49 protein-coding genes and 1 pseudogene (1 of these 50 cut by a window edge) are annotated in these 57,184 nt (G+C 61.2%); 28 read left to right on the top strand and 22 right to left on the bottom strand.

From position 1 onward, the window contains the following. The first annotated feature begins 483 nt into the window (after positions 1 to 483). Both MKS85_RS12615 and MKS85_RS12610 read left to right on the top strand, forming a co-directional pair. The gene (locus MKS85_RS12615) at positions 484 to 1,845 is read left to right on the top strand and encodes a cache domain-containing protein (protein WP_047229882.1); all 1,362 of its coding nucleotides are present in this window, start codon (positions 484 to 486) and stop codon (positions 1,843 to 1,845) included. A gap of 31 nt (positions 1,846 to 1,876) precedes the next feature. After that, positions 1,877 to 2,509, top strand: coding sequence for a response regulator transcription factor (locus tag MKS85_RS12610; RefSeq protein ID WP_310662945.1), 633 nt, complete (start codon positions 1,877 to 1,879; stop codon positions 2,507 to 2,509). A gap of 23 nt (positions 2,510 to 2,532) precedes the next feature. On the opposite strand, the gene MKS85_RS12605 is transcribed toward MKS85_RS12610, so the two are convergent. Further along, entirely contained in the window at positions 2,533 to 3,693 is a 1,161-nt protein-coding gene (locus tag MKS85_RS12605) for a GGDEF domain-containing protein (RefSeq protein WP_310662944.1), read from the bottom strand. A 187-nt stretch (positions 3,694 to 3,880) separates the two neighbouring features. On the opposite strand from MKS85_RS12605, the gene MKS85_RS12600 reads away from it, so the two are divergent. The 3 genes from MKS85_RS12600 (at position 3,881) to MKS85_RS12590 (ending at position 7,353) form a co-directional block, all read left to right on the top strand. Then, positions 3,881 to 4,672 (top strand): transporter substrate-binding domain-containing protein, encoded by a 792-nt coding sequence (locus MKS85_RS12600; protein WP_047229885.1) that lies wholly within the window; start codon positions 3,881 to 3,883, stop codon positions 4,670 to 4,672. A gap of 96 nt (positions 4,673 to 4,768) precedes the next feature. Then, positions 4,769 to 6,646: a DUF294 nucleotidyltransferase-like domain-containing protein gene (locus MKS85_RS12595; protein ID WP_076385103.1), complete on the top strand. Its 1,878-nt coding sequence runs from the start codon at positions 4,769 to 4,771 to the stop codon at positions 6,644 to 6,646. Next, a complete protein-coding gene (locus MKS85_RS12590) occupies positions 6,643 to 7,353 on the top strand; it encodes a 3'-5' exonuclease (RefSeq protein ID WP_076385105.1) in 711 nt (236 codons plus the stop codon). The genes MKS85_RS12595 and MKS85_RS12590 overlap by 4 nt, the downstream gene beginning before the upstream one ends. A gap of 4 nt (positions 7,354 to 7,357) precedes the next feature. Here MKS85_RS12590 and MKS85_RS12585 read toward each other — a convergent pair whose 3' ends face one another. The 4 genes from MKS85_RS12585 to MKS85_RS12570 all read right to left on the bottom strand — a co-directional run bounded on the left by MKS85_RS12585 (position 7,358) and on the right by MKS85_RS12570 (position 12,206). Next, positions 7,358 to 9,028, bottom strand: coding sequence for a BCCT family transporter (locus tag MKS85_RS12585; protein ID WP_188251592.1), 1,671 nt, complete (start codon positions 9,026 to 9,028; stop codon positions 7,358 to 7,360). 276 nt (positions 9,029 to 9,304) lie between these two features. Continuing rightward, complete coding sequence (locus MKS85_RS12580; protein WP_310662943.1) at positions 9,305 to 10,324, bottom strand: TRAP transporter substrate-binding protein; 1,020 nt, start codon at positions 10,322 to 10,324, stop codon at positions 9,305 to 9,307. 56 nt (positions 10,325 to 10,380) lie between these two features. Continuing rightward, a complete protein-coding gene (locus tag MKS85_RS12575; protein ID WP_047229890.1) occupies positions 10,381 to 11,661 on the bottom strand; it encodes a TRAP transporter large permease subunit in 1,281 nt (426 codons plus the stop codon). After that, positions 11,658 to 12,206: a TRAP transporter small permease gene (locus MKS85_RS12570; protein WP_076385109.1), complete on the bottom strand. Its 549-nt coding sequence runs from the start codon at positions 12,204 to 12,206 to the stop codon at positions 11,658 to 11,660. The genes MKS85_RS12575 and MKS85_RS12570 overlap by 4 nt, the downstream gene beginning before the upstream one ends. 1,011 nt (positions 12,207 to 13,217) lie before the next feature. Here MKS85_RS12570 and wecB point away from each other — a divergent pair. From wecB to MKS85_RS12540, 6 genes are all read left to right on the top strand, one after another. After that, the gene (wecB, locus tag MKS85_RS12565) at positions 13,218 to 14,375 is read left to right on the top strand and encodes a non-hydrolyzing UDP-N-acetylglucosamine 2-epimerase (RefSeq protein WP_310662942.1); all 1,158 of its coding nucleotides are present in this window, start codon (positions 13,218 to 13,220) and stop codon (positions 14,373 to 14,375) included. 37 nt (positions 14,376 to 14,412) lie between these two features. Then, complete coding sequence (locus MKS85_RS12560) at positions 14,413 to 16,626, top strand: hypothetical protein (RefSeq protein WP_310662941.1); 2,214 nt, start codon at positions 14,413 to 14,415, stop codon at positions 16,624 to 16,626. A 12-nt stretch (positions 16,627 to 16,638) separates the two neighbouring features. Further along, entirely contained in the window at positions 16,639 to 18,753 is a 2,115-nt protein-coding gene (locus MKS85_RS12555; protein ID WP_139050423.1) for a glycosyl transferase family protein, read from the top strand. Beyond that, complete coding sequence (locus MKS85_RS12550) at positions 18,750 to 20,555, top strand: NfrA family protein (RefSeq protein ID WP_310662940.1); 1,806 nt, start codon at positions 18,750 to 18,752, stop codon at positions 20,553 to 20,555. Before MKS85_RS12555 ends, MKS85_RS12550 begins: the two co-directional genes overlap by 4 nt. A 39-nt stretch (positions 20,556 to 20,594) precedes the next feature. Then, positions 20,595 to 21,470 carry a hypothetical protein gene (locus MKS85_RS12545; protein WP_076386684.1) on the top strand — a complete coding sequence of 292 codons (876 nt, stop codon included), beginning with the start codon at positions 20,595 to 20,597 and terminating at the stop codon, positions 21,468 to 21,470. Between the two features lie 200 nt (positions 21,471 to 21,670). After that, complete coding sequence (locus MKS85_RS12540) at positions 21,671 to 21,967, top strand: phage infection protein (protein ID WP_310662939.1); 297 nt, start codon at positions 21,671 to 21,673, stop codon at positions 21,965 to 21,967. 99 nt (positions 21,968 to 22,066) lie between these two features. Here the strand turns inward: MKS85_RS12540 and hpaR (MKS85_RS12535) are convergent, their stop codons facing one another. Together hpaR (MKS85_RS12535) and hpaA are read right to left on the bottom strand one after the other, a co-directional pair. Beyond that, the gene (gene hpaR / locus MKS85_RS12535; protein ID WP_003201625.1) at positions 22,067 to 22,489 is read right to left on the bottom strand and encodes a homoprotocatechuate degradation operon regulator HpaR; all 423 of its coding nucleotides are present in this window, start codon (positions 22,487 to 22,489) and stop codon (positions 22,067 to 22,069) included. 123 nt (positions 22,490 to 22,612) lie between these two features. After that, positions 22,613 to 23,518 carry a 4-hydroxyphenylacetate catabolism regulatory protein HpaA gene (gene hpaA, locus MKS85_RS12530; RefSeq protein WP_310662938.1) on the bottom strand — a complete coding sequence of 302 codons (906 nt, stop codon included), beginning with the start codon at positions 23,516 to 23,518 and terminating at the stop codon, positions 22,613 to 22,615. A gap of 187 nt (positions 23,519 to 23,705) precedes the next feature. Here hpaA and MKS85_RS12525 point away from each other — a divergent pair, with 187 nt between their 5' ends. The 9 genes and pseudogenes from MKS85_RS12525 to hpaI all read left to right on the top strand — a co-directional run bounded on the left by MKS85_RS12525 (position 23,706) and on the right by hpaI (position 31,289). Then, positions 23,706 to 24,383, top strand: a complete 678-nt coding sequence (locus MKS85_RS12525; RefSeq protein ID WP_047229900.1) for a fumarylacetoacetate hydrolase family protein — start codon at positions 23,706 to 23,708, stop codon at positions 24,381 to 24,383. Further along, complete coding sequence (locus MKS85_RS12520; protein WP_310662937.1) at positions 24,380 to 25,150, top strand: fumarylacetoacetate hydrolase family protein; 771 nt, start codon at positions 24,380 to 24,382, stop codon at positions 25,148 to 25,150. The genes MKS85_RS12525 and MKS85_RS12520 overlap by 4 nt, the downstream gene beginning before the upstream one ends. A 5-nt stretch (positions 25,151 to 25,155) precedes the next feature. After that, on the top strand, positions 25,156 to 26,616 hold the full coding sequence (hpaE, locus tag MKS85_RS12515; RefSeq protein ID WP_310662936.1) for a 5-carboxymethyl-2-hydroxymuconate semialdehyde dehydrogenase: 1,461 nt from the start codon (positions 25,156 to 25,158) through the stop codon (positions 26,614 to 26,616). Positions 26,617 to 26,633: 17 nt separating this feature from the next. Continuing rightward, positions 26,634 to 26,777 (top strand): annotated as a pseudogene (locus MKS85_RS28965) (aldehyde dehydrogenase family protein); the annotation flags it as partial. Positions 26,778 to 26,979: 202 nt separating this feature from the next. Beyond that, entirely contained in the window at positions 26,980 to 27,837 is an 858-nt protein-coding gene (gene hpaD, locus MKS85_RS12510) for a 3,4-dihydroxyphenylacetate 2,3-dioxygenase (protein WP_047229903.1), read from the top strand. Positions 27,838 to 27,913: 76 nt separating this feature from the next. Continuing rightward, positions 27,914 to 28,306 carry a 5-carboxymethyl-2-hydroxymuconate Delta-isomerase gene (locus tag MKS85_RS12505; protein WP_047229904.1) on the top strand — a complete coding sequence of 131 codons (393 nt, stop codon included), beginning with the start codon at positions 27,914 to 27,916 and terminating at the stop codon, positions 28,304 to 28,306. Between the two features lie 50 nt (positions 28,307 to 28,356). Further along, positions 28,357 to 29,661, top strand: a complete 1,305-nt coding sequence (locus MKS85_RS12500; protein ID WP_047229905.1) for an MFS transporter — start codon at positions 28,357 to 28,359, stop codon at positions 29,659 to 29,661. Positions 29,662 to 29,673: 12 nt separating this feature from the next. Further along, the gene (gene hpaH / locus MKS85_RS12495) at positions 29,674 to 30,477 is read left to right on the top strand and encodes a 2-oxo-hept-4-ene-1,7-dioate hydratase (RefSeq protein ID WP_047229906.1); all 804 of its coding nucleotides are present in this window, start codon (positions 29,674 to 29,676) and stop codon (positions 30,475 to 30,477) included. A gap of 14 nt (positions 30,478 to 30,491) precedes the next feature. Then, positions 30,492 to 31,289, top strand: coding sequence for a 4-hydroxy-2-oxoheptanedioate aldolase (hpaI, locus tag MKS85_RS12490; RefSeq protein WP_310662935.1), 798 nt, complete (start codon positions 30,492 to 30,494; stop codon positions 31,287 to 31,289). Between the two features lie 140 nt (positions 31,290 to 31,429). On the opposite strand, the gene hpaR (MKS85_RS12485) is transcribed toward hpaI, so the two are convergent. The 3 genes from hpaR (MKS85_RS12485) to MKS85_RS12475 all read right to left on the bottom strand — a co-directional run bounded on the left by hpaR (MKS85_RS12485) (position 31,430) and on the right by MKS85_RS12475 (position 34,168). Continuing rightward, a complete protein-coding gene (gene hpaR / locus MKS85_RS12485; RefSeq protein WP_047229908.1) occupies positions 31,430 to 31,852 on the bottom strand; it encodes a homoprotocatechuate degradation operon regulator HpaR in 423 nt (140 codons plus the stop codon). Between the two features lie 133 nt (positions 31,853 to 31,985). After that, on the bottom strand, positions 31,986 to 32,927 hold the full coding sequence (locus MKS85_RS12480; RefSeq protein WP_047229909.1) for a p-hydroxyphenylacetate 3-hydroxylase reductase component: 942 nt from the start codon (positions 32,925 to 32,927) through the stop codon (positions 31,986 to 31,988). 71 nt (positions 32,928 to 32,998) lie between these two features. Continuing rightward, positions 32,999 to 34,168: a p-hydroxyphenylacetate 3-hydroxylase oxygenase component gene (locus MKS85_RS12475; protein ID WP_310662934.1), complete on the bottom strand. Its 1,170-nt coding sequence runs from the start codon at positions 34,166 to 34,168 to the stop codon at positions 32,999 to 33,001. 313 nt (positions 34,169 to 34,481) lie between these two features. On the opposite strand from MKS85_RS12475, the gene MKS85_RS12470 reads away from it, so the two are divergent. The 6 genes from MKS85_RS12470 to MKS85_RS12445 all read left to right on the top strand — a co-directional run bounded on the left by MKS85_RS12470 (position 34,482) and on the right by MKS85_RS12445 (position 39,438). Next, entirely contained in the window at positions 34,482 to 35,780 is a 1,299-nt protein-coding gene (locus MKS85_RS12470) for an FAD-binding oxidoreductase (RefSeq protein WP_047229911.1), read from the top strand. A 108-nt stretch (positions 35,781 to 35,888) separates the two neighbouring features. Continuing rightward, on the top strand, positions 35,889 to 36,254 hold the full coding sequence (locus tag MKS85_RS12465; protein WP_047229912.1) for a cupin domain-containing protein: 366 nt from the start codon (positions 35,889 to 35,891) through the stop codon (positions 36,252 to 36,254). 52 nt (positions 36,255 to 36,306) lie between these two features. Further along, entirely contained in the window at positions 36,307 to 36,966 is a 660-nt protein-coding gene (locus MKS85_RS12460) for a helix-turn-helix transcriptional regulator (RefSeq protein ID WP_310662933.1), read from the top strand. A gap of 97 nt (positions 36,967 to 37,063) precedes the next feature. Then, positions 37,064 to 37,885, top strand: coding sequence for a molybdenum cofactor biosynthesis F family protein (locus tag MKS85_RS12455; RefSeq protein WP_107321710.1), 822 nt, complete (start codon positions 37,064 to 37,066; stop codon positions 37,883 to 37,885). Further along, positions 37,878 to 38,678, top strand: coding sequence for an SDR family oxidoreductase (locus tag MKS85_RS12450; protein WP_310662932.1), 801 nt, complete (start codon positions 37,878 to 37,880; stop codon positions 38,676 to 38,678). The genes MKS85_RS12455 and MKS85_RS12450 overlap by 8 nt, the downstream gene beginning before the upstream one ends. Next, on the top strand, positions 38,671 to 39,438 hold the full coding sequence (locus tag MKS85_RS12445; RefSeq protein ID WP_310662931.1) for an SDR family oxidoreductase: 768 nt from the start codon (positions 38,671 to 38,673) through the stop codon (positions 39,436 to 39,438). The genes MKS85_RS12450 and MKS85_RS12445 overlap by 8 nt, the downstream gene beginning before the upstream one ends. A gap of 160 nt (positions 39,439 to 39,598) precedes the next feature. On the opposite strand, the gene feaR is transcribed toward MKS85_RS12445, so the two are convergent. From feaR to MKS85_RS12430, 3 genes are all read right to left on the bottom strand, one after another. Further along, positions 39,599 to 40,561, bottom strand: a complete 963-nt coding sequence (gene feaR / locus MKS85_RS12440; RefSeq protein ID WP_310662930.1) for a transcriptional regulator FeaR — start codon at positions 40,559 to 40,561, stop codon at positions 39,599 to 39,601. Between the two features lie 123 nt (positions 40,562 to 40,684). Further along, entirely contained in the window at positions 40,685 to 41,305 is a 621-nt protein-coding gene (locus MKS85_RS12435) for a DUF3156 family protein (RefSeq protein WP_310662929.1), read from the bottom strand. After that, positions 41,250 to 42,749 carry an APC family permease gene (locus MKS85_RS12430; protein ID WP_310662928.1) on the bottom strand — a complete coding sequence of 500 codons (1,500 nt, stop codon included), beginning with the start codon at positions 42,747 to 42,749 and terminating at the stop codon, positions 41,250 to 41,252. The genes MKS85_RS12435 and MKS85_RS12430 overlap by 56 nt, the downstream gene beginning before the upstream one ends. 292 nt (positions 42,750 to 43,041) lie before the next feature. Here MKS85_RS12430 and MKS85_RS12425 point away from each other — a divergent pair, with 292 nt between their 5' ends. Then, a complete protein-coding gene (locus MKS85_RS12425) occupies positions 43,042 to 44,370 on the top strand; it encodes an alginate export family protein (RefSeq protein WP_310662948.1) in 1,329 nt (442 codons plus the stop codon). A 39-nt stretch (positions 44,371 to 44,409) separates the two neighbouring features. Here MKS85_RS12425 and MKS85_RS12420 read toward each other — a convergent pair whose 3' ends face one another. After that, positions 44,410 to 45,381, bottom strand: coding sequence for a methyl-accepting chemotaxis protein (locus MKS85_RS12420; protein WP_310662927.1), 972 nt, complete (start codon positions 45,379 to 45,381; stop codon positions 44,410 to 44,412). Positions 45,382 to 45,594: 213 nt separating this feature from the next. On the opposite strand from MKS85_RS12420, the gene MKS85_RS12415 reads away from it, so the two are divergent. Then, positions 45,595 to 47,082 (top strand): aldehyde dehydrogenase family protein, encoded by a 1,488-nt coding sequence (locus MKS85_RS12415; RefSeq protein WP_047229921.1) that lies wholly within the window; start codon positions 45,595 to 45,597, stop codon positions 47,080 to 47,082. 15 nt (positions 47,083 to 47,097) lie between these two features. Here MKS85_RS12415 and yghX read toward each other — a convergent pair whose 3' ends face one another. The 8 genes from yghX to MKS85_RS12375 form a co-directional block, all read right to left on the bottom strand. Continuing rightward, complete coding sequence (yghX, locus tag MKS85_RS12410) at positions 47,098 to 47,988, bottom strand: YghX family hydrolase (protein WP_160892512.1); 891 nt, start codon at positions 47,986 to 47,988, stop codon at positions 47,098 to 47,100. Positions 47,989 to 48,079: 91 nt separating this feature from the next. Then, entirely contained in the window at positions 48,080 to 49,723 is a 1,644-nt protein-coding gene (mqo, locus tag MKS85_RS12405; protein ID WP_274090837.1) for a malate dehydrogenase (quinone), read from the bottom strand. Between the two features lie 485 nt (positions 49,724 to 50,208). Next, positions 50,209 to 51,579, bottom strand: coding sequence for a hybrid sensor histidine kinase/response regulator (locus MKS85_RS12400; RefSeq protein WP_047229924.1), 1,371 nt, complete (start codon positions 51,577 to 51,579; stop codon positions 50,209 to 50,211). Next, on the bottom strand, positions 51,563 to 52,726 hold the full coding sequence (ercA, locus tag MKS85_RS12395; protein ID WP_076385145.1) for an alcohol dehydrogenase-like regulatory protein ErcA: 1,164 nt from the start codon (positions 52,724 to 52,726) through the stop codon (positions 51,563 to 51,565). The genes MKS85_RS12400 and ercA overlap by 17 nt, the downstream gene beginning before the upstream one ends. A gap of 113 nt (positions 52,727 to 52,839) precedes the next feature. Further along, on the bottom strand, positions 52,840 to 52,911 hold the full coding sequence (gene pqqA / locus MKS85_RS12390; protein ID WP_003243383.1) for a pyrroloquinoline quinone precursor peptide PqqA: 72 nt from the start codon (positions 52,909 to 52,911) through the stop codon (positions 52,840 to 52,842). 238 nt (positions 52,912 to 53,149) lie between these two features. Beyond that, entirely contained in the window at positions 53,150 to 54,670 is a 1,521-nt protein-coding gene (locus MKS85_RS12385; RefSeq protein ID WP_076385147.1) for an aldehyde dehydrogenase family protein, read from the bottom strand. Between the two features lie 267 nt (positions 54,671 to 54,937). Then, positions 54,938 to 56,713 (bottom strand): PQQ-dependent methanol/ethanol family dehydrogenase, encoded by a 1,776-nt coding sequence (locus MKS85_RS12380; RefSeq protein WP_076385149.1) that lies wholly within the window; start codon positions 56,711 to 56,713, stop codon positions 54,938 to 54,940. 209 nt (positions 56,714 to 56,922) lie between these two features. Then, positions 56,923 to 57,184, bottom strand: the 3' end of a protein-coding gene (locus MKS85_RS12375; RefSeq protein ID WP_188251610.1) for an alpha/beta fold hydrolase. 611 nt of this gene lie beyond the right edge of the window; the window shows 262 of its 873 coding nt (coding positions 612-873); its start codon lies beyond the right edge, outside the window; its stop codon occupies positions 56,923 to 56,925.

Below are 57,184 nucleotides of genomic sequence, written 5' to 3'. Positions count from 1 at the left end.
GATGGCCACGGCTGCGACGACGATCCAGAGGGCGTTGATCGGTTCGCCGCGGCGCAAGGCCACGACACTCAACGCACAAGCTCCCAGAACAGCCACGGCAAACCAGGCAAGGTGTTTAACCAGACGGGTTGTCATTGCGTGTCTCCTGCCGATATCCAGTGGATTGCGGCGATTGTTTTTATAGTGTGCCCCGACTATTCGGAGCCGGCCCAATATCCGTGGAAGCCGTCAATAAATAAATCCGCAGTACTACGTACGGGCCATCTACGTAGTTCTACGTAGATTCTCGTGGAATCCCTCTGTGTGAGCCCATGCAAAGCCAATGCAGGCTAACGACTGTGGGAGCAAAGCTTGCTCGCGATAACGCTGGGTCTGTTGGCAACAGTCCTGGCTGATCCGTCGCGATCGCGAGCAAGCTTTGCTCCCACAGCGTTATGATGCTGACCATTCGCCTCCCCCCGTTGAGTCCGGACAGGAGTACACATGCTGCTCAAACACAAAATCGTCGCCTTGGGAATTCTGCCCCTGGTCCTGGCGATTGCCGTCATCTGCGCCTTGGTGATCTCGCTTAATCGCCAGTTGGGTGATCAACAGGCGCAACTGATCGAAGACAGCATCCTGGCCAGCAAGCGCGCGGAGCTGAAAAACTACGTCGAAATGGCGCAAAGCCTGATCGCCCCGCTGTATAACAACGGCCAGGGCGACGCACGCGCGCAGCAGCAGGTGCTGGAGGAGCTGCGCAAGCTCAGTTTCGGCATCAATGGCTATTTCTTCGTCTACGACCGCCAGGGCCGCAGCCTGATGCATGCCCGACAGTCCGAACTGGTGGGCCAATACCTCTGGGACATGAAAGATCCCCAGGGGCTGCCGGTGATCCAGGCACTGCTCAAGAGCGCCGAATCCGGCGAAGGTTTCCAGCGCTACGCCTGGAACAAGCCCTCCTCCGGCCAGGTGACCGACAAGCTGGCCTATGTGGTGATGCTGGATCGCTGGGGTTGGATGCTCGGGACCGGGATTTACCTGGAGGATGTCGAGCGCGCCACCCAGCAAGCCCGCGCTGAAGTGGCCCAGGGCATCCACACCACCATGCAGGCCATCGCCGCCATTGCGCTGGTGGCGGTCCTGCTGGTGTTTGCCGGCGGCATGACCCTCAACGTCAGCGAACATCGCTTGGCCGACAAAAAGCTGCAACGACTGAACCAGCGCATCGTCAGCTTGCAGGAAGAGGAACGCGCGCGAGTGTCACGCGAGCTGCACGACGGCATCAGCCAATTGCTGGTGTCGATAAAATTCCAGTTTGAATTGGCCAGCCACGTCCTCGAAAAGGGGCAGGAAAACGGCCTGGGCATCCTGAAGAACGCGACAGACCGGCTGGGGGAAGCCATTGGCGAGATCCGCAACATCTCCCACGACTTGCGCTCCTCCCTGCTCGACACCCTGGGCCTGTCCGCCGCCATCGGCCAGCTCGCGGCCGAATTCCAGCAACGCAGCGGGCTTGAAGTGTCGTACAAAAGCAACGAATTCGATTGCCGCCTGGAAAATGGAGCACCGGTTTCGCTGTTTCGCATTGCTCAGGAAGCCTTGACCAATATCGAGCGTCACGCCGGGGCGAAAAGTGTCGGCATCACCCTGTTCGGGTCCGGCCAGTCCTTGCGCCTGACGGTGGTGGACGACGGGATGGGTTTCAACGTACCGCAGGTCGAACGTGGCCACGCCGGCATCGGCCTGCGCAATATCCGCGAGCGGGTCGAGCATTTCGGCGGACGGCTGGAAATGACCTCGGTGCCGGGACGAAGCGAGCTGGATATCCTGCTGCCCATGAACATGCTGGCGACACAAAGCTGATGCGCGCCCAACCTGAAAAGAGCACCTGCCGATGAACCTGCCCTCTGTGATCCGCGTCGCGCTGGTCGATGATCATTCCCTGGTCCGCGATGGCATCAGGGCCCTGTTGTCCGTCATGCCCCAACTGGACGTGGTGGACGAAGCCGAAAATGGTGCACAGGCCATCGAGATGGTCGGGCGCTGCCAACCGGACCTGTTGCTGATGGACATCAGCCTCAAGGACATGAACGGGCTTGAATTGACCCGCTTGCTGGGCAAGCAATACCCCAACCTCAAGATCCTCATCCTGAGCATGTACGACAACTATGAGTATGTGAGTGAGTCCGTGCGCTGCGGCGCCAGTGGCTACGTGCTCAAGAATGCCCCTTCGCGGGAAATCATCGCGGCCATTGAAGCCATCATCAGCGGTGGCACCTTCTACAGTGCCGAGATCGCCCAACGGCTGGCCACCGACCCAACCACCGACAACGAGCTGACGCCGCGCGAGAGTCAGGTGTTGTACAAAATGGTCCAGGGGCTGAACAACAAGGAAATGGCCCGGGAACTGGACATCAGCGTGCGCACCGTCGAAACCCATCGCTTGAGCATCCGCCGCAAGCTCAACATCGACAAGCCCGCGGCCCTGGTGAAATACGCCATCGATCACGGGATCATTTCACGCTAGCAACCCCGGCTCGCGCTCGCGGCTTATGACTGAACCTCGGCGGGCCTATCGATCCGACCCGGAACTTCATCGGCCACCGTGCGATTGCGCCCGGTTCGCTTCGCCTGGTAAAGCAAGGTATCTACGCGCTTGTAGAGATCCTGCCAGGTTTCCCTGGGGCCTAGACTGCCGACACCGAAACTCGCGGTGACCGGCCCGACCGTATCGCGCGTGACAGGCGTACCGTTCTCGATAGCCGCCCGCAAGCGCTCGGCACATTCGTAAGCTTCCCGGGCATCGGTATCCGGCAGGAGCACAGCGAACTCTTCACCACCGAGGCGCCCGACGATGTCCCGTTTGCGCGCCGAAGTACGCAGCAGTTGGCCAACTTCGCGCAAGACGTTATCGCCCACGTCATGGCCATGGCTATCGTTGATGTTCTTGAAGTTGTCGATATCGCACAGTGCCAGCGCTGTCGTGCCGCCCTGGCTCTTCATCAGCAGCATCGACACCCGTTCTTCGAAGCCGCGCCGGTTCAAGACACCGGTCAACGGGTCAAAATCGCGTTCGCGACGCAGGTCATCGATCACGTCAGCAATGGCCGCGGCGAGAATCACAAAGGCAAGTCCGATACCGAGCACCGCCAGGGACAACTGGAGCGCCTGCCAGAACACCGAGTTGGCGAAAGCGACCCGGTCCAGAGGCACCGACAGCCCGACAGTCAACAGGGTCCGCGGAAAGAAATGCAACGCGAAGACCAGCAACACCCAGAACAGCGCCTTGTCAACGAGTCGCCCGCGTAACAGCGATCTGAGCTTGACCGCCGCCACAAGCAAAATCGCACCATAGCCGAAGTTCTGGATGTAGATGCGCGCAAGCAGGTTGCGGTCGATATAAAAGAACCAGGCCAGTGCCAGGGAAATGACGCATACCACGGCCACGTCCAGCCGCCAGCCGAGGCGTTTTTGCGAGCGCAGCAAAACGCCTTCGGCCACTGCCAGGACCGCCGAGGTATACAGCGCGCCGGACACAATGGCATTGGGCCCGACCCCAGGAGGCCAGCCGAAAAGCTGCGACGTGGCACCACATGCGAACAGGCCACAGCCACCAGCCAGGAGCAGCAGATAGTCGCGTTTTTTGTCGATAAACCAGGCGCAGACGAACGCAACCCCAAAGACCGACAGGATCCCTGGGACCATCAACATAAGCGTAATTCTGACGACTGATGCGTCCATCCGAAACGTGTTTCTCCCCTGACCCAAGTCTGCCATCGCCCATGATGACAGAGGCGAAGGCAGCACACCTGCGAAGTTTGAGGCGCCAATGACAGCCCGCCAACCTTTTCACTACACTGCCCTTCTTGTCCCCTCCCTTGCGAGACGTGCAGTCCCTATGAAAAACATAACAAACACAATGACGTTCTGTGGCCTGCTGGCGTTCTGCGGCAGCGCCCTTGCCGAGCCAGCCCCTTCGCACCTTGATCAGGTCCTGCAACGCGGCGAGCTGAAAGTGTGTACGACGGGCGACTACAAGCCTTACACCTATAAAGCCGAAACAGGTGAATACGAGGGGATCGACATTGACATGGCCCGTTCGCTGGCCGCCAGCCTAGGGGTCAAGGTTCAATGGGTGCAGACCAGCTGGAAAACCCTGATGCCGGACATGGTCGCCGGTAAATGCGATATCGGCATGGGCGGGATTTCCGTGACCCTGGAGCGTCAGAAAAAAGCCAACTTCAGCACCACCCTGGATGTGGATGGCAAAATCCCACTGGTGCGTTGCGAGGACCAGGCGCGCTACCAGACCATTGAACAGCTCAACCAGCCTTCGGTGCGCCTGGTGGAACCGGCGGGCGGCACCAACGAAGCTTTCGTCCGGGCGTTCCTGCCCAAAGGGCAACTCAAGTTCCACGACAACGTGACCATCTTCCAGGAACTGCTAGACAAGCGGGCCGACGTGATGATCACCGATGCCTCGGAAGCGCTCTATCAGCAGAAACTCAAACCCGGTCTTTGCGCCGTCAACCCCAGCCGCTACTTGCAGTATGGCGAGAAGGCCTACCTGCTGCCACGGGACGACATCACCTGGAAAATGTACGTCGATCAGTGGCTGCACCTGAGCAAGGCAAATGGCAGCTACCAGAAGGTCATCAGCCAGTGGCTGGCGGTGCCCCAGCAACAGTGACAATGCCTGCGCCGCACACGACTCACTCACCCAGGGTTTGTGTGCGGCCCCTGGAACTGGCATGTTGGTCTCTCAATTGATCAGCCACGAGGTTCCATGCAGATCGAGTTACTGGAAATCAGCGAGCACCTGCATCGTTTTCCCCCTTTCGATGCCCTGCCCCAGCAAACCCTGGAGGCCATAGCGCAGCGCGTCGAAGTCAGCTACTTCAAGGCCGGCAGCGATATTCTCGAGGCCGGCTCCATCGTCCACGACCTGCATTATGTGCGCAGTGGCGCAGTCGAGATCTACCGGCGCAACGGCCAGTTGTACAACCGGCTGGTGGAAGGCGACATCTTTGGTCAGGCCAGCCTGCTGCGCAGCAACAAAGTGCGTTTTCCGGCGCGGGCCCTTGAAGACAGCCTGATCTACTTCATCCCGGCGGATGTGTTTGCCCAGCTGTGCGAGCAACATGACAGCTTCGCCGACTTTGTCGAGGCCGAAGGACACTCCAGGCTCAAATCCGCCGTCGAGGCCCAGGGCCGCGCCAGCGAACTGATCCAATTGAAATCTCGCGCGCTGATTTCCCGGGACCTGGTCTGGGTCACCCCGCACACCAGCGTTCACGAAGCAGCACGGTTGATGTCCCAGGAAAGCGTTTCCTGCGTCGTCGTCCTGGAACCTGCCGGGCATCACCCGGAAAAAATGCTCGGCATCGTCACCGACCGCGACCTGCGCACCCGGGTAGTGGCCGCCAACCGCAGCGGCGATACCTGCATCGGTGAAGTGATGTCGACCGATCCGGTGGTCATCCAGGCCGACGACTCGTTGTTCGAAGCCATGTTGTGCATGCTTCGCAGCAACATCCACCACCTGCCGGTGGTGCACAAGGGGCGCACGCTGGGGTTGATCAACCTGTCGGACATCATCCGGCACGAGTCCCAGAGCAGCCTGTACCTGGTCAACAGCATCTCCAACCAGACCTCTGTCGAGGGCTTGCGCTCATTGTTGCGAGATCTGCGCGGCACCTACATTCGCATGGTGCGCGACGGTGCGACGGCTCACATGATCGGCAGCGCCATCTCGGGCATTGGCCGCGCCTTCACCCAGCGGTTGCTCGAATTGGCCGAGCGGGAACTGGGGCCGCCGCCGGTTCCGTACTGCTTCATGGTGCTGGGATCGATGGCGCGGGACGAACAACTGCTGGTAACCGACCAGGACAACGCCCTGGTGCTGGATGATCGTTTCGACCCGGCCCTGCACGACGAATACTTCAAAAGCCTGGCCACCTTCGTCAGCGACGGCCTGGCAGAGTGCGGCTACAGCTACTGCAAGGGCGGCATCATGGCCACCAACGCGCAATGGCGGCAGCCGTTGCGAGTATGGCGCGAGTATTTCAGCCAGTGGATCGAGAAGCCCAATGCCGCCACCCTGCTCAACAGTTGCATCTTCTTTGACCTGGACGGGGTCTATGGGCAACTGGAAATGGTCAACGAACTCAAGGTGCTCTGCGCTGAAAAATCCAGGGTGACCCCCGCCTTCCTGGCGGCGATGGCCCGGAATGCCTTGAACCGCACGCCCCCCTTGGGTTTCTTTCGCACCTTCGTAATGGAAACCGACGGCAAGCAAAAACAGATCATCAACCTCAAGGGCCGTGGCACGGCGCCATTGACCGATCTGATCCGTATCCACGCCCTGGCCTGCGGGACCACGGCGCAGAATTCCTTTGATCGTCTCGAAGCCATCAGCACCACACAGCTCGTGCAACCGCAGGCCATTGAGCATCTGCGCTATGCCTTGGAATTCCTGTCGATGGTGCGTATCCGACACCAGGTCGACGCCATCGAACAGGGCCAGAAACCGGATAACTACATCGAACCGGAGCGCTTTTCCACCACTGAGCGGCACAACCTCAAGGAAGCGTTTCAGGTATTGAGCAATGCGCAGAAATTCCTGCGATTCCGCTACCCCGGTCACGCTCGGCCATCCCGATGAACAATCCGAAGGGGCAAGAAACGCTGGATTGGGCGGCACGTTTCAAACGTCTGGAACAGCAAGCCCGACACCCGCTGCTGCAACGCTTCTACCAACAGGGTGTCATCGACGCCGGGACTGCGCTGGAGCAGGTGGAACTGCTGGCCATGGACCTTGAAACCACCGGTCTGAACGCGCGCACCGACAGTATCGTCAGCATCGGCCTGCTGCCGTTCACCCTCAGGCGCATACGCTGCGGTGAAGCCCTGTACTGGGTGATCAAGCCCTCGCAGCTCAGTCATGAGTCGGTGACGTTTCACCACATCACACACTCCGACATCCGTCATGCTCCCCGATTGCCGGACGTCATGGAGAAAGTGCTGGAAGCCATGGCAGGGAAGATCATGGTGGTGCATTACCGGGCCATCGAACGCAACTTCCTGGATCAGGCGTTACGCAATCACCTTGGGGAGGGCCTGCAATTTCCGGTGATTGACACGATGCAGCTGGAAGCGCGGCAGGTGCGCGGTCAGCGGCGTTGGCTGGACCGGCTGTTACGCCGTCCACCCGAGTCCATCCGGTTGGCGGACAGTCGCTTGCGCTACCACCTGCCGCCCTATCACGCCCATCATGCCTTGACCGATGCCCTGGCGACGGCCGAGCTGTTGCAAGCGCAAATAGCCACTCACTACAGCCCGTCCGTCCCTATCGGCCAGCTGTGGGATTAAAAGGTCAGGTGCGCGGTTCCGACATCAATCCCTTGACCAGGGAAATACAGCCCAGCAGCAGGACGATGGCAAACGGTAAGCCAGTGGAAACCGCCATGGCTTGCAACGCGATCAAACCGCCACCCAACAACAGCGCAATAGCGATCACACCTTCGATGATGGCCCAGAACACCCGCTGTGGAACCGGCGCATCGACCTTGCCGCCAGCGGTGATGGTGTCGATGACCAGCGAACCGGAATCCGAAGAGGTGATGAAAAACACGATCACCAGCACGATACCGAGCAGTGACGTGATCTCCTTGAGCGGAAGCCCTTCGAGCATGGCAAACAGCTTGAGCTCCAACACCGCATCCTTGACCCCACTCAGCCCCTGGAGGGTGGCCTGGTCGATGGCTGTCCCGCCAAAGGTGGTCATCCACAATACCGACACCAGCGAAGGTACCAGCAACACCGAGATCAGGAACTCGCGAACAGTACGGCCGCGACTGACGCGGGCAATGAACATCCCCACAAACGGCGACCAGCTGATCCACCAGGCCCAGTAGAACGCCGTCCAGCCTTGGGTGAATTCAGTGTCTGTGCGACCGAAGGGGTTGGACAACGCCGGCAGGTACTCGGCGTAGGTCACCAGGTTCTTGAAGAAGCCGGTGAGGATCGCCAGGGTTGGTCCCACCACGATAATGAACACAAGCAACAACAGGGCCAGGCCCATGTTGATTTCGGAGAGCAGCTTGACGCCCTTCTCCAACCCGGCGAGCACCGACCACAGGGCAATCAGGGTGATGCCGATGATCAGCACGACTTTGCTCACGCTGGTCGATTGAATGCCAAACAGGTGTTCAATCCCCGCAGCGGCCTGCTCGGCACCGATGCCCAGCGACGTCGCCAGCCCGAACAGCGTGGCGAATACCGCCAGGATGTCGATGATATGGCCCGGCCATCCCCAAACGCGCTCACCCAGCAGCGGGTAGAAGATCGAGCGTATCGACAGCGGCAAGCCTTTGTTGAAGGAGAACAGGGCCAGGGACAACGCGACGATGGCGTAGATGGCCCAAGGGTGCAGACCCCAGTGGAAAATGGTCGCGGCCATGGCCAGGTCGGCGGAGGCTTTCACATCGCCCACCGCACCGCCCAGAGGCGCCCAGTCGGTACGCGCTCCGCTGGCGTCGAGTGTGACACCGCCCATGGCGGCAGCGTAATGGGACATGGGTTCTGCCACGCCGTAGAACATCAGGCCGATGCCCATCCCGGCGGCGAACAACATGGAGAACCAGCCCACATAGGTGTGGTCCGGCGTGGCATCCTGACCGCCCAACCGAACCTTGCCCAATGGCGAGACGATCAGCGCCAGACACAGCACTACGAAGATGTTGGCCACGCTCATGAAGAACCAGGCCAGATGCTTGGTCAACCAACTGCGCATGGCGCTGAAAAGCGGTTCGACTTCATTCTGCAGTGCAAGCGTCACGATGACGAACAGCAGAATGGTCGCCGCGGAGATGATGAAAACTTTGCCGTGGATATCCAGAGAGAAAGAGAACTGACCTCGGATATTGTCTTGCCCGATCACGTAGTCGGTGTCGATGAGATTGGCTTTGCCGCTGGGGGCTGGTATCCCCTCTGTGCCGGTTGACTGGGGTTGTCCTGATAGATCGTCTACAGGGTTTTTTCCCACGAGAACCTCCTTTTGTTATCCGCGCGCTTGGGCGCGCATGGTCTGATAAGCCCCGCTGTTCCTATGGTAAAAACGAGATGTGTGCGCATGTATCTTAACAAGCTTATGAGCCAGTCTGGGACATTGCGGCCGTTCAAGCGTTCCCCGGCTGGGAAAATGGCCCGTGCGCGAGCCCTCAGGGGACCGGCATCACGGCTGGGAAAAGCCTGAATCGCAAAGAAAAAAAGGCGCCGGGATTGCCCCGGCGCCCTTTGATCAGCCTGTGTGTCGCTCAGCTCACTGCGCGGCGCGTACCTTGGCAATTTCGTCGTACATCATCTTCACCAGATTGGCATCCAGGGACTTGGCGAACTTGTCGATCACCGGTTGCACACGCTCGCGAAAGCGATCTTTCTCGGCCGGGGTGATCTCGTTCACGGTCATCGCGCCGGCCAGCGTAGCTTTGGCCTTGTCCATGCTCGCGGCAGTGACTTCCCGCTGGTACTTCTGCGCCTCGGCGGCGGCCTGGCGGATCAGGTTTTTTTCATCGTCATTCAGACGGTTCCAGGTTTTCTGGCTGATGATCAGCGACTGGGGATTGAAGATGTGGCCGGTCACCGACAGGTACTTCTGCACCTCGAAGAACTTGTTGCCCTCAATCACCGTGAAGGGGTTCTCCTGGCCGTCGATGGTGTGCTGCTCAAGGCCAGTGTAGACCTCGGGAAACGCCATCGGTACGGGGTTAGCGCCCAGGGCGGTAAAGGTTTCCAGGTAGATCGGTGACTGGATCACGCGAATCTTCAAGCCCTGCATGTCTTCAAGCTTGGTCACGGGATGCTTGCTGTTGGTCAGGTTGCGGAAACCCAGGTCCCAGTAGCCCAGGCCAACCAGCCCTTTGCTGTCCAATTGCGCCGCCAGTTTCTGGCCGACCGGCCCATCGATCACCGCATGGGCTTCTTCGGCGTTGTTGAACAGGAAGGGGAAATCGAGCATCGCGAAATCCGCTGCCTGGGCGGCCAGGATGCCGGAGTTGAGCACGGTGATGTCCAGCGTACCGCCCTGCAGGGCCGAGACCGTCTGCACGTCACCACCCAGGGTTCCGCCGGGGAACAGACGGACCTTGAGCTTGCCGCCGCTCTTCTCGCTCAGCAGGTCGGCGAACTTCTGTGCGCCTTGCCCTTGGGGGTGCTCCTTGACGTTCTGGAACGCAAATCGCAGGGTACGCTCGCGGATCTCGTCCGCGTGGCTGACCACGCTGCCCAGCAGCAGCCCCGTTGCACATGCCCCGGCCAACAAGGTTTTCATCAGTTGTCCCATGTCACTCTCCGATCATTATTGTTTTAGAAGTCGAGCTACTACCGCTTGCACCGGCGTCAACCGGTGAAGAATTTCAAAGGTCCCAGAACCAGTTGCGGAAACAGGACCAGAAGGAACAGCACCGCCAGTTGCGCGAGCAGGAACGGCCACACGCCACGAACGATCTCTTCGATATTGAGTTTCGAAACCCCGCTCACCACATTGAGCACGGTACCCACCGGTGGCGTAATCAGGCCGATGGCAGTGTTGATGAGAAACAGCACGCCGAAATAAACCGGATCGATACCCGCCTGGGTCACCGCTGGCATCAGCACCGGGGTGAGGATGAGGATGGTGGGCGTCATGTCCATGACCGTACCGACCATGATGATCAACAGCATGATCACCACCAGGAGCAAGGTCGGGCTGTCCATGAACGGTTCGAGCACTGCCGCCAACTGGCCCGGCAAGTCGGCAATGGTCACCAGCCACGAGGAGACCATGGCCGCCGCCACCAGGAGCATCACCACCGAGGTGGTCTTGGCCGAGGACAGGATCACTTCGTACAGCTGGCTGACTTTCATTTCCCGGTAGATGACCAAAGACACAAACAACGAATAGACCGCTGCCACCACCGCCGCTTCCGTCGGGGTGAAAATGCCGAACTTGAGACCCAGGATGATGATCAGCGGCAGGCCCATGGCCCAACTGCCCTCGACCAGGGCCCGCATCACTTCGGCCCGCGAGCGCTTGGGCGGTGTCTGCACATGCTCGCTACGGGAGATGAACCACCAGGCGATGGCCAGGGCGACACCGAGCATCAGACCCGGCACGATCCCGGCCAAAAACAGCTTGGAAATCGATACCCCGGACGCCACGCCAAACACAATGAAGCCAATGCTCGGCGGAATGACCGGGGCAATGATGCCTCCGGCGGCAATCAAGCCGGCCGAACGCGCCCGGTTGTGCCCCGCCAGCACCATCATCGGCACCAGCAAGGCCGCCAGCGCCGCCGCGTCGGCCACCGCCGACCCCGAAAGCGATGCCAACAGGCAGGACGCGATGATCGCCACGTAACCCAGGCCGCCACGCTTGTGTCCAACCAGCGCCATGGCGATGTTGACGATGCGTTTGGACAGGCCGCCGGAGTTCATCACTTCGCCGGCCAGCATGAAGAACGGCACAGCCATCAACGGAAAACTGTCGGCACCGTTAAGCAGGTTCTGGGCGATGATTTGTGCGTCAAACAGATCCAGATAAAACATCAACGCCACACTGACCACCAGCAAGGCAAAGGCAATGGGAATGCCCAGCGCCATGCTGCCTATCAATGACCCGAGGAAAATAACCAGTGTCATGGGCGGGTACTCTTGATGGGGTTATGGGCGATCACTTCGGCGGCGTCGTTGTCCTTGACCATGACCATTTCGTCATCCCTGAGCTTGCCGAACAGCGCCAGGTAGAGCTCATAGACCAGGATGGCGGCGGCGCTGGCGCCGAACACCAGGCCGGCAGCGTAGAACACTGCCATCGACATACCCGAGGCTGGCGCGACCACATCCAGGTTGATGACCGCCTGCTGCCAGCTGCCGCTGAAGATCAGCCAGCAGATGTACAACATCATCAGGTGCCCGATGACCAGGCAGAGGCGCTTGCCGGCCGGAGGCAGGCGTTTGACCAGACTGTCGAGCCCCAGATGGGCACGGTCCTTGAGCGCCACCAAGGCGCCGAGAAAAATCATCCAGACGAAGAACCAGCGCGACAGTTCCTCCGAGACGCTGATGCCTGAGTTGAAGGCATAACGCAGCACCACATTGCCGAACACCAGCACGATCATTGCGACCATGCACAGCACAATCAGCAGTTTGAGCAGTTTGAAATACAGATCGACGACCTTTGTCATCTTGAAGACCTCCCGGACTTGTCGAGCACCGGCATCTCGCAACCGGCGCGATAGGACCGCAACGATGGGCGGGGAGCTATCGGGTCAGGACACAGCGACTGAGCGTTGTTCCGGGGCCGGAGCAACGAAGCGAGGGATAGGGGCTGAGCGCTTGCAGACGGGTACGCATGGGGGTTCCTCAATTTTTTATTATGGTCTTGGTCAAGCTGAACAAGAGGTGTGCACCTAAAATGTACCAACCGGTTAGTTCGGTCAATCACCTTGGCGGGAGGCCCACACAAAGCGTGCGATTATCGGATAAGCGTGTGGACCGGCTTATCCGGTATTTTTGGTGTTCGACACCGTGCCCAATGCGTTTTTTTATTTATCAATAGACAACTTTATTTATGAACTAGCACTGCACAAAACTGTTCAACTCCGCCGATCTGAAAATCCAATAATAAAATTGAACCTTATTTAACTCCCACACTTCACCGGCAACCCGCCAACTCGATAATACTTCCAACCTCGACAACAAACAGGCGTCATTTCAATGACAAACATCCAGGCACCTTTATATAAAGCGGCGCCAGAAATAAGACCTCGATAGACTTGGCGTGATCAAGATGCCCTTTCCAGCACTCAGTAAATCACGAAAAAACCTTATTATTCAAAATCTTACACTATTTTAATTTCAGAATAAGAGCGCAACTTTCCAACCTCCCCCCAACCCTTCTTAGTCAAAACAACAAAATACCTTTCAAATAAAACTTTGCGCCCGTGTTCTTTGGTGTTATTACTTCGCCGCTCCAAACTGCAATAGGCCATTACGCAACTTTTCCGCGTGCGTAACGCGCCTGCCTGATATTGGATCCCACTTAATTCAACTTGCTTGTTTACTCAGACGCATGATCGCGCTTGGGCGAACGGCTGTGCAGCGCAGCAAACTGCGCGAGGAAGGGCGTCATCGCTACTCATCAGTCACGGATCAGGATTCTTTCGATCTTCGGTACCCGTCCGGAAGCCATCAAGATGGCACCTTTGGTCAAGGCCCTCGCCGCCGAACCGGGCATTGAGTCGCTGATCTGTGTCACCGGCCAGCATCAGAGCATGCTTGAGCAGGTGCTGGACCTGTTCGATCTCAAGGCCCATTTCACCCTCAACGTGATGACGCCGCACCAGACGCTCAACTCGCTGACGGCTGCGTTGTACGGCGCAATCGACCCGGTACTGGAACAGACCCGGCCGGATCGGGTGCTGGTCCATGGCGACACCACCTCGGCCATGGTGGCTTCGATGGCCTCCTTTCATCGACGCATTCCCGTGGGGCATGTGGAAGCCGGGCTGCGCACCGGCGATATCTACAGCCCATGGCCGGAAGAAATGAACCGTCGTTGCATCGACCTCAGCGCCGACCTGCTGTTTGCCCCCACCGCACAATCTCGCGATAACCTGCTGGACGAACGTCTGCAGGGCCGCTGCCTGGTGACCGGCAATACCGTCATCGATGCGTTGCAGATGACCGCCCGGCGCATCGAGCAGGATGCACAACTGCGACAAACACTGGACCAACAGTTCCCGTTCCTGCAAACCGGACGCAAGCTGCTGCTGGTCACCGGCCACCGCCGGGAGAACTTTGGCGAAGGCTTCCTGGACATCTGCAAGGCCTTGCGTCACTTGGCCCAGCGTCCCGACATCCAGATCGTCTACCCGGTGCATCTCAATCCCAGCGTACTGGGCCCGGTGACCGAACAACTGGGTGACCTGCTCAACGTGCACCTGATCAAGCCCCTGGATTACCTGGCGTTCGTGCGCCTGATGCAACACGCCCACGTCATCCTCACGGACTCCGGTGGTGTGCAGGAAGAAGCGCCGTCCCTGGGCAAACCGGTGCTGGTGATGCGCGACGTCACCGAACGCCCCGAAGCCGTAGCTGCGGGCACGGTGCGTCTGGTCGGCACCTCCCCGGCCTCGATCATTGCCGGCGTGGACGCACTGTTCGACGACAAGGCCCTGTGGCGCCGCGCGTCTCAGGCAGCCAACCCCTATGGTGATGGCAAGGCCAGCCAGCGCATCGTCGATACCCTGATGGGGCGCCCGATGGACGAATTTCTCGTGGGCCAGTCGCAATTGCCCCACGGCTGGGCTCACCCACCGATGTACGCGCCACGCCAGTTGCTCGCCTCCTAATCGCTGCTCCCCCTTATCAGAATCGAGATTTACCTGAATGAAGCCTTCCGTTGCCATCTCTACGGGTGCGCTCAGCGCCCTTGCCTGTGGCCTGAGCCTGCTTGCGCTCATGCCAACCTTTGCCTTGGCTGCCGATAGCCCGCTTACCCAGGCAATCCATCGGCTCAACGCCGATACCCGCCAGGAGCGCGAAGTCCGCTTGAGCGACCTGGGCATCAGTGCGCCGATCCTGCTGGGCGCCAGCGATTCCCGACGGGAACTGTACCTACCCGTGCCGGCCGGGGTTGCCCTCAATGAGGCGACCCTGCAACTGGACGCCAGCTATCTCAATGGCGAAGGGGGCCGCAACACCCTGCTGCTGTCGCTCGATGGCTATCCGGTGCGCGCCGAAGGACTCAGCGAACCTCAGGGCAGTGCCAGCGCCACACTGGGCGTCGACAAGGCTGCGCGCGACAACGGCCTGGTGCGGCTGGGCATTGCCTGGTCTTCGGTGGTCTCCCGGCCGTTGTGCGAAGACGACCGGGTCATCGGTAACGTGCTGCGCATCCAGCCCGACACACGCCTGAACTACAGCTACGACGCCAGCCAACTGCAGGATGTCGGTGCCGCCTGGACGGCATTGCCTGCTCAACCCGGGATCCTGGTTGCACCGGGTTCGTTGTCCGCCGACAGCTATGACGCGGCCTGGCGATTAGGCGTGGCCCTGGAGCGAATGGGCAAGCACAGCCGCATCTTGCCGTTCCCTGCCGTACAAGACAGTGTGGATTTGAGCGCTCTGCGCATCCCGGCCGAACTGTTGAGCCTCCCGGCCTTCGCCAGCCTCAACGCGAAGGGCCAGCATCGCCTGGCCAACCCGGCAGAGATCGGCGCGCTGCTGATGCTGGGGCAAACCCCGAATGTACAGGCCGATCTGGCCATCAACGACCCGCAATTGCTCCAGGCCATCAATCAGTCCCTGGACGCGTTGCAGAGTCAGGTCCAAAGCGTCGACCCAACGGCGGCCAGTGCATTGACCCAATGGCGCGCACAACACGTCAACGCAGCCACGGCAGGCGCCGGTCCGGACGATGTGCGCCTGGCGCTGCTGGGTACTCGCCCGGTCCTGATGATCGCCCCGCACGCCACCGGCAAAGCCCTGTCGTTGCTTGGTTCAGCGTGGAACAAACTGGCGCGCAGCCGTCAGTTGACCGTCAGCCAAGCGCAAACGCCTTTGAGCAAGGATGGCCGCGTGGCCCTGTCGCGACTGGGCGGCGCACCTGGCACCTATGACGTGGCCTCCCGATTCGACTGGAGCACTTCGTTCCCCTTGGGCAGCGTGGCGTATGACGGTCGCTTGCCGGTGACAGCCGTGGTGTACCTGTCCGCAGCACCGGGGGCTTCACACACCCCGCCCGTGGCCTCGCTGTTTTTCAACGATTTCCTGATCGGGGCCCAGCAGTTGACCACCGATGGTCAGTCACAACGCATCCAGGCCCATATCCCCAGCTATGCCCTGGGTTCAAAAAACGTATTGCGCGTCTCGTTCCAGCGCCAGCCTGTCAGCGATCGCTGCCTGGAAACACCCCAGGCCTTCCCGGTAGCGGTGCTGCCGAGCAGCCATATCGTGCTGGAAAAAATTGCCCTGGACGACGGTTTCTCCGGCATGGCCGCGCGCTTCGCCGTGGCGACCCAGATCCTCGTTCCCCAGGCATACCTCGACCAACCGGCCGCCAGTCTGGCCCGGGTGATCTCGGTGGCCGATGCTGCCGGTGTTTCACCGTTGCGCGCGCAGTTGAACGTCAGCTCCGATCCCAAAGCCGTGGTCAGCCCGGACAAAGCCTTCCTGGCGTTCGAGTTGCCGCTTGAGGACAGCAAGGAATCGGTCCTGGTCGATGAACAGGGACGTCTGCGCATCAACCATGAAGATCACTTGCTGCTGGATGTGCAGCCCCTCAACCAACTGGCTTCGCTACAAGTGGTGCAAGCCTCGGGACAGCATGGCCTGGTGTATCGGACCCTGGGCAGCCAAGCGCCCGACTTCGCCCAGCCGATTGTACTGACCCGTGGCGATGTGGCGATTCTCGGCGACAGCGGCGCGGTGACGATCATCGACAGCAAGGACCCCAGCGGCAGTCGGTTGCTCGGCCGTGAAGAACCCAAAGGGCTGGATGCCTGGCGTAAACCCTCGCTGCTCTGGCTGATCCCTGGCGCCATTGTGTTGTTCCTTCTCCTGTTGCTGGCTGGCCGTAGCGCCCGTCGCAATCGCCAGTAACGGTACCCTTCGATGACGTCGCTTTATTGGCCCTATTGGCTGGCCCACTACTACAACTACCTGGAAGCGGCGACCATCGTCGTCGCGGTGGTGATCCTGATCTCCAGCCTGGACGACCTGATCATTGACCTGTGGTACTGGTCTCGCCGCCTGTACCGCAAGCTCACCGCGGACCGCAAATACCGGTCGCTGACCGTCGACCAACTGCTGGCCCGGGACGAACAGCCCCTGGCGATCATGGTGCCGGCCTGGCTGGAATACGACGTCATCGCACCGATGATCGAGAACATGGTCTCGACGCTCGATTACCAGAACTACGTGGTCTTCGTCGGCACCTATGTCAACGACCAGCGCACCATCGACGAAGTCGAGCGGATGCGCCGGCGCTACAAGCAACTGCACCGCGTGGAAGTACCCCATGCCGGACCGACCTGCAAGGCCGACTGCCTGAACTGGGTGATCCAGGCGATCTTCCTGCACGAGAAAACCCATGGCATGACCTTCGCCGGGGTGGTGTTGCACGACAGCGAAGACGTGCTGCATCCATTGGAATTGCGGCTGTTCAACTACCTGCTGCCGCGCAAGGACATGATCCAATTGCCGGTGGTGTCGCTGGAGCGCAACTGGTACGAATGGGTGGCGGGCGTCTACATGGACGAGTTCGCCGAATGGCACGGCAAGGACCTGGTGGTGCGTGAAAGCATGACCGACACCGTGCCCTCGGCCGGCGTCGGCACCTGTTTCTCCCATCGCGCGTTGCGGGTACTAGCCGGCGAAACCGAAAACCAGCCGTTCAACACCGACAGCCTCACCGAGGACTACGACGTCGGCGCGCGACTGGCCAAGGTCGGCATGAACGCCATCTTCGTGCGTTTCCCGGTGCAGTTTCGGGTGCTGCGCAAATCCTGGTTCCGCAAGCCCTACGAATCGACCCTGACAATGCCACTGTGCGTGCGCGAGTTCTTCCCGGACACCTTCCGCACGGCGTTCCGACAAAAGGCCCGCTGGACCCTGGGCATCGGCCTGCAAGGCTGGGAACAGATGGGCTGGAGCGGCTCGTTGGCCAACCGCTACCTGCTGTTTCGCGACCGCAAGGGCGTGGTGACAGCGTTCGTCAGCATCATCGCCTACGTGATTCTGGTACAACTGCTGGGCTTGATCATTCTGCGCAACAGCGGCTGGTGGGACGTCACCTTCCCAACGCCCTTTGAAACCAACGACCTGATCAAATACCTGCTGGTGGCCAACGGCATTGCCCTGCTCTGGCGGATCCTGCACCGATGTTATTTCACCACCGTGCTGTACGGCTGGCAGCATGGCTTGCTATCGATCCCGCGCATGCTGGTGGGTAACTTCGTCAACTTCATGGCCGCGTCCAGAGCCTGGCGGATGTTCCTGGTGGGCAAGGTGATGAATCGCAAACTGGTCTGGGACAAGACCATGCACGACTTCCCTTCCACCGACCTGGTGGCCATCGCGCCCCGCCGCCTGGGCAGCGTGTTGCTGTCCTGGCAGGCCATTACCGACACCCACCTGCAGAGTGCCCTGGACCAGCAACAATCACGCAACATGCCCCTGGGGCGCATTTTGCTCAACAACGGCTGGCTGGATGACGAAACCCTGGCCGAAGCCATCGCGTTCCAGAATGACCTGCCCCGGGTCTTCGACGTGGCGCAAAAAGCCGCCGCCTCCACCTCGTCATTGACCGGCGAGTTTGCCCTGCGCTGGCGGGTCATTCCCCTGGGCCGCAACGCTGACGGCTGCGAACAGATCGCTGTTGCCAACCCCCTGTCCGACGAAGGCCTGCAACAGATCGCCGCCGAACTGGGCAGCGAGCCGGTGCAACTGATTGCCAGGGAAAGTGAGATTCTCGCGCTGTTGCGCCAATTGCCGGAACGCAACGGCCACGCCGTACCGAATGCCAGTGCACCGCTACTGGGTGACTTGCTGATCGAAATGGGCCTGCTCGATCGCGATCAGTTCAGCCGCGCCATGTTGCAGTATCGACCGCAGCACCACGGTCGGATCGGCGATTACCTGGTCGACAGCGGTGTGCTGCCCCGGGCCACTATCGAACAGGTGGTGGCGCGTCAGCACAGCGTCTACCCCATGGAGCTTCCGGCATGAACCGCGCCCTTCTGACCCTCTTGGCCACGGGGCTGAGCCTGATACCGGCCGTGGCTGCTGCCGAAACCTTGCCATTGCCGTTGTCCGGCCCGGCCTACACCGCCGCCAACCAAGCCTATAGCGCCTACGAGCGCAAGGACTACGACCTGGCCATCGCCAAGGCGCGCGAGGCCCTGCGCCTGCGCGCCGACGTGACGCGTCTGCACACCCTGATCGCCATGGCCGAACGTGACAAGAAACGGCGCGACCAGCCCCGGAGCGCCGCATCGTCCGCCGTGGCCGCGGCACCGGGTTTCATGGCCGCCACCCAAGGGTACAGGGCCTATGATCGCGAACGGTTCGGTCTGGCTGCGCAATCGGCTCGCAAGGCGATTGCCCAGGCTCCCCATCGCCGGGAGTACCGGCTGTTGCTGATCGACGCCTTGCAGCGCCAGCATCTTCTGGTCGAAGCCGACCAGGCTGTGGGCGATGCGCTCGGGGTCTTCGCCAACGATGACGCGCTCCTGATGCGTCGAACGGCGATTCGTCGCCAACTGGCGGCGCCGCTGGCGGTCCAGGGCTACCGTGCCTTGCAGCAAGGCGATGCGGTGCTGGCCGTGGACAAGGCTCGCCAAGCCGTGGCTTGGGCTCCGGAAATCGCCGCCAACCAGCAATTGCTCAACAGCGCGCTGCTGACGGCCGAGGATCGCGACGCACCGATTCTCGAGTGCCAGGAAAGTACCTTCGGCCTGACGTGCGCCACCCGACCGGAGAACACCGAAGGACAGGCACCGGTCAGTGATTTGCAGCTGGCCTATGATTCAGTCCGGGCCGGTGACGACGAGGCGGCCCACGCCGCGTTCCGCAGGGCCGATGCCAGCACCCGGCTCGCCCCGGCAGCGGCTCAGGATGCAGCTTACAACGCCATGCGCGTTCATGAAGACGACGAAGCGGTGGCGTATTTCAAGCGCGTCATCGATGCCCAGGCAACCGCTGAGTCGCCCATGTCTGCACAACAGCTGTTCGATACCCGTCGTGCCGTGGGCGACATTTCACGCACCATGGGCTTGACCAGCACCACCAGCTATCGCGGCAACAGTTCCAGTGGCCTGAGCGCTGCTCCGGGCACCAGCAACAGCGGCAGCCAAAGCAATGATCAACTGCAGAACAGCACTGAGCTGTCCTGGCGGCCGCTCGGGTATCGCAATGCACGTTTCGTCGAACTCTACGGGCGCGTCACCGACACCCTGTGGAGCAAGAACAGCGACTCGGACACCGGTGCGGATGCCTTGCAAGGGGCGCTGGGGGTTAGGATCAAACCCTTCAGCTCCATCAACATCATGGCCGCCTTTGAACGCACCTTTCCCCTGGGCTCCTCGAACGTCGAAGGCGACTGGCTGGCGCGCCTGGGCTACGGTTCGAGTATCGGCACCGACCTGCGGGTCGATGCGCCCAGTTGGTGGACCTCGCAGCTGTACGCCGAAGTCGGTCGATACATCAACGACTCGCGCAATTATTTCAACAGCGAATGGCAAGTGGGACGCAGCTACGCCATCGGCGGTACCGGCTCGCGCTGGGTGACCTTCCCCCATGTCGTGGCGGCGGTGGACTACGACTCCAAGATGAAAAGCGGCGCCGACGGTGACTTCTCGTCCGGCAACGCCGGCGGGATCGGCGTGGGCAACAACGTACGCTACTGGTTCCGCGAAGACGCCTACAACGCCCCGCGCTCCTATGTGGATTTTTCCCTGCAGTACAGGGCCAGGGTATTTGGCGAGGAACGCGCCAAAGGCGTGTTCGCTCGCTTGACCTACTCCTATTGAGGCCGTTGATGTGATGTGCAATTGCAGGAAGACGCTCGCTTGAAAATCTTCGGCCATATCATCAGTCGCACGGCTGTGGCGGCGCTCTCGCTGGCCACGGCCCTCGGCGCAGGCACAGGGACGTATTACATGATGAACCAGGAGGTTGCACCGAACATCGTTGGCATCGTCTGGCAGCCAGACAACCAGACCGTGGGCATCAAAGGCAACTGGGAAAAGCTGGGGGTGCGCGAGCTGCTGGTGCAATGGACGGTGGTGGATGACCAGGCCTTCGTGCCCGGCACCGGCCTGCCCAGCGTGCCGCTGCTGCCTGACTGGGCGCGCATCGCCAAGGCGCCCTGGGCCCAGGATGTCATCCTCGGGCTGGCCGGCCATTTCAGTGAAAACCGCTCCAGGGACAACATCGAGCAACTGGCCACGGTGTCGGAGCGCATTGCGCAACTGCCGACGCCACTGCACGTGACTGGGTGGTACTTTCCGGCCGAGGTCGATCCCAGCTGGTCTCGCGCCAAGGAACTGCCCGCCTTGCTGGCCAAGCTGCCGCGCCCGTTGTGGATCAGCGTCTACGACGGCGCCAACATCGGCCCCGCCGCCACTGCCGACTGGCTCAAGCAATGGTTGCCGGACGATATTGGCGTGTTCTTCCAGGATGGCGTCGGCGTCTACGCCCGCACCGCCCCGGTGGCCCGGGACTACGCCGACACCCTGCGTGACCGGCTCGGGAAGGATCGCGTGCGGATCATCGTCGAAGCCTTCCGCCCCAAGTTCGGCGGCGGCTTTCGCTCGGCCACGGTTGCCGAACTCACACCCCAACTGGCCGCCTATGCCGGCTATCCGCTGTACCTGTTCGACGGCCCCCATTATCTGACGCCTGAGTTGGTGGAGCAGCTGGAGCAATCCTTGGCCAAGCCGTGATCATGGCTCGAGGCCTTCGTCCTGGCCTGGCCCCATAGATTTGTATCGCTGTGTATATGAACGGCGAGTTGATACGAAATCGCTGACTTCGAGCCTTGCCGACACACAACGTCGATACACCTTCGCGTTTAACTGTGATCACCGGACAGCAGCACACCCGTTGCCACCGGCCCACTCAATCAAGCGCAAGGAGAATCACCATGTTCACTTTCTCGAAAGTTTCGTCCCTGGCAATCGCTCTGACACTGATGGGCGGGCTCGGCCTGTCGAACATCGCTTCGGCCACGGCCATGAGTGCAGCGGCGAAGGGTCAGGCTGCACAGTTGGTGGTTGAAGGCGGCTCCGATCGTCTGAGCCAGAACCGCGTAGCCGAGGGTGGCTCCGATCATCTGCTTCAGAACCGCGTGGCTGAAGGTGGCTCCGATCGTCTGCTTCAAAACCGCGTGGCTGAAGGTGGCGCTGATCGTCTTCAGGAACTGCGCGAACGCAACGCTTAAGCGTTGCCGATAGCCGTGCCGAGTTTGGATCGAAGTCTCAGCGCAATGGATTATTCGGGGTGAGGGAGCTTGCCCTCTCACCCCGAATGTTTGCCTGGCTCACGGCTTGATGTTCTTCAGCTCGTTGAGCAGCGCCAACAGTTGCTGCATCTTTTCTTCACCAAACTGTTCTTCGATGCGGCGATAGTTGCTTTCCATCCCCTCACTCATCGACACGAAGCACTGCTGCCCACGCTCGGTCAGCCCTACGAAAACCCGACGCTGATCCTGGCTCGACTTCTGCCGACGCACCAGCCCATCACGCTCCAGACGGCTGAGCACACCGGTCATGCTGGGTTTGAGGATGCAGGCCTGATGAGCGAGCTGGTGGCTCTCCAGCTCTCCTTGCTGATGCAGGATACGGATCACCCGCCATTGTTGTTCCGTAAGATCATGCTGGTTCAGCGCCGGGCGGAAAAAAGCCATGGCCGCTTCGCGCGCTTGCAACAGGGTCAGTGTCAATGAAGGTCTGGGGTTGGCCATGTTCGGACTGTTTGGATGGACGAGCTGGCAGCTTAGTGTCGCGGACAAGCGGCTGCAAGAAACAACTCCGCGCACTGGACGGCTGCATGACGCCGGTGGTGAGTGCTCCACCAGCAACGACGCTCAACGCAACCCCGATTGCCGCTGGCGATACTCCCCTGGTGTGAGCCGGGCGTAGCGCTGGAAGAAACGACTGAAATACGCCGGGTCCTTGAACCCGAGCTGGTAGCAGATTTCATTGGCTGAACTGCCGGTAAACAACAGCAACCGCTTGGCCTCCTGCATCAGCCGTTCCATGATCAGCTGCTTGGAAGGCAGGTCGGCGATCCGTCGGCACACATCGTTGAGCCGCGCCTCGGTGACGCCGATGCCCTCGGCGTAGCGCGACAACGGCCAATGTTGCAGATAGTGAGCTTCGATCAGCTCATTGAAGCGGTGGAAAATCTTCAGGTCCTCATGCCGGGCCGGTCGTGCCTGCAGAGAATTGGAACACAGGCGCAGCAGACTGATCATGATCAGCCGCGTCAAACCGTCCAGCGCCGCGCTGCGCCCCGGCCGCTCGGCACAGACCTCCTCGCTCAGCACCTCGAACAGGTACTCCAGTCGCCGCACCTCCCCCGCCTGTTCCGGCCCCAACTGCGCCAACGCAACGCAGGCCGCCGGCATTTGCACACCCGCCGGCGCCAGGCTCGGATCAGCGTCGATCAACTGCCACACCAATTGCTGACGAACGGTCAACACATGCCCGTCACTGTCGGCTTCGGTCACAAAAGAATGGGGAATGGTGGGTGGCGTAAGGAAAAACATAGGCCCGGATTCGACGTATTGCTGGTCGTCCAGATACACCCGTACGGCGCCGCTTTTCACGTAGTGAACCTGAAAGAAACGGTCATGCCGATGCACCGGCATATTGCGACCGAAGAAACCCGCCAGGTTGGCAAGCCGATCGTAGTGAACCTCGGCATCGCTGTAACGCTGGTCGTACACCTGGCCAATGTTGATGTTGGGGATTGGCTGACGGTCAGTCATCACGCATTTCTCGTTTTTTTATTCTGATTCAGGCAGCGGCTTGGATTCATCCTGCGCCGATTTCCCGAGGGCAACCAGTGTCCGGTGATTCTGCCACGCTTGACGATAGTTAACATCTTAATTATAACTGTTAATACATTAACAATATCTGCAGAGCCCTCATCTCTGCCGCTGCCAGGAGACAAGCATGAGCCGTGCCCTGCATGACGTCGCGACCGGCACCCTGTTTGGGGTTGCACTGAACTATCAGGGGCTGCTGAAGCAGCGCCTCGCCGAGTTCGAGCAACCGCCTTACCAGAAGCCGCCGGTCAAACCGGTGTTGTTCATCAAGACACCCAACACCCGCAACCGGCACGACGCCGACGTGGTTCACCCGGGTCACGGCCAGCGGCTGCAACCGGGGCCCGCGCTTGGCGTGGTGATGGGCAAGTCGGCCAGTCGTGTCAGCGCCGCCGAAGCACTGGACTACGTCGCCGGCTATACCGTGGTCAATGAATTCAGCCTGCCGGAAGACAGCTATTACCGCCCCGCCGTCAAGGCCAAGTGCCGGGACGGCTTCTGTGCCATCGGGCCTGAACTGGTGCCCACGGCCAACGTTGCCGACCCCCATAGCCTGACAATCAGGCTGTACGTCAACGGCGAGGTGCGCCAGCACAACAACACGGCCAATTTCGTTCGCAACATTCCCCAATTGATCGCCGAGATCAGCGAGTTCATGACGTTGCATGCCGGCGACGTTCTGATCACTGGCACGCCCGAGGGCCGGGTTGATGTCGTGCCTGGCGATCGCGTCGAAGTGGAGATCAGCGGCCTGGGCCGCCTCGTCAATAGCGTTGTGGCCGAGCACACAGGAGCACGTTCATGAAACACGCGCGCATTGGTTTTGAAGGCCAGGTCCACATGGTCACCGTTGAAGCTCACAACGCCGTTCGCCTGGCCGACGGTCGGCTGCTGGCCGAGGATCAGGTCCAGTGGTTGCCGCCGGCCACCGGCAGCATGTTCGCCCTGGGCCTGAACTACGCCGATCACGCCGCCGAACTGGCGTTCAAGCCGCCAACCGAACCGTTGGCGTTCATCAAATCCCCGGGCACCTACACCGGCCACAACCAGATCACCTGGCGCCCCGACAACGTCGCCTACATGCACTACGAGTGCGAGCTGGTGGCGGTCATCGGCAAAGCCGCGCGCAACGTCAAGCGCGAGGACGCGCTGGGTTACCTGGCCGGTTACACCGTGTGCAACGACTATGCGATCCGCGACTACCTGGAAAACTACTACCGCCCCAACCTGCGGGTGAAAAACCGTGATGCCACCACACCTGTCGGCCCGTGGATGGTCGAAGTGGCCGATGTACCGGACCCCGGCAACCTGAAGTTGCGTACCTGGATCAACGGCGAACTGCGCCAGGAAGGCTCGACCCGCGACATGATTTTCGACATCCCCTACCTGATCGAATACCTGTCCAGCTTCATGACTCTGCAACCCGGCGACATGATCGCCACCGGCACGCCCGAAGGCCTGGCGGACGTAGTGCCCGGTGATGAAGTAGTGGTGGAAGTGGAAGGCGTCGGCCGTCTGGTCAATCGAATTGTCAGCGAAGCCGAGTTCTTCGCATCCCGTAAAGAGGCGTGAGCAGCATGATCAAGCACTGGATCAACGGCCGTGAGGTCGAAAGCAAAGATGTGTTCGTCAACTACAACCCGGCCACCGGTGAAGCCATTGGCGAAGTTGCCAGCGGCGGCGCCGAAGAAGTTGCCCAGGCCGTGGCTGCGGCCAAGGACGCTTTCCCGAAGTGGGCCAACACGCCGGCCAAGGAGCGCGCCCGACTGATGCGCAAGCTCGGTGAACTGATCGAGCAGAACGTGCCGAAACTGGCCGAACTGGAAACCCTCGACACTGGCTTGCCGATTCATCAGACCAAGAACGTGCTGATCCCGCGCGCCTCCCACAACTTCGACTTTTTCGCCGAAGTCTGCACGCGGATGGACGGCCACACCTATCCGGTCGACGACCAGATGCTTAACTACACCCTGTACCAACCGGTGGGTGTCTGTGCATTGGTCTCGCCCTGGAACGTGCCGTTCATGACCGCAACCTGGAAGACCGCGCCGTGCCTGGCGCTGGGCAACACCGCCGTGCTGAAAATGTCCGAGCTGTCGCCGCTGACCGCGAACGAGCTGGGGCGCCTGGCGGTGGAAGCCGGCATTCCCAACGGCGTGTTGAACGTGATCCAGGGTTACGGTGCCACGGCCGGCGACGCATTGGTGCGGCATCCGGATGTGCGGGCGATTTCCTTCACAGGCGGCACCGCCACCGGCAAGAAGATCATGCAGACCGCCGGGCTGAAAAAGTATTCGATGGAACTGGGCGGCAAGTCGCCGGTACTGATTTTCGAAGACGCCGACCTTGAACGGGCCCTCGACGCAGCGCTGTTCACCATCTTCTCGCTCAATGGCGAACGTTGCACCGCTGGCAGCCGGATCTTCATCCAGGAAAGCGTCTACCCACAGTTCGTGGCCGAGTTCGCCGCCCGGGCCAAACGCCTGATTGTCGGTGATCCGCAAGACCCGAAAACCCAGGTCGGCTCGATGATCACCCAGGCCCACTACGACAAGGTCACCGGCTACATCAAGATCGGCCTCGAAGAAGGCGCCACGCTCCTGGCCGGCGGTCTGGAGCGCCCGGCCAACCTGCCGGCGCACTTGAGTCGCGGCCAGTTCATCCAGCCGACAGTGTTCGCCGACGTGGACAACAACATGCGCATCGCCCAGGAAGAAATCTTCGGCCCGGTGGTGTGCCTGATCCCGTTCAAGGACGAAGCACAAGCCTTGCAACTGGCCAACGAAACTGAATATGGGCTGGCGTCGTACATCTGGACCCAGGACATCGGCAAGGCCCATCGCCTGGCCCATGGCATCGAGGCCGGCATGGTGTTCATCAACAGCCAGAACGTGCGCGACCTGCGCCAGCCTTTCGGCGGCGTGAAGGGTTCCGGAACCGGCCGCGAAGGTGGACAGTACAGCTTTGAAGTCTTCGCCGAGATCAAGAACGTCTGCATCTCCATGGGCGGGCATCACATTCCGCGCTGGGGGGCATGACCCAGGCCGAGTGANTGCGCGACCTGCGCCAGCCTTTCGGCGGCGTGAAGGGTTCCGGAACCGGCCGCGAAGGTGGACAGTACAGCTTTGAAGTCTTCGCCGAGATCAAGAACGTCTGCATCTCCATGGGCGGGCATCACATTCCGCGCTGGGGGGCATGACCCAGGCCGAGTGATACCCCTGTGGCGAGGGAGCTTGCTCCCGCTGGGCTGCGAAGCGGCCCCGGCTTTTCCTGGCGATTGCTGCGCAATCGAGCGGGAGCAAGCTCCCTCGCCACAAGTGCAGCGATCCACCCAAAGCATCAAGACTTGATTCACCCGCTGTCCCGAAATTCAACAAGAACAATTTTTCAGGAGAATCATCATGGGCGAAGTCGTCCTGGCTGCGAAAATCTGCCACGTTCCCTCGATGTACCTGTCGGAGCTGCCGGGCAAACACCACGGCTGCCGCGCAGCGGCCATTGCCGGCCATAAGGAAATCGGTCGCCGCGCCCGTGAACTGGGCGCCGACACCGCCGTGGTGTTTGACGTGCACTGGCTGGTCAACAGCGCCTACCACGTCAACAGTGGCGCGCACTTCAAAGGCATCTACACCAGCAACGAGTTGCCGCACTTCATCAAGAACATGGAGTACGAATACTCCGGCGCTCCGGAACTGGGCGAATTGATCGCCGCCGAGGCCAATGCCGCCGACGTGCGCACCCTGGCCCACAACATCCCGAGCCTGGAGCTGGAATACGGCACGCTGGTGCCCATGCGCTACATGCACATGGATGTTCCGCAAGACCAGAAATTCGACGTGGTGTCGGTTGCCGCCTGGTGCGCCTGGCACCGTCTGCAAGACAGCTTCACCTTCGGTGCCGCCGTGCGCCGGGCCATCGAAAAAAGTGATCGCAAGGTGCTGGTGCTGGCTTCCGGCTCGCTGTCGCACCGCTTTTCCGATGATCGCAATGCCGAAGCCAACATCCACAACTGGACGCGCGAGTTCGACAAACAGGTCGACCTGCATGTCGTGGAGCTGTGGCGCCAGGGTCGCTGGAAAGAGTTCTGCGCCATGCTGCCCGATTACGCCGAGCACTGTTTCGGTGAGGGCAAGATGCATGACACCGCCATGCTTCTGGGGCTGCTCGGTGGGCCGGACTATGCCAAACCCGCCGAAATCATCACCGAACCTTTCGGCAGTTCCGGTACGGGCCAGATCAACGCCATTTTTCCAGTTTGAGCCACAGCGGCAGCCGACCACCCTCGACTTGCCGCTTGAAGCTTGCCACTCACAGCTGCCGACGCAGGAGGTCGCCATGCCCCACTTCATCGCCGAATACACTGACAACATCGAACAACAGGCCGATCTGCCCGGCCTGTTTGAAAAGGTCCACACCCTGCTGGGTGACAGCGGCGTGTTTCCCCTGGGTGGTATCCGCAGCCGTGGTGTGCGCCTGGATACCTGGCGCATGGCCGACGGCAAGCACGACTATGCCTTCGTCCACATGACCTTGAAGGTCGGCCATGGCCGTGACCTGGCTACCCGCCAGAAAGTGGCGCAAAAGCTCTTTGAAGTGATCACCGCGCACTTCGCCGAACTCCAGGCCCAGCGCTTGCTGGCGCTGTCGTTCGAGATGATCGAGCTGCACGAACAGCTCAACTTCAAGGCCAACAACGTTCACGCCTTCCTCAACGCCCAGGCCCATTAAACCCGCCTGCCCGTTCGCCCTTCGGCCTCTCTGACAAAAAGTACAAGATCATGAGCACAGCCAATACCGCCGACACTGCCGGCACAATCGCCCACGACCGCACCCATGCCACCGTCACCTGGCGACTGATGCCATTGCTGTTGGTCTGCTACCTTTTCGCCCACCTGGACCGCATCAACATTGGCTTTGCCAAGATGCAGATGAGCGCCGACCTGCAGTTCAGCGACACGGTCTACGGCTTCGGCGCGGGCCTGTTCTTCATCGCCTACGCGCTGTTCGGCGTGCCGAGCAACATCGCCCTGGACCGGGTCGGCCCGCGCCGCTGGATCGCCACGCTGATGGTGGTCTGGGGGGCTTTGTCCACCGGCATGTTCCTGATCGAAAGCGCCGCCGGGTTCTACGTGTTGCGCTTTCTGCTGGGGGTGGCCGAAGCCGGGTTCTTCCCGGGCATTCTGGTCTTTCTCAACCGTTGGTACCCGGCACGGCGCCGCGCCCAGGTGACCGCGCTGTTTGCCATTGCCGTGCCGATGGCCGGCGTGATTGGCGGGCCGTTGTCGGGCGGCATCCTTGAACACTTCCATGACTTCGGTGGCCTGCGCGGCTGGCAGTGGATGTTCGTCATCGAAGGGCTGCCGGTGATTCTGCTCGGCCTGGTGGTGCTCAAGTGCCTGCCGGACAGTTTCGAGACGGTCAACTGGCTGACACCGCAAGCCAAACAGCAATTGCGCGCGCAACTGAGCGTTGAAGAACAACGCAAATCCATCACCTCGTTCTCGGCGATTCTCAACAACCCGCAGGTCTGGTTGCTGGTGGCGGTGTATTTCGCCGTGATGCTGGCGGTGAACACCCTGGCTTTCTGGATGCCCACGTTGATTCACGGCGCCGGAATCGGCAGCGACGGTCAGGTTGGATTGCTCAGCGCCGTGCCGTATCTGGCCGGCTGCTTTTTCATGATCGGCTGCGGCCGTTCGTCAGACCGCCATCGCGAACGGCGCTGGCACCTCTGCGTACCGCTGCTGATGGCGGCGGCAGGCATTGCCATCGCCGGTCTCTCACCCACCAGCCCAACCCTGGTACTGGGTGGCCTGATCATCGCGGGTATGGGTGCCAGTGCAGCGTTGCCGATGTTCTGGCAACTGCCACCGGCCTTCCTGTCCAACAGCACCCAGGCCGCCGGCATCGCACTGATCAGCTCCTTCGGCAGCATTGCCTCATTCCTGGCGCCCTATCTGATCGGCTGGATGCGCGACACCACCCAGAGCGCCAGCCTGGCCCTTTATGTGCTGGCGCTGCTCATCGCCGTGGGGGGCCTGCTGGTGCTTCGCACCCAGGCCGCCATCGTCAACCCTCAATAAGAGATGCTCTTCATGCTCGATCAAAACCTCATCCAGCAGGCCGCCGCCCGCCTCGACCACGCAGAACGTTCGCGCGAACAGGTGCGGCAGTTTTCCCTCGACCATCCGCATATCACCCTGGACGACGCTTACGCCATCCAGCGCGCCTGGGTTGCGCAAAAGATCAAGGACGGCCGCAAGCTGGTCGGCCACAAGATCGGCCTGACCTCCCGGGCCATGCAGGTCTCGTCGAACATCACTGAGCCGGACTATGGTGCCCTGCTCGATGACATGTTCTTCGACGAGGGCACCGACATCCCGTTCGAGCGCTTCATCGTGCCCCGGGTAGAAGTGGAACTGGCGTTCATCCTCGGCAAGCCGTTGAAAGGCCCGAACGTGACGGTATTCGACGTGCTGGACGCCACCGAATGGGTGATCCCGGCACTGGAAATCATTGATGCCCGCATCCAGCAGATCGACCCACAAAGCAAGGCCACCCGCAAAGTCTTCGACACCATCTCCGACAATGCCGCCAACGCCGGCGTGGTCATGGGCGGGCGCGCGGTGCGCCCCACTGAAATCGACCTGCGCAAGGTGCCTGCGGTGCTCTACCGCAACGGCGTGATCGAGGAATCCGGCGTCTCGGCCGCGGTGCTCAATCACCCGGCCAAAGGCGTAGCCTGGCTGGCGAACAAACTGGCGGCCTACGACGTCACGCTGCAACCGGGGCAAATCATTCTCGGCGGCTCCTTCACCCGTCCCGTGGCGGCCAACCCGGGGGATACCTTCCATGTCGACTACGACATGCTCGGTTCCATCGCTTGCCGTTTCGTCTGATCGGAGACTGACTCATGGACATGCCCATCAATACCTTCAAGCAACGGCTGCGCAGCGGTGAGGCGCAGATTGGCCTGTGGCTGGGCCTGGCCGACGCCTACTGTGCGGAACTGGCGGCCAACGCCGGCTTCGACTGGTTGCTGATCGACGGCGAACACGCGCCCAATGATGTGCGCGGGATGCTCGGCCAGCTCCAGGCCGTGGCCCCCTACCCCAGCCAACCGGTGATCCGCCCGGTGGTCGGCGACACCGCATTGATCAAGCAGGTGCTCGACATCGGAGTGCAAACCTTGCTGGTGCCGATGGTCGAAAGCGCCGGCCAGGCTCGCGAACTGGTGCGCGCCATTCACTACCCGCCTCAAGGCGTCCGAGGCGTCGGCAGTGCGCTGGCCCGTGCATCACGCTGGAACAGTATTGCCGGTTACCTCGATAAGGCCGACGAACAGATGTGCCTGCTGGTGCAGATCGAAAGCCGCGAGGGCCTGGCCAACCTGGATGCCATCGCGGCAGTGGAAGGTGTTGACGGGGTCTTCATAGGTCCGGCGGACCTGAGCGCGTCCATGGGTTTTCGTGGCAATCCCGGGCATCCGACCGTGCAAGCCGCCATCGAGGACGCCATCGCCCGCATCCGCCAGTCCGGCAAAGCGGCCGGGATTCTCAGCGCCGATGAAAAGCTCGCCCGGCGTTACATCGAACTGGGCGCGGCGTTTGTCGCGGTGGGGGTGGATACGACCGTACTGATGCGCGGTTTGCAAAGCCTTGCGGCGACGTTCAAAGACGCACCAAAACCTGCGGCTAGCGGTGTGTACTGATAGCAACACAAACCTCTGTGGCGAGGGGGGCCTGTGGGAGCAAGGCTTGCCCGCGATGAAGGCACCGCGGTCTCTCAGAAACCGAGGTGCCGATTTCGCGAGCAAGCTTTGCTCCCACAGACGTTAACCAACCCGGGATCTCAACGCCTGATCGCTTTCAGGTCATTGAGCAACTCCAGCAACGTCTGCAACTTCTGCTCCCCCAACTTGCCCTGCAAACGCTGGTAATTCTCTTCCATGCTCTGGCTCATCGAATCGAAGCTCGCCTGCCCCTGCGGCGCCAGGCGCACCAGCACCCGCCGCTGATCCTGTTCGGCCTTGCGCCGTTCCACCATGCCCGCCGCTTCCATGCGCGTCAGCACGCCGGTCATGCTCGGTTTGAGAATGCAGGCCAGTTCAGCCAGGCGATTGATCTCCAGCTCGTCGTGCTGGCTGAGGATACGGATGACTCGCCATTGCTGTTCGGTCAAACCGTGCTGGTTGAGGGAGGGACGGAAAAAACCCATGGCCGCTTCACGGGCCTGTAGAAGGGTGAGGGTCAAGGATTGGCGCGGTTTGGGCATAGGTGAGTTCGCGAGGGAATTTAGTTAATGAGTTAACTAAATCTTAACAGCTTCGGCGCCAAGTTACCTTGGGGCGAAGGGATTTCTCTCCTCGCCACAAGGCTGATTGTCGCGCCTGAACCCCTGTAACAACTCAAGCGCCTTTGATGACGCCTTTGAGCACGGCCTTGAAATGCTCCACCTGTTGCTCGCTGAACTGGCCGAATACCTTGTCCTGCTGCTCCTTGGCAATTGCCCAGAGTCCTTCGGTTTCGTCCACGCCCTTGACGGTCAGACGCACTCGCTCGCCCTCATCGGTGACCAGGCCCTTGCGCTTGAGGTTAGCCACGGCCTCTTCGATCTCACGCGCCGGCATCGCCACTTCTCGTTGCAGGTCGCACAGGTTCAGCCCTGCATCGTTTTCCAGCACCATCAACATCCGTGCTTCGCTGGTGCGCAGCCCGGTGGACAGCTGGCGCGGCTGGTAACTGGCCTGATAGGCCCGCAGCGCCTGGGTCATCAGGTAATACAGGTTGTGGCTCAAACGGCCCTGGAAGTGACTGCTGGGGGACTGTCCCTCCTCCCGTTTGGTCATGCGGGTGTGGGGCAAGATCATCGAGTAGGCGCCCTGGTGATAGAGCAACGGTGAGCGGCCGTAATCATCAAACGCCACGACTTTACCGATCATGATCCAGTGATCACCGCCATCGACCTGTTGGAATTTTTCACAGTGAAAACGCGCCGAGCAATCGACAAACACCGGAGCACCTCCCTCCCCGGCCTCGAACTGGATCTCGGCGAACCGATCCTCCTTGGGCCGAGCGAAGTTGTTCGACAGGTCGATCTGATCGGCGGCCAGCACGTTCACCGCAAAATGGCTGGCGGCCTCGAACACACCGTGACTGCTGGAGCGCTTGTCGATGCTCCAGAGAATCAGCGGCGGATCCAGGGACACCGAGTTGAAACTGTTGGCCGTCACACCGACCTTGCGACCATCTTCGGCGGCCGCGGTGACCACGGTCACGCCAGTGGCAAAGTTACCCAGGGCCCGGCGAAACGCACGGGTGTCGAAAGCGCTATCGCACACATCAGACATACAAGACTCCCGGCCGCCTCAGTCGACGGCCTCAATTGTTTTTATATGAGCCAGGCTCAGCGAGCAGGCGGTCAAACCATGGTGGGGTCGGGCTCCAGGCCCATCAGTTCACGGCCCAGAATCTGCGCGCAGACGTCGTAGTCGGTGTAGGCGTGAGCACCGGTCAAATGGGCATCGCGGAACAGTCGTTGCAGTTCATTGGTCTCGAACCAGGCGCCACCCCCGGCTGCTTCCATCAGGCGATCCACTGCCTGAATGCACATTTTGGTGGCGTACCCCTGGTTGGTCCGCCAGAACGCCAGGGTTTCGCGGCTGGGGTATTGGTGGCGCTCACTGTGCTCGGCATGCTCTTGCCAGGTTTTCTCCAGAAACGCCCGGGCTGCCGCCACCTGATGAGTGGACTCGGCCAGGCGCATCAGGGCCGGGGTGGCGGCGCCCACTGCCGCGCCGGTGTAGGCGCGCACGCGGGTCCGGGTTTTCTCGCGAAAAACCTCCAGCATGCGTTCCGCCACACCCAGGCTCACGGTGGAGAAACCGCTGGCGAAATACGGGCGATACGGCGAGTAGAAAATCTTGCTGTCGGGGTACAGGCCAAACCCGGCGGATTTGCCTTCCATCATGTCCTTGGCTTTCTGAATCCGGTGTTCCGGCACAAACGCGTTGTCGATGATCAAGGTCTTGCTGCCACTGCCGCGCATGCCTACCGCGTACCAGTCATCGCGGATTTCATAATCGCTGCGAGGCAGCACCGCGAAGCAATAGTCCTGGGTTCCTTCGGCATTTTTGCGGCGAAATCCCACGATCGCCCACTCGGCATGGTCACAGCCGCTGCTCCAGCCCATTTCGCCGCTGAACATCACACCGCCCTCGACCTCCTCGGTGCGGCCGAAAGGTGCAATGCTGCTACTGGCAGTCGCATCGGGATCGTCACCCCAGACTTCTTCCTGGGTTTTGGCCGGGAACATTGCCAATTGATGGCTGTGGGTGCACAACAGGCTCATGGCCCAGGCGGTGTTGGCGCAGGAGCCGGCCAGCAACGCGATGCAGTCGGCGAACTGCGGTAGCGATATTTCCATGCCGCCGTACTTTTTCGGCTGGAAAGCCCGGTGCATGCCGATACCTTTGAGCAAGGCTATATTTTCGACAGGAACGCTACGGTCCTTCTCTGCCTGGAAGGCATTGGCGGCAATGACCGGCAGGATAGGCTTGAGGTCTTCGAGCAATGGATTTGGCTTTTTCATGGACGGGCTCTTTTATTATTGGCATCTGCCGATCCCGCCTTTACCCGGCAACCCGGTGGTGCAGAAATGGCGAAATCAGTGATTAAGGCCCGTTCAGTATGGGTAATCCGGGGCAACTGAAAAATGCACCTTCCAGACCCAAGATTGTACTTTCCACGGTGCGACCTTCACTGCCATGGCGCGCTCGATCAAATCCGCCGGCACGGATGATCAAGACAGGCGCCAGCACCAGGGCTCTTAATAGGGCCATCGCGTGCAGTGTCTTGCGAAGGCGCTTGTCACGGCGTTTCTTTTCACTTTGTCAGGTTGCGTCATGATCAATATCGAAACGCCCACCTATTACACCGCCACCAAGAAATACAACCTCAGTTTCCCAACCCTGGAACAGGACGTGGAAGCCGACGTCGTGGTGATTGGCGGCGGTTTCTCCGGCATCAATACCGCGCTGGAACTCGCTGAAAAAGGCATTACCAATATCGTGGTGCTGGAGGCGCGCTACCTGGGGTTCGGCGGCACCGGGCGCAATGGCGGGCAGATCATGGCCGGCATCGGCCATGACCTGGAAAAAATCAAGAAGGATGTGGGAGAAGACGGGCTGCGGCAGGTCTTCGAGATCAGCGATCTGGGCGCGGACATCATCAAGGACCGCATCGCCAAGTACGACATCGATGCCGACTTCTGCCATGGCTACGGCTACATGGGCTTCAACGCTCGCCAGGAAAAAACCCTGCGGGCCTGGGAAAAAGACTTCAAGTCGATCAACAGCAAGCATGAGATCCGCTTTCTCGGCGGTTCCGACGTGCAGCAAATCATCGGGTCCAAGGCCTACAGCAGTGCATTGCTGCACATGGGCGGCGGGCACGTGCATTCGCTGAACCTGTTGCTGGGCGAAGCCAAGGCACTGGTCAGCCACGGCGTGCGGATTTTCGAGAACAGTCCGGCCCTGGAAGTCAGCTACGGCGAGCGCATCACCGTGCGCACCGGGCGTGGCTCGGTCAAGGCCAGCAAGCTGTTGTGGGCCTGCGACAGCTTCCTCAACAAACTGGAGCCGGAGCTGCATCGCTCGACCATCAATACCTATGCCTTCCAGATGATGACCGAGCCATTGTCGGAGGAGCTGATCCAGCGCATCAGCCCGATTCGCGGCGCCTACAGCGATATTCGCCCGGTGATCGACTACTACCGCGTCACCAATGAAAACCGCCTGCTGTTCGGTGCGGCGACGCCGTTGATAGAACACATCCCCCAGGACCTCAAGGCCTGGAATCGGCGCCTGATGCTGAAGATTTTCCCGTACCTCAAGGACGTGAAGATCGACCTGGCCTGGGGCGGCCCGATGGCGTGCAGCCCGAACCTGTTTCCGCAGATCGGCACCCTGCCCGGCCGCAGCAATGCGTTTTTCGTCCAGGGCTATTCAGGCTTTGGCGTCACCCCCAGCCACATCATCTGCAAGGTGCTGGCCGAAGGCATGAGCGAAGGCTCGGCGCGCTACGACCTGGTCAGCTCCGTCAGGCGTCCGACCATCATCGGCAAGGACGCCATCCGTCCACTGCTGCTGACCGCCGGCAAGTCCTGGCACCAGCTGTCGGGTTACTGGAATGGCCGTCGCTGATGGCCATGATGCCAGTCAGTTAGGCGCTCCCACAGATCCCAGCGCCTTCACGGACCGGTACTAGACATACATACCCGCTGTTTTTTTCACTCATCAGGAGTCACTGCCATGCCCCTTATCAACCTCAAGAAAGACATCCAGCTGTCCGACCTGGACGCCTGGGGCACCGTCGCCGATCTCGGTTCGCAGATTCTCGAAGGCGAAGTCAAAGCCTTCGGCAAAATGACCTTCGGCGCCCCCACCGATGCGGTCAGCAGCGCCTACTTCGGCACGACCAAGGGCAAGTTCCGAATGGTTTATCCGTTCGCCGAACAGGCCACCGTGGTCACTGGCGAAGTGGTGCTGACCGATGAAGCCAGCGGCCAGAGCACCCGCTACAAGGCCGGCGACAGCTGGTTCGTGACCAAAGGTACGCCGGTATTGTGGGAAGTGGTCAGCGAAAGTTTTGTCAAACACTACTTCGCGGTAGTCTGACCGGACCCGGCTGCCGGATTCACCGGCAGCCCTCTTGGCGAAGGTTGCGAGCATGTACGTCATCCCCTCCCAGGACATCGCCGGCCATTGCCTGCACGCGTTCACCCAGCTCGTTCCCGCCAGTCGAGCGGCCTTCTATTGCGTCGACCGACAGTTGCAAGCCCATGACTTCAGCCTGCATGGCATGAGCGGCGAGATGCATCGCGACTATCTGGACAATTATCGCCAGTTCGACCCGTTGCAGCCGCGCAACTACGTTTCCAGCCACCTGGCCGTGGTGCCTCTTGGGCTGGCCATGGCCCGCCAGCCAATCCGTGACAGCCATCGCTACCGCCATTTTTTACAGCGCTACGACGTGGTGGATGTGGTGGAAGTCTTCGCCCATCGGGGCAGTCGGCCTCAAGCGGCTATTTCCTTGTTGCGCACCGCCGAGCAAGGCGTCTTCACCAGCGAGCAACTGACGCAGCTCGCAGCGCTGCAAGCGTTGCTGCAACTGGCCGTCGCCAACCTGCCACCGCAGGACGACTTGCTCAGTAGCCTGACCCCCAAGGAACGCCAGATAGCGTTGCTGCTGCGCCAGGGCGCCAGTAACAAAGAGTTGGCCCGAGAGCTGGAAGTCGGCCTGCCCACGGTCAAGACGCATCTGATCAACCTGTTTCGCAAGACCGGCGTGAGCAATCGAACCGAGCTGGTCAGCAGCCTGTTCCTCTAAGCCATTGCCTGTGCCGGTTCAACCATTCGGTTGATGGGCCAGCCCCGCGCAAGGCGCCATGATCCGGGTGGCTATCTCATCCAACCGGAGTCTTGCAATGACCACACCTACAGACTGGATCACCGTCGGCGCCCTGGCCGACGGCTTTGCCCCTGAAGCGTTCATCCTGCCGAACCTGGCCGACCTGAACGGTAAGACCTTCACGCTGAATTTCGCCAATGGCTGGCAGATCGAACACCGCTTCGAACAGCAAACCCTGTCATGGAACGCAGCCGATGGTCATTCCAGCGGCACCGCGCCTTATCGGGCCACGTCGGTGCGGCCAGGCCTCTACCTGGTGGATTTCGTCAAGCACGAAGGCGCACAAGCCTGGTCGGTCAGCCTGGTACTTGATACCGCTCACGCGGCGTTCACCGCAGTGATAGGCAGCATGCCCGGGCAAGAACAAACTCGCGAAGGTCTGTACAGCCGCGCGCTGGCCGGCCAGCCACTGACGGGCGTGAAAGTGGAGTTCCTTCACGGCAGTCTCGACCGCCCCTGGCAGCAGGGCCTGTGCCCACATGCACCGACCACCGAACTGGTGGGCCTGCGCAACCTGTATCGCTACAGCCCCAGCGAAGTCTACGAACACATCTATCTCAACGACCGGTTCTATTCCTGGCAGTGCCTCAAGGGTGTCGAACAGGGCCTGTGCGATACCGACCGGTGTGACACCTACAAGATCGCCGATCAGTTGTACCTGTTCGTCTGGCGGGAAAAGATCATCCCGACCCTGGGCCTGGTGCTGATCGACATGCAGCAGCACCGCAGCGACGGCAAGATTTTCGGTTATGCCGGCGCGTCTTTCGATGAGTTTTCCAATTTCCCCGTCAGTTCCTACTGCCAGGTTCTCAACCGGACGGAATATCCCGATGCCTGAATTGCGCACCATCGTGATCACGGGCGCGGGCACTGGCATCGGTGCCGCCTGCGCCCGGTTGTATGCCGCTGACGGCGCCAACCTGGTGCTGATCGGCCGACGCCGCGAACCTCTGGCGCAACTGGCCGAGGAAATAGGCGGCCTGGTGCTGGTGGGCGATGCCGCGTGCCCGACGACCTGGGACGGCTTCGTCGCACAGATCCGCGAGCGTTATGGCCGGCTCGATGTGCTGCTGGCCTGCGCTGGCGGCATGGGCCTGGGCAGCGCCACCCAGACCAGCCCGCAGACCTGGGAAGCGGCCATGCGCAGCAATCTCGACAGCGCCTTCTACAGCGCCCGGGCGTGCCTGCCGCTGCTGCAGGAAAGCGCTGGCAACATTGTGCTGATCGCATCCATCGCGTCGTTGGCGGCAGGCCCGCAAGTTTGCGGCTATACCACCGCCAAGCACGCGCTGCTGGGGCTGAACCGCTCCCTGGCGCGCGATTACGGCCCGCGCGGGGTGCGGGTCAACGCCGTCTGCCCGGGCTGGGTGCGCACGCCGATGGCTGATGAGGAAATGCAGGTCTTGATGCAGTTTCACGGCGAAACGCTGCAGCAGGCCTACGACAGGGTCTGCGCGGACGTGCCATTGCGCAGGCCCGCCAGCGCGCTGGAGATTGCCCATGTGTGTCGCTTCCTGGCCTCGGATCAAGCATCGATCATCACTGGCGCGGCACTGGTGGCCGACGGTGGCTCCAGCATCGTAGACGTACCAACCCTGGCCTTCAGCCGGATGGAGGTCACGGATGCCTGATGATCTGGATTTCAGCGCAAAAACGGTGCTGGTCACAGGCGGTGCCCAGGGTATAGGCCGGGCCATCGTCGAAGCCTTCGCCTGGCGTGGGGGCCGTGTGGTGATCGCTGACCTGGACCTGGCACAGGCCGAGGTGGTGGCGAGCGAGTTGACCGCTGCAGGTTGTCAGGTACAGGCCGTGGGCGTGGACCTGGCCGATGCAACGGCGATCAGTACGCTGATAGCTGATCTGGAGCAGCGTCTGGGGAGGCTGGATGTTCTGGTGCACAACGCCGGGTACTTTCCCCTGACACCCTTTGCCGGGATCACACCGCCGATGCTTGAGCGCACGCTGGCAGTCAACCTTTCGGCGCTGTTCTGGCTGACTCAGGGAGCATTGCCGATGTTCCGTCGGCAGGGCCGGGGCTGCGTGCTGGTGACCTCCTCGGTCACCGGCCCGCGGGTGGCTTATCCAGGGCTCAGTCACTATGCGGCGTCCAAGGCCGGAGTCAACGGGTTCATCCGCAATGCGGCACTGGAACTGGCGAGTGAGCATATCCGGGTCAACGGCGTCGAACCCGGGATGATCGCGACACCGGCCATGGCGAACCTGGGGGATGATGCGGTCAATCAAGACATCGCCCGTCGGGTACCGCTGGGACGCCTGGGCACCCCGTCCGACATCGCCGGCGCCATGCTCTTTCTGGCATCGGACCTGGCCGCGTATGTGACCGGACAAACCCTGGTGGTGGACGGCGGCTCGACCTTGCCCGAAGTTTGAGCGTGTGGGAGCGGTGCGTCGGCTGGCGATGATGTCGACGCAGCCGTCATCACCGGCAGCCCTGCTCCCACAGCCCCATCCTCCCCCCATCCACTGTGGGAGCGAGCCTGCTCGCGATAGCCGTGGGTCAGCTTGAGCCGACCCTGAATGCGCCCACCACTCAAACCACCCCCTGTACCTGTTGCAGATGGCTGGCACGAAATTCCTTGGGCGATAGCTCGAACTGTTTCTTGAACGAACGGCTGAAATGGGCCGAATCGGTGAAGCCCCATTTGTAGGCGATCGAAGTGATGGATTCGTCCCGCAGGAACGGATTGGTCAGGTCATCGGCGCTGCGCTTGAGCCGGGCCCGCTGGATGTAGCGGCAGACGCTGTCATCCTGTTCTTCGAATAAACGGTACAGATGTCGCACCGAAATGTTCAGACGGTTGGCCAGGCCCACCGGGCTCAAGCCGGGCTGGGTCAGGGACTCGTCGATGACTTTCTGCACATAACTGCGCAAGTGACTGCCTTGAAACGCAACGCCGTCATCCTCCGATCCGGTGCCCTGCTCCAGGGCCGAACCGAGCAGCGAAACAAACGCATTCTGCAAAGCTTCGCCTTCTCCTGTGGCGCCCTCACCGTCGGGAGTGTCCTTGCACAGCTGATCCATCAAGACGTGCAACATGCGCCCACAAGCCTTGCGCGAGGAGATCTTGCCGAAGGTCCGGGTTTCCCCGCCCAGTTTCCTGGACACATCCTGGCGGGACAGAGACAACACCGCGTGTTCAATCAGGCCGAACGGGCTGATCTCGAGCGAGCCCACCGAATCCATCAATAGCAGTTCGCCGGGCGCCAGCTGGATGCTCAGGCCGTTCTGAGTAATGCGTGAATATCCACTGCGCTGACTGACCAGGAAGCAATCCTGGTCGTCATCGTGGTCGGGATTTGGCGAGTGACGCTTGATACAGCCAGCGTTGGTACGCAAGTTGGCGAGGGGAAGACCGCCACGGAAGAAATTCGACACCTCACCGATAAACAGCGCGCGATTAAAGGCCAGTTCCGTCTCGAAATGGCCGCAAGTCGCGCGCAGATCCCGGTTCCAGGTCTCCAGCCCGTCTTGCCCAACCTGATGCATGCTCATGGCGCTCTCCGCAGTGGCTTATTGTTTTTGTACGGCAATAGTTAACATGTTATCTATATGCACGCAACAAGTACCTGATCGCCAGAGCAGTAGCACAATTGATGCCAGGGCAAAGCCCACAAATCAGAGTGTTCCCAGCACCCTTTGCAAGCCGCTCAAGACCGCCCACAAGGCAATCCGTTGCTCGCGGCTCAAAGCAATGTAGCGCCGAAAGGCCGGCATCCGATTCACCACCTCACTGCCGCCCATGTGCTCCAGCCGCACGCACCACTGGTGGTCTTGCAGATCGATGCGCAGGCGTTTGAAGTCCAGCGGCATGAGGGCTTGGTACAGCGCCGGATCGCCCTCTATCGCCGTCTTCAAACGAGCCGACAGCTGATTGTCCCCGTCCTTGAGCCGACAACGAATACCCTGGCGACGCACGGCCCCGCCATGGTGCAGTTCCACGCGTGCCGTGCCCTCTCTCGACGCAGGCACGCGCAGCACGAACTCGGTCATCACCAGGTGCATCAACAACTGCGACTCGGTGCGCTCGACGATCTCCACCTGCAAGCAACCATCATCGGTGACGGCCATCGCCATCACCGGGCCGGACATCTCGAATCGCGCCAGCCCGAGGTTGCGCCGCAAGTGTTCCAGCGTCACCCCGGGACGATAACCGACCGGGGCGCGGTGGGCACTGAACAGCTCAGACAGTCTTCGCAGCACGTTCGTCAAACTCGCTGACAGGTTGCCCTGGCTCATGGGAAAACTCCTTGGCCAGCACGTCTTCCACCGACGCGGGCTTGAATGGATTGACCTTCTGCACCACCAGGGTCCAGAACAAGGCGTAGGCCGCAGTGCCACCGAGCATCACCGCGAATGGAACGTAAATGTCTGCCGGATTCATGCCTGGTGGAGTGATGAACCACATGCCGATGACGATGCCGACACTGGACAGGATCTGAGGCAGCGGGAAAAACGGTGAGCGATAGGCCCGTGGCAGATCCGGACGACGGATCCGCAGGCTGATCACCGACACGGTCACCAACAGGTAGGCAAAACTCCAGGCACACACTGCAGCCAGCACCAGATGCATGATGTTGTCGGTATTGCCGCCGAGCCACAACGCGTGCAGACAGGGAATCAGCATCGCCACAAGGATGCACAGCACGGGGGTCTTGAAACGCGGGTGCAGATAGGTGAAAAACCGCGGCAGCGCACCATCCACCGCCATGCCATACAGAATCCGCGGCACACCGGCCATCAGGGTGTTGATGGTCGCCGCTCCGGCAAACAGGAAGCCGATCCCCAGCCACATCGGGCCGATATCGCCCATGACCTGCTCGGCGAATCGCGGAATCGCCATGGGCGTGTCCAGCAAGTGCACGCCGCTGGAGGCATCGAGCAGTACGTTTTCGACCTGGCGCTTCATCGCCGCGCCATAAATGAACATGCATGTGGCAACGCCGAACAACCCCAGCATCATGGCCCGCGGCATGGTCGTGGCCGAGCGCCGCAGGTCCGGCGCCAGTGGCGTGACGAACTCGCAACCGACAAACATGAACATGGCCATGCCCACCAGCGACAGCACCGTCACCAGATCGGTGCCCACCACGGATGCGCCAAACCACCCCTCCAGCTCCACCGCCGGAGCGGCGATCAAGCCCAATACGCCGAACACCATCAGGGTCGTCCACATGCCGAACGTGAGGATGATCTCGGCCCGGCCGAAGGCGCTGACACCAAACGCGTTCAGCACGCCGAAGACCACGACGAACCCCACGCCCAACAGCCAGGAGCCACCCGCCGATTCGGCCAGGGTGTTGAGGTGCTCGAAATTCACCAGGGCCATGACCCCGGCCAGGATCGTTTCCGCAGTTCCGGCGAACACATGGACAATCAGGTAGGCCGACAGCGTACCGGCGATTGCAAAAAAGCGTCCCATGCCACAGTTGATGTAGTCGTAGACCGAGCCGGTGGTGGGCAGGATCGAGGCGGCTTCGGCGAAGGTGGTCGCCTGGGCCAGCATCATGACCACGGCGATCAACATCGCCACGGCAAAGGCGCTGCCGCCAATACCGAAGCCCATGGTGGCGGTGAGAATCACCGGGCTTGCCATGATCAGGCCAATGGTGCTGGCCAACGCGGTGGGAAAGCCCACCGTACCCCGGTTCAAGTGCTCGGTGAGCCTGTCATTGATCGACATCGTGAAGATCCTCGAAAGCGGATTTTTAGTATGGATGCCACTGCCGTCCAGGAGCCGGCGCTCAAGCCTTCCCCAGCCAGTCCCTGATCGAAACGGCGTCGCGTGCAGGATCACTGTGCGCCGCCCTCGGCCCGAGCGTCTTGCCCGTGTCTGCCGCCGGTTTTGTTGCTGCCTGCCAGCGCTCGCGCCTTGGCGGGCTGGATCAATTATCTGGCAGGCAGGTAAAAGACTTCCCTGCCCCGGTCTCCCCTTAATGGGCGCTCTGATGTCCTATCACACTGGGGAAAACACCATGGAGCACACCCGCAATACACCTTTGCTGCGCAACGCCATCGGCCTTGGGATCGCCCTGCTGGTGGCTGATTCGTCGGCCCAGGCCTATGAGCTTTACGCCGACGACGACACCACGGTTACCGGCAACTTCCTGGCGGTCTACGGGATGTTCAATAGTCGCAAGAACTATGACGGCACCCGCGGCGGCTCAAGTTGGCGTGAGGGTTTTATCAAGTATGGCCTGAGTATCGACCAGACACTCGGCGCCATGGGCAGCGTCTACGGGACGGCCAATCTGGTCAGCTCCGGCACCTGGGGCGACGGCGATGCCGCGGGCCTGAGCGACGGATCCGAACGCACCACCAAGTTCGATGAAACGTTTGCCGGCTGGCGTTCAGGGGATCTGTTCCCGGCGCTGGGCAAGGACGGCGTCGACCTGTCCTACGGTCGCCAGGTCATTACCCTCGGCGATGGTTTCATCATCAATGACGACGGTCTGAACCTGGGCAAAGGCGTGGCCGACGGTGAGTTCAACCGCGGCGGCGCCTATTACCTGGCGGCCCGTCATGCCTTCGACAAGACCGCCGTGCTGCGCCTGGGCGGCCAGGAAGGCGTACACGGCAGCCTGATGTGGATCAAGTCCGACAACCGCGCCCAGGCCAATACCGAAATGGCCGCCGGTACCCTGCAATACAGCGCCGCACCAGGCACCCTGGGGCTGACCTACATCCATGGCATCGACGTCGATGATCGCTACGCCAGCGAGTTCCAGAAGCAGCGCGAAGGCATGGACATCTACAGCCTGCGGGGCGCGGGGAATGCCGGCATCGACAATGCCCACTTTGCCTTCGAATATGCCTGGCAGGACAAGGACGCGGGCCCGGAGAAAGCCTGGTACACCGAAGTCGGCTACACCTTCGCTGAGCTGCCCTGGACCCCGGACCTGACCTATCGCTACAGCCGCTACTCCAAGGACTGGGACTCGATGTTCAACGGCACGAGTCGCGGCTATGGCACCTGGTTCCAGGGCGAAGTCACCGGCAACTATTCCGGGCCGTTCAACAGCAACACCGCTGTCCAGCACCTGGGGCTCAAGCTCAAGCCAACAGAGGCAGTGACTATCGGCGCGCTATTCTTCGACTACAAGACCCTGCACACCCGCGACGCGCTGAATCTCGATGGACGGGAGCTGGACCTGTATGTGGAATGGGCCGTGAACGAACACCTGATCGTCACGCCACTGGTGGGTCTGTACAAGCCGGAAAAGGACGCGAGCAACGGCGGCAATCAAGTGAGTGGCAACGGCACCAATGTCTACAGCCAACTGGTGGTAGCGGTTCCATTCTGAAGCAACCGGGAGCTGCCCCGAAGGCAGCTCCCGGGCGGATTATTGTTTGTGCTGATGCAACATGGTCTGGATCTGATGGGTCGCCTGGCGAGTGCTTTCTGCCAGTTTGCGCACCTCATCGGCCACCACGGAAAAACCGCGTCCGACCTCGCCCGCCCTGGCCGCTTCAATGGCGGCGTTCAAGGCCAGCAGATTGGTCTGCTCGGCGATGCCCTTGATCACCCCCACCACGGTGGCAATCTGCGCGTAGGTCACCTGGTTCTGCTCCAGCATGCGCTGGTGGGTGGATTGGGCCGAGCGTTCATCGCTGATATCGCGCACCGCACCGATGACCCGAACCAGGCGTGCGTGCGAATCCCGTAACGCGCGACCACGCTCGCGACACCAGATGTAATCCCGGCTCTTATGGCGCATCCGGTATTCGAATACGTACTCGCCGCTGCCCTGGGAGCCAAGGATTTCCCGCTCGAAAATCGCCATGATCTTTGGCAGGTCGTCAGGGTGGGTGATGCTGACCTGGGCATCCCAGCCATCGGGTAACTCATCGGCGGTGTAGCCCAGCAGCGAGCGGAACTGACCGGAAAAACGCATGGCGCTGGCGGGGTGCTGCAGATCGCCATTGACCACCGTGATGTCCCAGCAGCCTTCGGTCAGGGTCGATTGCAGCAGCTCCCAGATGTGCGCTTGCTGCTGGAGTTGCTGCAACTGCTGGCGGTGTTCATCCAGGCGTGCTTCAAGCCGATGCTCGCGCTCCAGGGCCTGTTCCAACTGCTGGCGAGCCACCTCAAGTTCATGCTCACGTTGCCGGCCTCGCGCGCTCTGCTCGCTCACCTGTGCCTGGGCATTGCGCAGGTCTTCGCTTGCCTGCGTCATCTGCCGTGCGTGTTGCTCAAGACAGTCCCGCAGTGGCGGATACACCTCCAGCATCGGGGCGTCGCCGCCCTCTCCGGCCAATGCGCGTTGTATTTGCGCGATCAACGCCAGCTTCTGTTTGTTGGTCTGGAGAAACATCGCCCGCCCCTTTGCCCGTCAGTCGAAACACTGATCTGAACGCAAACCGGTCGCGCTGGCTTGTACATGGCTGCAATGGCTTTTGCTCCTGGCTGCCAGCCCCTTCCGGAAACTGGCAGCCACAGACATACCCCGCGGCAGGCACAGTCAAGCCGCATCGGCCCCCAGGGATTAACCTCCAGACTTTCCCTTGCCCGCGATCAGGAAACCCTCATGAGCGATATTGCCCTGCTGCCTCAGGTCGAAGCTTTTCTCGCCCGACACCACGCGCTGTTCATCGACGGTCGTTATGTCCAAAGCCAAAGCGCGCAGACGCTGGACGTCGTCAACCCCGCCACCGGCCAGGTCATCGCACAGGTCAGCGAAGCCTCGCCAGGCGATATCGATGCGGCGGTGGAGTCGGCGCGGCGCGGATTCAAACAGTGGTCTGCGGCGGCACCGGCCGTGCGCGGTCACGTGCTGCTCAAGCTGGCGGACCTACTGGAGCGCCATCGCGAAGAACTGGCGCAGATCGAAACCTGCCAGTCGGGCAAGATCATCCAGATATCCCGCGCTTTCGAGGTCGACCAGGCCGCGCATTTTTTGCGTTATTACGCCGGCTGGGCCACCAAGATCAGCGGCCAGACCATCACCCCGTCGCTGCCCTCCTTCGCCGGTGAACGCTACACCGCGTTCACGCTGCGCGAACCGGTGGGCGTGGTGGTCGGCATCGTGCCGTGGAACTTCTCCACCATGATTGCCATCTGGAAACTCGCCTCGGCACTGGTGACCGGCTGCAGCATCATCATCAAACCCAGCGAGTTCACGCCGCTGACCATCCTGCGCATCGCCGAACTGGCCATGGACGCGGGCCTGCCACCGGGTGCCCTCAACGTGGTGACCGGCGGTGGTCAAGTAGGCAAAGGGTTGATCGAGCACCCTGGCACAAACAAGGTTTCGTTCACCGGTTCCGTGCCAACCGGCCTCGCCGTCGGCCAGAGCGCCATGGGCGCCGGGCTGACCCGTGCCACACTGGAACTGGGCGGCAAGAATGCGGCGGGCTTTCTGCCGGACGTGGCGGCGGACGTGGCGGTCAACGGCATCATCGAAGCGGGTTTTCTGCACTCAGGGCAAATCTGCGCGGCGGCCGAGCGGTTCTTTGTCCATCGTTCGCAGCTTGAACCGATCATGGACAAACTGGCCCAGCGCCTGAGCAAACTCAATATCGGCTCGCCCCTGGACGAAGCCACCGAGTTCGGCCCGGTCACCAACCGCCAGCATCAGCGCAAACTCGGTGAGTTCTTTGCCAAGGCCCGGGCGCAAGACAACACCATCATTCACGGCGGCAAGTTGATCGACGGACCGGGCTGTTATGTCGAGCCGACCATCATCCTTGCCAACAGTCGCAGCGATACCTTGCTTCACGAAGAGACCTTCGGCCCGATCGCCACGTTCTTGCCTTACGACAGTGAAGAAGAACTGCTGGAGCTGATGAACGACACGCCGTTCGGCCTGAGTGCCAGCCTCTGGACCAATGACCTGGGCAAGGCCCTGCGCATGGTGCCCGCCATCGAAGCCGGCACCGTATGGGTGAACATGCACACCCTGCTCGACCCGGCCGTGCCCTTTGGCGGCAGCAAGTCTTCGGGGATGGGCCGGGAGTTCGGCAGCGCCTTCATCGACGACTACACGGAACTCAAGTCCGTGATGATTCGCTACTGAGCCGCGACGTGGCGCTCACCCCAGGTAGCGCTTGAACCACTCAAGGGTGCGCCCCCACGCCAGTTCGGCAGCCGCTTCGTCATAGCGCGGGGTCGAGTCGTTGTGGAAGCCATGGTTGACGCCCGGATAGATATAGGCCTGATAGGTCTTCTTCCCGGCCTTGAGCGCTGCTTCATAGGCCGGCCAGCCTTCGTTGATGCGGGTGTCGAGTTCGGCGTAGTGGATCAGCAACGGTGCTTTGATTCGCTGCACGTCCTCAGGTTTGGGCCCGCGCCCGTAGAATGGCACCGCCGCGCCGAGCTCGGGATACGCCACGGCGGCGGCATTGGCCACCCCGCCGCCGTAGCAGAAACCGGTGATGCCGACTTTCTTGCCGCCAATGGCGTCGTGTTTCATCAGAAACTCAACAGCAGCGAAAAAATCGTTCATCAGCTTCTCGGGATCAACCTGCTGCTGAAGCTCGCGCCCCTTGTCATCGTTACCCGGATACCCGCCCACCGAGGTCAGGCCGTCCGGCGCCAGCGCCACGAAACCGGCCTTGGCCACACGCCGGGCGACGTCCTCGATATAGGGGTTCAAGCCACGGTTCTCATGGGCGACCACCACACCGGGCACCGGGCCGCTAGCCTTGGCTGGCCGGACCAGATAGCCGCGCACCTGACCGTGACCGTTGGGAGAGGGATAAGTGATGTACTGCGCCACGATATCCGGGTCGGTGAAGTTCACCTGCATCGCTTGGGCATAGTTGGGGCTCAACGACGCCAGCAGTGCGCCGGCCGTCAGCCCGCCCACCGCAAACTGACTGGCCCGCTCCAGGAAGATCCTTCGGGATATCTGGCCGTGGGCGTAAAAATCGTAAAGCTCGAGCAGTTCGGGGGCAAAGTCCTTGGCGGTCAGGCGAGTCATGGTTTGATCCTCTTCGGGGATCGAAAAATCATAGACGAAAAAAAACGCCGCTCGATGAGCGGCGTTTTTTATTCACCAGACAACGTCCGGTTTACAGCGCCATGTCGGCCGCCGGGTTGCTTTGCGGGGCAGCGGCCGGCGCAGTCGGTGCAGGCGCGGTGCGCTGCTGGCCGATCGTCGGTGGCGTGTCCAGCTGCAGGACTTCGCTGGTGTAAGCCCACTCCTGAGCCACACGCTCAGGGCTTTCGTTGAGCTTGGTGCCGTAGCTTGGCACGATCTGATGCAGTTTTTCCTGCCAGGCCGGGGTGGCGACCTTGTCCTTGAAGACCTTCTCAAGCACCGTCAGCATGATCGGCGCAGCAGTCGAGGCACCTGGCGAAGCACCCAGCAGAGCGGCGATGCTGCCGTCCTGGGAGGCGACCACTTCAGTACCCAGTTTCAGAACGCCGCCCTTCTCTTCATCACGCTTGATGATCTGCACGCGCTGGCCGGCCTGCCACAGGCGCCAGTCTTGCTGCTTGGCGTCCGGGAAGTATTCCTTCAGGGCGTTGAAGCGATCTTCGTCCGACTGCATCAACTGGCCGGCCAGGTATTCAACCAGCGGGTACTGTTCGATACCCACCTTGGTCATCGGCCACACGTTGTGGGTGGTGGTGCTGGTCAGCAGGTCAAAGTACGAACCGTTCTTCAGGAACTTGGTGGAGAAAGTGGCGAACGGGCCAAACAGAATCACACGCTTGCCGTCGAGCACGCGGGTGTCCAGGTGCGGAACCGACATCGGCGGTGCGCCAACCGAAGCCTTGCCGTAGGCCTTGGCCAGGTGCATCTGGGCGACGGTCGGGTTCTCGGTCACCAGGAACGAGCCGCCCACCGGGAAGCCGGCGTATTCACGGGCTTCGGGGATGTCGGCTTCCTGCAGCAGGTGCAAGGCACCGCCGCCAGCGCCGATGAACACGAACTTGGCGTCGGTCTCGGTTTCGCTACCGTCCTTCAGGTTCTTGTACGCAACGCGCCAGGTGCCGTCTTCGTTGCGGGTGATGTCCTGCACTTCGCTGGACAGCTTGAGGGAGAAGTTCGGTTTGGTTTGCAGGTGAGCAGCAAACTGACGGGTGATTTCGCCGAAATTCACGTCGGTGCCCAAGGGACTCCAGGTGGCCGCGACTTTCTGGCTCGGATCACGCCCTTGCATCATCAGCGGTACCCACTTGTTGATCTGCTCGCGATCTTCGGAGTACTGCATGCCGGCGAACAACGGGCTGGCCTGAAGGGCTTCGTAGCGCTTCTTCAGGAACGCGATGTTGTCCTCGCCCCAGACAAAGCTCATGTGCGGGGTGGAGTTGATGAACGAGCGCGGGTTCTTCAGCACGCCGTTCTTGACCTGCCAGGCCCAGAACTGACGGGAAACCTGGAACGCTTCGTTGATCTCGATGGCCTTGGCGATTTCGACCTTGCCATTCTTGTCTTCGGGCGTGTAGTTCAGCTCGGCCAGCGCGGAGTGACCGGTACCGGCGTTGTTCCAGCCGTTGGAGCTCTCTTGGGCAACACCGTCCAGGCGCTCGACCATTTCCATGGTCCAGTCCGGTTCCAGCTCATTGAGCCAAACGCCGAGTGTCGAGCTCATGATGCCGCCACCAATGAGCAGGACATCCACTTTTTTTGCCTCGGCGGCGTGCGTGGTCGCAAGACCCATCGCCATCGCCAGGCCCAGCAGCGCCGTGTGTGTTTTCTTCAACATGTGTGTATCCCTAGGGTAGAACGCCATTCCGCCCACCAGTCCGGCAATGATAGACCACGCCATGGCCGGCATACGGCATGACTGGGGTCGAGACGAGACTGGAGGATGGACCTACAGGGGCCGAGAATCATCGGCCTCGCTTTTATGTCTCTCCGGCGCTGACTTCTTGTAGGTCTTGGCTTCAGCTGGGTGAGGGACACTGCAAAACGCTTGTAATCGGGCCAGACATGGCCGCGCCCGATTGTCGCAGCGGGGGGAGTTTACAGAATGAACTAAACAGACCGAAGCCTCTTTTTTCATTCAAGGCATAAACACCGACCAAATGACGGCGTTTTGATGGCGCACTGGCTGAAAAATGTGGGAGCGAGCCTGCTCGCGATGGCCGTGGCGCATTAGACAGTGATGCAAGCTGACCCAGTGCTATCGCGAGCAGGCTCGCTCCCACAAGGGATTGTTGGTGAAATCTGGCGTCACCTCGCCACTCGCTATCCGAGCAACTGACTCAACACCGCCCGCAATTTGCCGGGCTTGACCGGTTTGTTGAGCAGTGGCGCATTGAGTTTGCGCAAGGCGCGGCGGCACTGGTCGCTGCGATCGGCGGTGATGATCACCGCCGGGATCGTCTGTTGGAAATGCTCGCGCAAGTGCTTGACCACTTCGCACCCGACCACGCCATGGTCCAGGTGGAAATCCGCCAGGATCAGTTCCGGCGCGCGGCCTTGCAGCACGTCAAAGGCACCCGCCTCGTCCGTGGCGGTCAACACGTCACACCCCCACTGCCCCAGCAGCGCGGCCATGCTTTGCAAAATGCTCAGCTCATTGTCGATGACCAGCAGACGGCGGCCAGGCAGCGGGTTACCGGCGACGGCCTGGGCGGGCATCTGGGCCATGGGCAGCAGTCTTTCAGCAGACAACGGCACCTCGATGCTGAATACCGAACCGCGCCCCGGGCGGGAACGTACCTGGACCCGATAACCGAGAATGTGGGCGATACGCTCGACAATCGCCAAACCCAGGCCGACACCCTTGCGATCGGCAGCGCGACCTACGTCCAGCTGGTTGAACTCCAGGAAGATCGACTCCAGGCAGTCGGCAGCAATACCGCGCCCCGTGTCCCAGACCTCCAGGCTCAACCGCTCGCCCCGACGCCGCGCGGCCAACAGGATGCCGCCCTGAGCGGTGTAGCGACAGGCATTGCTGAGCAGGTTGCGCAAGATCCGGGTCATCAGCCGCAGGTCGGTCATCACTGTTTCGTCGCCGAAACGTACCCGTAGCTCCAAGCCGGCAGCGCCAGCCACCGATTGAAACTCCGAAGCCAGCGGCGCGAGCAACTCATCCAGCCGATACGGCGCCAGGTCCGGCCTGACTGCAGCCTGGTCCAGCCGGGAGATGTCCAGCAGGTCGGTGAGCAGGTCTTCCGCCCCTTCGAGCGCCTGGTGGGTACGCTCCACCAGCACGTGTTCGGAGGTGGGCAGCGAGCGTTCGCGTAATGTGGCGATCAGTAGGCGTGCGGCGTTGAGCGGTTGCAGCAGGTCATGGCTGGCGGCGGCCAGGTATTTGTCCTTACTGCGGTTGGCCGCCTGCGCAGCGTCCCGAGCGTCGCGCAGTTGTTGTTCGATCAGCTCGCGTTGGGTGATCTGTTGTTGCAGGTTGCGGTTGGCCTCCAGCAGTGCGTCGGTACGTTCGGCCACCCGCTGTTCCAACTGATCGTTGAGCTGTTGCAGGTGTTGCCGAGCCTGTTCCAGCTCATCGAGGCGCGCGGCCAGTTCCGGATAGTGGCTCTTGCGCGTGGAGTGATTGCCCAGTCCCAGCAGCCCGGCCAGGGCTTTTTGCTGTTCGTCAGAGGGCTTCGCCATAGACGACCTCGACATCCCGCTGGCTCGACTCCCGAGGGTTGGTGAGAATGCACGGGTCATGCATCGCATGTTGCGACAGGAACGGAATATCCGAAGTACTCACCCCGTGCAGCCCCAGGGTTTCGTGAAAGCCGATGGTGCGTTTGAGGGCAATCAGGTGTTCCACCAGCCGGGTGCGGATCTGCCGGTGATTGAGGCCCCGGCAATCGATACCCAGCGTCTGGGCAATCACCTTGAAACGTTCGGGCGCCGAGTTGTAGTTGAACGCCACCACATGCTCCACCAGCACCGCGTTGCACAAGCCATGGGGCAAATCCAGGAACCCGCCCAGGCTGTGGGACATCGCGTGCACCGCACCGAGAATCGCGTTGGAGAACGCCAGGCCGGCCTGCATGCTGCCCAGCATGATCTTTTCCCGCAGGGCGACATCCGCCGGGTTGGCGATCATCTGCACCAGGTTGCTGTTGATCAGGCGCATGGCCTCCAGCGCATGGGGGTCGGTGAGCGGGCCGTGGCCGGTGGATACAAACGCCTCGATGGCATGCACCAGCGCATCGATGCCGGTGCAGGCGGACAAAAACGGGTCCATGCTCAGGGTCGTTTCCGGGTCGATCAGCGACACGTCCGGCACCGCGGCCTTGCTGACGATGGAAAACTTCATGCGCTCTTGCTGGTTGGAAATGATCACGAACTGCGACACGTCCGCCGAGGTGCCGGCGGTGGTGGGAATCAGGATCAACGGTGGGCTGGGCACGTGCAAGGTGTCCACGCCTTCGAATTCCAGGATATTGCGACCATGGGCAACGACGATGCCGATGCCTTTACCGCAATCCATGGGGCTGCCGCCACCGACCGCGACGATGACATCGCAGTGGTTTTCCCGGTACAGCTCGGCCCCGAGCATGACTTCTTCGACCCGGGGATTGGGCGAGACGGCACTGTAGATGCAATAGTCGATGGCCTGGGCCTGGAGGCTGGCCTCGACGTCGGCGACCCATCCTGCGGCGATCACGCCGGGATCGGTGACGATCAGCACCTTGCGTGCGCCGAACGTCTTGGCGTAATTGCCGACATTGTGCCGGCAACCGGCGCCAAACATGATTTCAGGTGAAACGAACTTGCGCAGCGGGCTGAGACTCTGGCTCATCGGTAAGCCTGTTCTTATTGTTCCGGGAATACCCTGAGCCTAAAGCATCCCACCGTGATTGCAATCAGACCAAATGGGTAGCCCGGCCTGAACATCTCAGGCCGGGCCAACGCTCATCGGTTGGCGAAGTACATCGTCACTTCAAAGCCTATACGCAGGTCGGTGTACGCGGGTTTAGTCCACATGGGTCTTTCCTCTTCTTGTACCGGGCCATTCCGGCAAGGTCATTAATGCACGCTGTACCCGACGTTCGAATGCTACTTTCGAAGCAGTGGGTGGGGTGCGTTGGTAGCAATGCTGCAATCACACAAATCCAAATGTGGGAGCGAGCCTGCTCGCGATGACGCCGGAACATTCAACATAGAGGTTGAATGATCTACCGCTATCGCGAGCAGGCTCGCTCCCACAGGGGGGGGGTCTGGGTTAGAAGAAGCCCAACGGATTAACGTCGTAGCTCACCAGCAGGTTCTTGGTCTGCTGGTAATGGTCGAGCATCATCTTGTGGGTTTCACGACCCACGCCAGACTTCTTGTAGCCACCGAACGCGGCGTGGGCCGGGTACAGGTGGTAGCAGTTGGTCCAGACACGCCCGGCCTTGATTGCCCGACCCATGCGGTAGGCGCGGTTGATGTCACGGGTCCAGAGACCGGCGCCGAGGCCGAACTCGGTGTCGTTGGCAATCGCCAGGGCTTCGGCTTCATCCTTGAACGTGGTCACGCCCACCACCGGGCCGAAGATCTCTTCCTGGAACACGCGCATCTTGTTGTGGCCCTTGAGCAGGGTCGGCTGGATGTAATAGCCGCTCGACAAATCCCCTTCAAGATGTTCCGCCGCGCCGCCCGTGAGCAGCTCGGCGCCCTCCTCCCGGGCGATGTCCAGGTACGAAAGAATCTTGTCGTACTGCTGCTGGGACGCCTGGGCGCCGACCATGGTTTCGGTATCCAGCGGATTGCCGCGCTTGATCTTGGCGATCTTCTTCATGACCTCGGCCATGAACGGCGCGTAGATCGACTCCTGCACCAGCGCCCGTGATGGGCAGGTGCAGACTTCGCCCTGGTTGAAGAACGCCAGCACCAGGCCTTCGGCGGCCTTTTCGATGAACGCCGGCTCAGCCTGCATGATGTCTTCGAAGAAGATGTTCGGCGACTTGCCGCCCAGCTCCACGGTGGACGGGATGATGTTCTCGGCGGCGCATTTCATGATGTGCGAGCCCACCGGGGTCGAGCCGGTGAAGGCGATCTTGGCGATGCGCTTGCTGGTGGCCAGGGCTTCACCGGCTTCGCGGCCAAAGCCATGGACGATGTTCAACACACCGGGCGGCAGCAGGTCGGCGATCAGCTCGACGAACACGGTGATCGACAACGGCGTCTGCTCCGCTGGCTTGAGCACGATGCAGTTACCCGCGGCCAGGGCCGGGGCGAGTTTCCAGGCGGCCATCAGCAGCGGGAAGTTCCACGGGATGATCTGTCCGACCACGCCCAGCGGTTCGTGGAAATGATAGGCGGTGGTCAGTTCATTGATCTCGGCGGCCCCACCCTCTTGGGCGCGGATGCAGCCGGCAAAATAACGGAAATGGTCGGCCGACAGCGGTACGTCGGCGTTGAGGGTTTCGCGCACGGCTTTGCCGTTGTCCCAAGTCTCGCTGACAGCCAGGCGTTCCAGGTTCTGTTCGATGCGGTCGGCGATTTTCAACAGCACCAGGGAGCGATCCTGCACCGAAGTCTTGCCCCAGGCATCGGCAGCGGCGTGGGCTGCGTCCAGGGCCTTGTCAATGTCAGCGGCGTTGGAGCGTGGGAACTCGGCGATGACCTCGCCGTTGACCGGGGACGTGTTGGTGAAATACTCGCCGTTAACCGGCGCGACGAATTCGCCGCCGATGAAATTGCCATAGCGCGGCTTGAAGGTAACGACGGCGCCTGGGGTTCCGGGTTGTGCATAGATCATAATGGGCCTCTGCCTGGTCGATGCCTGTCGCGGGACAGGCGATAGGCCGATGGTAGAGAGCCCCGCATGCTGGACGAATGCGTCATTGGCAGGGGGGCTCTCGTTATTTGGTCGTAGGTTTTGCCGCGATCCGAGGATGAATCGGAGCTTTTATGTGGGAGCGAGCTTGCTCGCGATGGCGGCGGATCAGTCACCATCGATGCAAGATGTTCTGGCCCCATCGCGAGCAAGCTCGCTCCCACAGGTTCTACATTTGCCAAGGTTGGCTCAGCGCTTGGCCACCAACTCTTTCGGCAACTTGAAGGTCCAGAGCATGCCGCCCTGGTTGAAGTCCTTCACGCGCTTGGCCACTTCGCCGCCCCACAACGGCACCGCGCCACCCCAGCCCGAGAGCACGGAGACGTATTGCTCGCCATCCATTTCCCAAGTGATGGGCGAACCGAGCACACCGGAGCCGGTCTGGAACTCCCAGACCTTTTCCCCGGTCTTGGCGTTGAAGGCCTGCAGGAATCCTTCAGGCGTGCCGGTGAACACCAGGTTGCCCTTGGTGGTCAGCACTCCGCCCCACAGCGGCGCGAAGTTCTTGTGACGCCAGACCTCCTTGCCAGTCTTGGGGTCGATGGCCCGCAGCACACCGATGTAGTCCTCGTTCAGCGGCTTGATGGTGAAACCGGCCCCCAGGAACGCCGCGCCCTTCTTGTAGGCGATACCCTCGTTCCAGATGTCCATGCCCCACTCGTTGGACGGCACGTAGAACAACCCGGTGTCCTGGTTGTAGGCCATGGGCATCCAGTTCTTCGCCCCGAGGAACGCCGGCGCGACAAACACCGAGCTGCCCTTGGCTTCGCTGCCCGGCGCGCCCGGACGGCCGGCCTCGTTGTAGATCGGCCGCCCTTCCTTGTCCAGGCCGCTGGCCCAGGTGATCTTGTCGACAAACGGGAAGCCGCGGATGAACTTGCCGTTGGTGCGATCGAGCACGTAGAAGAAGCCGTTGCGGTCGGCGGTGGCCGCAGCCTTGATGTCCTTGCCCCCTTCCTTGTAGTTGAAGGAGATCAGTTCGTTGACGCCGTCATAGTCCCAGCCGTCGTGAGGGGTGCTCTGGAAGTGCCATTTGATGCTGCCGTCGTCCGGGTTAAGGGCCAGGCGCGACGAGGAATAGAGGTTGTCGCCGGGGCGCAGATGGGAGTTCCACGGTGCCGGGTTACCGGTGCCAAACAGCAGCAGATTGGTTTCCGGGTCGTAGTAGCCGCCCAGCCAGGGCGCGGCACCACCGGTCTTCCAGAGATCCCCCGGCCAGGTCTTGCCGGCTTCGCCACCGGAAATGCCATTTTCAATAGCCTTGCCGTCCTTGTAGACATAACCCATGTGCCCTTCCACGGTCGGACGGGTCCACAGCAGCTCGCCGTTTTTCGGGTCGTAGGCGCTGATCTTGCCCACCACGCCAAACTCGCCGCCCGCCACGCCGGTAATCAGCTTGCCATTGACGATCATGGGTGCGGCGCTGATGGAGTAGCCTTCCTTGTGGTCAGCGACTTTCTTGCTCCACACCACCTTGCCGGTGTCCTTGTTCAGGGCCACCAGCTTGGCGTCCAGGGTGCCGAAATACACCAGGTCGCCATACAGCGCCACGCCACGGTTGATCACGTCGCAGCAAGGGCGAATGTCATCGGGCAGGCGCGCATCGTATTGCCACAGCTTCTTGCCGGTGCGTGCATCCACCGCGAACACCCGCGAGTAGGAACCGGTGAGGTACATCACCCCATCCTTGATCATCGGCTGGGCCTGCTGGCCGCGCTGCTTCTCGCCGCCGAAGGAGAACGCCCAGACCGGACGCAGATCCTTGACGTTATTCACGTTCAGCGTGTCGAGCGGGCTATAGCGTTGGCCTTGCACGCCGAGGCCGTTGGTCACGACCTGCTGCGGGTTTTTCGGGTCCTGGAGAATTTCCTGATCGGTCACGGCGGCCAAGGCCGAACCGGACAGCAGCATGGCACTGAGCAGCAGGCTCACGGCGAAGGGCTGGCGACGTGCGGGATGAGTCATGACGGCTACCTCTGCGGTTATTGTTATACCCGGGAAATTTTCCCGGTCTGCCGCAGATTCTTGGCCTTGGGGCCGTCGTCAACAATTGCCCGCTGTGTTGAGTTTTCTAGTTCCTTGGTACATGTGAAGACCGGATTGGACCGTTACAACGCTGTTCCCTCAGGAAGCCGGTAAGGTGGCGCCAGCCTTGCGTGAACGGCATGCCGGCTTCAGGGCGAGTCGGCTTGGAAAAAATCGCGCAAGATTCGGGCGAATTCGTCGGGACGTTCGTCGGCCGGCCAGTGTCCGGCACCTTCAATGACGGTCCCACTCAGGTGCTGCGCCACCGGTTCGAGGAGCAGGCTGGTCTTCTCGGCGAACCCCCATCGACCACCAATGCCGAGCACGGGCATCTGCAGTTTGCCCCGCCGAGCGGTTTCGGAATGGTCGTCCATGTCCTGCCAGACCGCAGCGTAGTAATTGAGGCCCGCT

The organism is Pseudomonas sp. JL2 (genome assembly GCF_031570495.1).
GTDB classification, from domain to species: Bacteria; Pseudomonadota; Gammaproteobacteria; order Pseudomonadales; family Pseudomonadaceae; genus Aquipseudomonas; species Aquipseudomonas rhizophila.
The sequence above is the reverse complement of the archived record's forward strand: the minus strand, read 5'-3'. Positions and strand labels throughout refer to the sequence as shown.

Coding starts and splice junctions, on each gene's coding strand:
- MKS85_RS12615 (WP_047229882.1), top strand. CDS start 484: ATGCTGCTCAAACACAAAATCGTCGCCTTGGGAATTCTGCCCCTGGTC.
- MKS85_RS12610 (WP_310662945.1), top strand. CDS start 1,877: ATGAACCTGCCCTCTGTGATCCGCGTCGCGCTGGTCGATGATCATTCC.
- MKS85_RS12605 (WP_310662944.1), bottom strand. CDS start 3,693: ATGTTGATGGTCCCAGGGATCCTGTCGGTCTTTGGGGTTGCGTTCGTC.
- MKS85_RS12600 (WP_047229885.1), top strand. CDS start 3,881: ATGAAAAACATAACAAACACAATGACGTTCTGTGGCCTGCTGGCGTTC.
- MKS85_RS12595 (WP_076385103.1), top strand. CDS start 4,769: ATGCAGATCGAGTTACTGGAAATCAGCGAGCACCTGCATCGTTTTCCC.
- MKS85_RS12590 (WP_076385105.1), top strand. CDS start 6,643: ATGAACAATCCGAAGGGGCAAGAAACGCTGGATTGGGCGGCACGTTTC.
- MKS85_RS12580 (WP_310662943.1), bottom strand. CDS start 10,324: ATGGGACAACTGATGAAAACCTTGTTGGCCGGGGCATGTGCAACGGGG.
- MKS85_RS12575 (WP_047229890.1), bottom strand. CDS start 11,661: ATGACACTGGTTATTTTCCTCGGGTCATTGATAGGCAGCATGGCGCTG.
- MKS85_RS12570 (WP_076385109.1), bottom strand. CDS start 12,206: ATGACAAAGGTCGTCGATCTGTATTTCAAACTGCTCAAACTGCTGATT.
- wecB (WP_310662942.1), top strand. CDS start 13,218: ATGGCACCTTTGGTCAAGGCCCTCGCCGCCGAACCGGGCATTGAGTCG.
- MKS85_RS12560 (WP_310662941.1), top strand. CDS start 14,413: ATGAAGCCTTCCGTTGCCATCTCTACGGGTGCGCTCAGCGCCCTTGCC.
- MKS85_RS12555 (WP_139050423.1), top strand. CDS start 16,639: ATGACGTCGCTTTATTGGCCCTATTGGCTGGCCCACTACTACAACTAC.
- MKS85_RS12550 (WP_310662940.1), top strand. CDS start 18,750: ATGAACCGCGCCCTTCTGACCCTCTTGGCCACGGGGCTGAGCCTGATA.
- MKS85_RS12540 (WP_310662939.1), top strand. CDS start 21,671: ATGTTCACTTTCTCGAAAGTTTCGTCCCTGGCAATCGCTCTGACACTG.
- hpaR (WP_003201625.1), bottom strand. CDS start 22,489: ATGGCCAACCCCAGACCTTCATTGACACTGACCCTGTTGCAAGCGCGC.
- hpaA (WP_310662938.1), bottom strand. CDS start 23,518: ATGACTGACCGTCAGCCAATCCCCAACATCAACATTGGCCAGGTGTAC.
- MKS85_RS12525 (WP_047229900.1), top strand. CDS start 23,706: ATGAGCCGTGCCCTGCATGACGTCGCGACCGGCACCCTGTTTGGGGTT.
- MKS85_RS12520 (WP_310662937.1), top strand. CDS start 24,380: ATGAAACACGCGCGCATTGGTTTTGAAGGCCAGGTCCACATGGTCACC.
- hpaE (WP_310662936.1), top strand. CDS start 25,156: ATGATCAAGCACTGGATCAACGGCCGTGAGGTCGAAAGCAAAGATGTG.
- hpaD (WP_047229903.1), top strand. CDS start 26,980: ATGGGCGAAGTCGTCCTGGCTGCGAAAATCTGCCACGTTCCCTCGATG.
- MKS85_RS12505 (WP_047229904.1), top strand. CDS start 27,914: ATGCCCCACTTCATCGCCGAATACACTGACAACATCGAACAACAGGCC.
- MKS85_RS12500 (WP_047229905.1), top strand. CDS start 28,357: ATGAGCACAGCCAATACCGCCGACACTGCCGGCACAATCGCCCACGAC.
- hpaH (WP_047229906.1), top strand. CDS start 29,674: ATGCTCGATCAAAACCTCATCCAGCAGGCCGCCGCCCGCCTCGACCAC.
- hpaI (WP_310662935.1), top strand. CDS start 30,492: ATGGACATGCCCATCAATACCTTCAAGCAACGGCTGCGCAGCGGTGAG.
- hpaR (WP_047229908.1), bottom strand. CDS start 31,852: ATGCCCAAACCGCGCCAATCCTTGACCCTCACCCTTCTACAGGCCCGT.
- MKS85_RS12480 (WP_047229909.1), bottom strand. CDS start 32,927: ATGTCTGATGTGTGCGATAGCGCTTTCGACACCCGTGCGTTTCGCCGG.
- MKS85_RS12475 (WP_310662934.1), bottom strand. CDS start 34,168: ATGAAAAAGCCAAATCCATTGCTCGAAGACCTCAAGCCTATCCTGCCG.
- MKS85_RS12470 (WP_047229911.1), top strand. CDS start 34,482: ATGATCAATATCGAAACGCCCACCTATTACACCGCCACCAAGAAATAC.
- MKS85_RS12465 (WP_047229912.1), top strand. CDS start 35,889: ATGCCCCTTATCAACCTCAAGAAAGACATCCAGCTGTCCGACCTGGAC.
- MKS85_RS12460 (WP_310662933.1), top strand. CDS start 36,307: ATGTACGTCATCCCCTCCCAGGACATCGCCGGCCATTGCCTGCACGCG.
- MKS85_RS12455 (WP_107321710.1), top strand. CDS start 37,064: ATGACCACACCTACAGACTGGATCACCGTCGGCGCCCTGGCCGACGGC.
- MKS85_RS12450 (WP_310662932.1), top strand. CDS start 37,878: ATGCCTGAATTGCGCACCATCGTGATCACGGGCGCGGGCACTGGCATC.
- MKS85_RS12445 (WP_310662931.1), top strand. CDS start 38,671: ATGCCTGATGATCTGGATTTCAGCGCAAAAACGGTGCTGGTCACAGGC.
- feaR (WP_310662930.1), bottom strand. CDS start 40,561: ATGAGCATGCATCAGGTTGGGCAAGACGGGCTGGAGACCTGGAACCGG.
- MKS85_RS12435 (WP_310662929.1), bottom strand. CDS start 41,305: ATGAGCCAGGGCAACCTGTCAGCGAGTTTGACGAACGTGCTGCGAAGA.
- MKS85_RS12430 (WP_310662928.1), bottom strand. CDS start 42,749: ATGTCGATCAATGACAGGCTCACCGAGCACTTGAACCGGGGTACGGTG.
- MKS85_RS12425 (WP_310662948.1), top strand. CDS start 43,042: ATGGAGCACACCCGCAATACACCTTTGCTGCGCAACGCCATCGGCCTT.
- MKS85_RS12420 (WP_310662927.1), bottom strand. CDS start 45,381: ATGTTTCTCCAGACCAACAAACAGAAGCTGGCGTTGATCGCGCAAATA.
- MKS85_RS12415 (WP_047229921.1), top strand. CDS start 45,595: ATGAGCGATATTGCCCTGCTGCCTCAGGTCGAAGCTTTTCTCGCCCGA.
- yghX (WP_160892512.1), bottom strand. CDS start 47,988: ATGACTCGCCTGACCGCCAAGGACTTTGCCCCCGAACTGCTCGAGCTT.
- mqo (WP_274090837.1), bottom strand. CDS start 49,723: ATGTTGAAGAAAACACACACGGCGCTGCTGGGCCTGGCGATGGCGATG.
- MKS85_RS12400 (WP_047229924.1), bottom strand. CDS start 51,579: ATGGCGAAGCCCTCTGACGAACAGCAAAAAGCCCTGGCCGGGCTGCTG.
- ercA (WP_076385145.1), bottom strand. CDS start 52,726: ATGAGCCAGAGTCTCAGCCCGCTGCGCAAGTTCGTTTCACCTGAAATC.
- MKS85_RS12385 (WP_076385147.1), bottom strand. CDS start 54,670: ATGATCTATGCACAACCCGGAACCCCAGGCGCCGTCGTTACCTTCAAG.
- MKS85_RS12380 (WP_076385149.1), bottom strand. CDS start 56,713: ATGACTCATCCCGCACGTCGCCAGCCCTTCGCCGTGAGCCTGCTGCTC.